This window comes from Methylobacterium sp. P1-11, assembly GCF_008329595.1.
In the GTDB taxonomy this organism is placed as follows: domain Bacteria; phylum Pseudomonadota; class Alphaproteobacteria; order Rhizobiales; family Beijerinckiaceae; genus Methylobacterium.
In genome coordinates this window covers 1-56,642 of sequence record NZ_NPKS01000029.1, presented here as the reverse complement: position 1 = coordinate 56,642, position 56,642 = coordinate 1, and the positions used below count along the sequence as shown (strand labels likewise).

General features: G+C 67.1%; 49 protein-coding genes, 1 tRNA gene and 5 pseudogenes (1 of these 55 running past the window's edge). 27 read left to right on the top strand and 28 right to left on the bottom strand.

Translation table 11 applies throughout. The features are described from left to right. Window positions 1-1,344: the 3' portion of a glycosyltransferase gene (locus CIW48_RS24725; protein WP_149313116.1), read on the top strand. Its footprint begins 657 nt before the window's first position; only the last 1,344 of its 2,001 coding nucleotides appear in the window; its start codon lies beyond the left edge, outside the window; its stop codon occupies window positions 1,342-1,344. Between the two features lie 464 nt (window positions 1,345-1,808). Here the strand turns inward: CIW48_RS24725 and CIW48_RS24720 are convergent, their stop codons facing one another. The 6 genes and pseudogenes from CIW48_RS24720 to CIW48_RS24700 all read right to left on the bottom strand — a co-directional run bounded on the left by CIW48_RS24720 (window position 1,809) and on the right by CIW48_RS24700 (window position 7,843). Further along, entirely contained in the window at window positions 1,809-2,156 is a 348-nt protein-coding gene (locus CIW48_RS24720) for a hypothetical protein (RefSeq protein WP_149313115.1), read from the bottom strand. 437 nt (window positions 2,157-2,593) lie between these two features. Continuing rightward, window positions 2,594-2,736, bottom strand: a pseudogene (locus CIW48_RS34260) (thiamine pyrophosphate-binding protein); the annotation flags it as partial. 255 nt (window positions 2,737-2,991) lie between these two features. Continuing rightward, entirely contained in the window at window positions 2,992-3,354 is a 363-nt protein-coding gene (locus CIW48_RS24715) for a response regulator (protein ID WP_149313114.1), read from the bottom strand. Between the two features lie 143 nt (window positions 3,355-3,497). Beyond that, entirely contained in the window at window positions 3,498-5,567 is a 2,070-nt protein-coding gene (locus CIW48_RS24710) for an ATP-dependent helicase (protein ID WP_149313113.1), read from the bottom strand. Window positions 5,568-6,416: 849 nt separating this feature from the next. Next, entirely contained in the window at window positions 6,417-6,641 is a 225-nt protein-coding gene (locus CIW48_RS24705; protein WP_149313112.1) for a hypothetical protein, read from the bottom strand. Beyond that, window positions 6,641-7,843: a hypothetical protein gene (locus CIW48_RS24700; RefSeq protein WP_149313111.1), complete on the bottom strand. Its 1,203-nt coding sequence runs from the start codon at window positions 7,841-7,843 to the stop codon at window positions 6,641-6,643. The genes CIW48_RS24705 and CIW48_RS24700 overlap by 1 nt, the downstream gene beginning before the upstream one ends. Window positions 7,844-8,092: 249 nt before the next feature. Here CIW48_RS24700 and CIW48_RS24695 point away from each other — a divergent pair. Continuing rightward, window positions 8,093-8,412, top strand: a pseudogene (locus CIW48_RS24695) (transposase); the annotation flags it as partial. 247 nt (window positions 8,413-8,659) lie between these two features. Here CIW48_RS24695 and CIW48_RS24690 read toward each other — a convergent pair. Then, a pseudogene (locus CIW48_RS24690) lies at window positions 8,660-9,398 on the bottom strand (IS110 family transposase); the annotation flags it as partial. Window positions 9,399-9,488: 90 nt separating this feature from the next. Between CIW48_RS24690 and CIW48_RS24685 the strand changes: the two are divergent. Both CIW48_RS24685 and CIW48_RS24680 read left to right on the top strand, forming a co-directional pair. Continuing rightward, a pseudogene (locus tag CIW48_RS24685) lies at window positions 9,489-9,937 on the top strand (IS5 family transposase); the annotation flags it as partial. Between the two features lie 311 nt (window positions 9,938-10,248). After that, a tRNA-Thr gene (locus CIW48_RS24680) sits at window positions 10,249-10,320 on the top strand. 1,258 nt (window positions 10,321-11,578) lie between these two features. Here the strand turns inward: CIW48_RS24680 and CIW48_RS33470 are convergent. Next, window positions 11,579-11,749 carry a hypothetical protein gene (locus CIW48_RS33470; protein ID WP_173009389.1) on the bottom strand — a complete coding sequence of 57 codons (171 nt, stop codon included), beginning with the start codon at window positions 11,747-11,749 and terminating at the stop codon, window positions 11,579-11,581. A gap of 92 nt (window positions 11,750-11,841) precedes the next feature. Here CIW48_RS33470 and CIW48_RS24675 point away from each other — a divergent pair, with 92 nt between their 5' ends. Further along, window positions 11,842-12,342, top strand: a complete 501-nt coding sequence (locus CIW48_RS24675) for a hypothetical protein (RefSeq protein WP_149313110.1) — start codon at window positions 11,842-11,844, stop codon at window positions 12,340-12,342. 1,372 nt (window positions 12,343-13,714) lie between these two features. Here the strand turns inward: CIW48_RS24675 and CIW48_RS24670 are convergent. After that, window positions 13,715-14,002 carry a hypothetical protein gene (locus tag CIW48_RS24670; RefSeq protein WP_149313109.1) on the bottom strand — a complete coding sequence of 96 codons (288 nt, stop codon included), beginning with the start codon at window positions 14,000-14,002 and terminating at the stop codon, window positions 13,715-13,717. A 351-nt stretch (window positions 14,003-14,353) separates the two neighbouring features. On the opposite strand from CIW48_RS24670, the gene CIW48_RS24665 reads away from it, so the two are divergent. Continuing rightward, the gene (locus tag CIW48_RS24665; protein WP_149313108.1) at window positions 14,354-14,764 is read left to right on the top strand and encodes a cupin domain-containing protein; all 411 of its coding nucleotides are present in this window, start codon (window positions 14,354-14,356) and stop codon (window positions 14,762-14,764) included. Between the two features lie 127 nt (window positions 14,765-14,891). Here CIW48_RS24665 and CIW48_RS24660 read toward each other — a convergent pair whose 3' ends face one another. Then, a complete protein-coding gene (locus CIW48_RS24660; RefSeq protein WP_173009388.1) occupies window positions 14,892-15,470 on the bottom strand; it encodes a transglycosylase SLT domain-containing protein in 579 nt (192 codons plus the stop codon). A gap of 701 nt (window positions 15,471-16,171) precedes the next feature. Here CIW48_RS24660 and CIW48_RS24655 point away from each other — a divergent pair. From CIW48_RS24655 to CIW48_RS24640, 4 genes are all read left to right on the top strand, one after another. Further along, window positions 16,172-16,387 carry a hypothetical protein gene (locus CIW48_RS24655; RefSeq protein WP_149313106.1) on the top strand — a complete coding sequence of 72 codons (216 nt, stop codon included), beginning with the start codon at window positions 16,172-16,174 and terminating at the stop codon, window positions 16,385-16,387. Between the two features lie 235 nt (window positions 16,388-16,622). Continuing rightward, complete coding sequence (locus CIW48_RS24650; protein WP_149313105.1) at window positions 16,623-16,874, top strand: hypothetical protein; 252 nt, start codon at window positions 16,623-16,625, stop codon at window positions 16,872-16,874. Between the two features lie 542 nt (window positions 16,875-17,416). Beyond that, a complete protein-coding gene (locus CIW48_RS24645) occupies window positions 17,417-17,971 on the top strand; it encodes a DUF2721 domain-containing protein (RefSeq protein ID WP_149313104.1) in 555 nt (184 codons plus the stop codon). A 954-nt stretch (window positions 17,972-18,925) separates the two neighbouring features. Continuing rightward, window positions 18,926-19,225 carry a hypothetical protein gene (locus tag CIW48_RS24640; protein ID WP_149313138.1) on the top strand — a complete coding sequence of 100 codons (300 nt, stop codon included), beginning with the start codon at window positions 18,926-18,928 and terminating at the stop codon, window positions 19,223-19,225. 610 nt (window positions 19,226-19,835) lie between these two features. On the opposite strand, the gene CIW48_RS24630 is transcribed toward CIW48_RS24640, so the two are convergent. The 3 genes from CIW48_RS24630 to CIW48_RS24620 are packed head-to-tail and all read right to left on the bottom strand — an operon-like array spanning window position 19,836 to window position 22,067. Beyond that, window positions 19,836-20,141 (bottom strand): hypothetical protein, encoded by a 306-nt coding sequence (locus CIW48_RS24630; protein WP_149313103.1) that lies wholly within the window; start codon window positions 20,139-20,141, stop codon window positions 19,836-19,838. Between the two features lie 5 nt (window positions 20,142-20,146). Beyond that, window positions 20,147-20,359 carry a propionyl-CoA synthetase gene (locus CIW48_RS24625; RefSeq protein WP_149313102.1) on the bottom strand — a complete coding sequence of 71 codons (213 nt, stop codon included), beginning with the start codon at window positions 20,357-20,359 and terminating at the stop codon, window positions 20,147-20,149. Between the two features lie 10 nt (window positions 20,360-20,369). Next, window positions 20,370-22,067, bottom strand: a complete 1,698-nt coding sequence (locus CIW48_RS24620) for a methyl-accepting chemotaxis protein (RefSeq protein WP_149313101.1) — start codon at window positions 22,065-22,067, stop codon at window positions 20,370-20,372. A gap of 596 nt (window positions 22,068-22,663) precedes the next feature. Here CIW48_RS24620 and CIW48_RS24615 point away from each other — a divergent pair. Beyond that, entirely contained in the window at window positions 22,664-23,761 is a 1,098-nt protein-coding gene (locus tag CIW48_RS24615) for a PAS domain-containing protein (RefSeq protein WP_246695407.1), read from the top strand. A 430-nt stretch (window positions 23,762-24,191) separates the two neighbouring features. Here CIW48_RS24615 and CIW48_RS24610 read toward each other — a convergent pair whose 3' ends face one another. Together CIW48_RS24610 and CIW48_RS24605 are read right to left on the bottom strand one after the other, a co-directional pair. Then, window positions 24,192-24,383, bottom strand: coding sequence for a hypothetical protein (locus CIW48_RS24610; RefSeq protein WP_091788366.1), 192 nt, complete (start codon window positions 24,381-24,383; stop codon window positions 24,192-24,194). Between the two features lie 14 nt (window positions 24,384-24,397). Next, on the bottom strand, window positions 24,398-25,216 hold the full coding sequence (locus CIW48_RS24605) for a universal stress protein (protein ID WP_149313100.1): 819 nt from the start codon (window positions 25,214-25,216) through the stop codon (window positions 24,398-24,400). Between the two features lie 550 nt (window positions 25,217-25,766). On the opposite strand from CIW48_RS24605, the gene CIW48_RS24600 reads away from it, so the two are divergent. The 3 genes from CIW48_RS24600 (at window position 25,767) to CIW48_RS24590 (ending at window position 30,325) form a co-directional block, all read left to right on the top strand. Further along, window positions 25,767-25,979, top strand: coding sequence for a hypothetical protein (locus tag CIW48_RS24600; protein WP_149313099.1), 213 nt, complete (start codon window positions 25,767-25,769; stop codon window positions 25,977-25,979). Between the two features lie 90 nt (window positions 25,980-26,069). Next, window positions 26,070-28,724, top strand: coding sequence for a magnesium-translocating P-type ATPase (gene mgtA / locus CIW48_RS24595; protein WP_149313098.1), 2,655 nt, complete (start codon window positions 26,070-26,072; stop codon window positions 28,722-28,724). 20 nt (window positions 28,725-28,744) lie between these two features. Further along, complete coding sequence (locus tag CIW48_RS24590; protein ID WP_149313097.1) at window positions 28,745-30,325, top strand: AAA family ATPase; 1,581 nt, start codon at window positions 28,745-28,747, stop codon at window positions 30,323-30,325. Here the strand turns inward: CIW48_RS24590 and CIW48_RS24585 are convergent. The 6 genes from CIW48_RS24585 to CIW48_RS24560 form a co-directional block, all read right to left on the bottom strand. After that, complete coding sequence (locus CIW48_RS24585; RefSeq protein WP_149313096.1) at window positions 30,288-31,469, bottom strand: acetate/propionate family kinase; 1,182 nt, start codon at window positions 31,467-31,469, stop codon at window positions 30,288-30,290. The two genes, CIW48_RS24590 and CIW48_RS24585, sit on opposite strands and share 38 nt — an antisense overlap. Continuing rightward, entirely contained in the window at window positions 31,469-31,678 is a 210-nt protein-coding gene (locus CIW48_RS24580) for a hypothetical protein (protein WP_149313095.1), read from the bottom strand. Before CIW48_RS24580 ends, CIW48_RS24585 begins: the two co-directional genes overlap by 1 nt. 121 nt (window positions 31,679-31,799) lie before the next feature. Next, window positions 31,800-32,660 carry a universal stress protein gene (locus CIW48_RS24575; protein ID WP_149313094.1) on the bottom strand — a complete coding sequence of 287 codons (861 nt, stop codon included), beginning with the start codon at window positions 32,658-32,660 and terminating at the stop codon, window positions 31,800-31,802. Between the two features lie 114 nt (window positions 32,661-32,774). Further along, complete coding sequence (locus tag CIW48_RS24570) at window positions 32,775-33,071, bottom strand: hypothetical protein (protein WP_149313093.1); 297 nt, start codon at window positions 33,069-33,071, stop codon at window positions 32,775-32,777. A gap of 69 nt (window positions 33,072-33,140) precedes the next feature. Next, complete coding sequence (locus CIW48_RS24565) at window positions 33,141-35,792, bottom strand: HAD-IC family P-type ATPase (RefSeq protein WP_246695406.1); 2,652 nt, start codon at window positions 35,790-35,792, stop codon at window positions 33,141-33,143. A 43-nt stretch (window positions 35,793-35,835) separates the two neighbouring features. Further along, window positions 35,836-36,237 carry a DUF6455 family protein gene (locus CIW48_RS24560; RefSeq protein ID WP_091788340.1) on the bottom strand — a complete coding sequence of 134 codons (402 nt, stop codon included), beginning with the start codon at window positions 36,235-36,237 and terminating at the stop codon, window positions 35,836-35,838. Window positions 36,238-36,551: 314 nt separating this feature from the next. On the opposite strand from CIW48_RS24560, the gene CIW48_RS24555 reads away from it, so the two are divergent. Further along, window positions 36,552-36,899, top strand: coding sequence for a DUF1476 domain-containing protein (locus tag CIW48_RS24555; RefSeq protein ID WP_149313091.1), 348 nt, complete (start codon window positions 36,552-36,554; stop codon window positions 36,897-36,899). A gap of 382 nt (window positions 36,900-37,281) precedes the next feature. On the opposite strand, the gene CIW48_RS24550 is transcribed toward CIW48_RS24555, so the two are convergent. Continuing rightward, entirely contained in the window at window positions 37,282-39,822 is a 2,541-nt protein-coding gene (locus CIW48_RS24550; protein WP_149313090.1) for a phosphoketolase family protein, read from the bottom strand. A 127-nt stretch (window positions 39,823-39,949) separates the two neighbouring features. Between CIW48_RS24550 and CIW48_RS24545 the strand changes: the two genes are divergently transcribed. Genes CIW48_RS24545 through CIW48_RS24535 form a run of 3 tightly spaced genes read left to right on the top strand, consistent with a single transcriptional unit; the run spans window position 39,950 to window position 41,818 of the window. Next, entirely contained in the window at window positions 39,950-40,150 is a 201-nt protein-coding gene (locus CIW48_RS24545) for a hypothetical protein (RefSeq protein ID WP_091788331.1), read from the top strand. Between the two features lie 29 nt (window positions 40,151-40,179). Continuing rightward, entirely contained in the window at window positions 40,180-40,824 is a 645-nt protein-coding gene (locus CIW48_RS24540; RefSeq protein WP_149313089.1) for a BON domain-containing protein, read from the top strand. 10 nt (window positions 40,825-40,834) lie between these two features. Further along, window positions 40,835-41,818 (top strand): zinc-dependent alcohol dehydrogenase family protein, encoded by a 984-nt coding sequence (locus CIW48_RS24535; protein WP_149313088.1) that lies wholly within the window; start codon window positions 40,835-40,837, stop codon window positions 41,816-41,818. Window positions 41,819-41,902: 84 nt separating this feature from the next. Here CIW48_RS24535 and CIW48_RS24530 read toward each other — a convergent pair whose 3' ends face one another. Beyond that, window positions 41,903-42,898 carry an ABC transporter ATP-binding protein gene (locus CIW48_RS24530; protein WP_149313087.1) on the bottom strand — a complete coding sequence of 332 codons (996 nt, stop codon included), beginning with the start codon at window positions 42,896-42,898 and terminating at the stop codon, window positions 41,903-41,905. Between the two features lie 210 nt (window positions 42,899-43,108). Here CIW48_RS24530 and CIW48_RS24525 point away from each other — a divergent pair, with 210 nt between their 5' ends. The 3 genes from CIW48_RS24525 to CIW48_RS24515 are packed head-to-tail and all read left to right on the top strand — an operon-like array spanning window position 43,109 to window position 45,129. Beyond that, window positions 43,109-43,924, top strand: a complete 816-nt coding sequence (locus tag CIW48_RS24525; RefSeq protein WP_149313086.1) for a universal stress protein — start codon at window positions 43,109-43,111, stop codon at window positions 43,922-43,924. After that, window positions 43,924-44,256, top strand: coding sequence for a cytochrome c (locus tag CIW48_RS24520; protein ID WP_149313085.1), 333 nt, complete (start codon window positions 43,924-43,926; stop codon window positions 44,254-44,256). Before CIW48_RS24525 ends, CIW48_RS24520 begins: the two co-directional genes overlap by 1 nt. 12 nt (window positions 44,257-44,268) lie before the next feature. Continuing rightward, entirely contained in the window at window positions 44,269-45,129 is an 861-nt protein-coding gene (locus tag CIW48_RS24515) for a universal stress protein (RefSeq protein WP_149313084.1), read from the top strand. Between the two features lie 204 nt (window positions 45,130-45,333). On the opposite strand, the pseudogene CIW48_RS34255 reads toward CIW48_RS24515, so the two are convergent. Next, window positions 45,334-45,420, bottom strand: a pseudogene (locus CIW48_RS34255) (universal stress protein); the annotation flags it as partial. Between the two features lie 308 nt (window positions 45,421-45,728). Beyond that, window positions 45,729-46,259 (bottom strand): hypothetical protein, encoded by a 531-nt coding sequence (locus tag CIW48_RS24505; RefSeq protein WP_149313083.1) that lies wholly within the window; start codon window positions 46,257-46,259, stop codon window positions 45,729-45,731. Between the two features lie 84 nt (window positions 46,260-46,343). Between CIW48_RS24505 and CIW48_RS24500 the strand changes: the two genes are divergently transcribed. The 3 genes from CIW48_RS24500 to CIW48_RS24490 all read left to right on the top strand — a co-directional run bounded on the left by CIW48_RS24500 (window position 46,344) and on the right by CIW48_RS24490 (window position 48,555). Further along, a complete protein-coding gene (locus CIW48_RS24500) occupies window positions 46,344-47,258 on the top strand; it encodes a LysR family transcriptional regulator (protein WP_149313082.1) in 915 nt (304 codons plus the stop codon). A 117-nt stretch (window positions 47,259-47,375) separates the two neighbouring features. Further along, on the top strand, window positions 47,376-48,122 hold the full coding sequence (locus CIW48_RS24495) for a glucose 1-dehydrogenase (RefSeq protein WP_149313081.1): 747 nt from the start codon (window positions 47,376-47,378) through the stop codon (window positions 48,120-48,122). A 34-nt stretch (window positions 48,123-48,156) separates the two neighbouring features. Further along, window positions 48,157-48,555, top strand: coding sequence for a cupin domain-containing protein (locus CIW48_RS24490; RefSeq protein WP_149313080.1), 399 nt, complete (start codon window positions 48,157-48,159; stop codon window positions 48,553-48,555). Window positions 48,556-48,780: 225 nt separating this feature from the next. Here the strand turns inward: CIW48_RS24490 and CIW48_RS24485 are convergent, their stop codons facing one another. From CIW48_RS24485 to CIW48_RS34250, 3 genes are all read right to left on the bottom strand, one after another. Continuing rightward, complete coding sequence (locus CIW48_RS24485) at window positions 48,781-50,133, bottom strand: HlyD family type I secretion periplasmic adaptor subunit (RefSeq protein ID WP_173009387.1); 1,353 nt, start codon at window positions 50,131-50,133, stop codon at window positions 48,781-48,783. Window positions 50,134-50,310: 177 nt separating this feature from the next. Then, on the bottom strand, window positions 50,311-51,246 hold the full coding sequence (locus CIW48_RS24480) for a M23 family metallopeptidase (RefSeq protein ID WP_246695405.1): 936 nt from the start codon (window positions 51,244-51,246) through the stop codon (window positions 50,311-50,313). An 88-nt stretch (window positions 51,247-51,334) separates the two neighbouring features. After that, window positions 51,335-51,658 carry a hypothetical protein gene (locus CIW48_RS34250; protein ID WP_246695404.1) on the bottom strand — a complete coding sequence of 108 codons (324 nt, stop codon included), beginning with the start codon at window positions 51,656-51,658 and terminating at the stop codon, window positions 51,335-51,337. 496 nt (window positions 51,659-52,154) lie between these two features. On the opposite strand from CIW48_RS34250, the gene CIW48_RS24470 reads away from it, so the two are divergent. The 3 genes from CIW48_RS24470 to CIW48_RS34605 all read left to right on the top strand — a co-directional run. Further along, a complete protein-coding gene (locus CIW48_RS24470; RefSeq protein ID WP_149313078.1) occupies window positions 52,155-52,964 on the top strand; it encodes a hypothetical protein in 810 nt (269 codons plus the stop codon). Window positions 52,965-53,172: 208 nt separating this feature from the next. Next, window positions 53,173-54,945: a type I secretion system permease/ATPase gene (locus tag CIW48_RS24465; RefSeq protein WP_149313077.1), complete on the top strand. Its 1,773-nt coding sequence runs from the start codon at window positions 53,173-53,175 to the stop codon at window positions 54,943-54,945. A 1,207-nt stretch (window positions 54,946-56,152) separates the two neighbouring features. Then, a partial coding sequence (locus CIW48_RS34605) for a calcium-binding protein (protein WP_149313076.1) occupies window positions 56,153-56,642 on the top strand: 490 nt, incomplete at its 3' end.

The following is a 56,642-nucleotide window of genomic DNA, read 5'->3' as shown; positions in this document are numbered from 1 at the left end:
TTCTTCCGGGACACGACGATCGGCATCGTTCAGACGCCGCAGCACTTCTTCAACAAGGACCCGGTACAGTCGAACCTCAATCTCGAGAAGGTCTGGCCCGACGAGCAGCGGCTGTTCTTCGACGAGATGGCCACATCGCGCGACGCCTGGGACGTTAGCTTCTGCTGTGGTTCCTGCTCCATCGCTCGGCGGGCCGCCATCGACGCGATCGGCGGCTTCCCGCACGACTCAATCACTGAGGATCTGCTCACCACGCTCGCGATGCTCAATAAGGGCTACAAGACCCGGTACCTCAACGAGCGACTGTCGATGGGTTTGGCGGCCGAGAACCTTAAGGGCTACTTCGTGCAGCGCGGGCGCTGGTGCCGGGGCGGCATCCAGACGATCTACCTCCATAACGGCCCGCTGCGTGGTCCTGGCCTCAACCTGTTCCAGCGGGTGATGTTCATACCTCTATCCTGGTTGGTTCAGTACACCGTCCGCTTCGTCATCCTAATCGTGCCCGCGGTCTACCTGTGGACCGGCGCGGCTCCGCTCTACTTCACCGGCACCGAGGATATCGTGCGCTACCAGCTTCCTGTGCTGGTCGGCTATTTCTTGCTAATGGGCTGGCTCACGCCGACGCGGTACCTGCCCCTGATCTCCTCGGCAGTCGGCACCTTCGCGACCTTCCGCATGCTGCCCGTCGTGCTCTCCAGCCTGATCAAGCCTTTCGGCGTGCCCTTCAAGGTGACGCCCAAGGGCTCGGGCAACGAGGAGTCCGAGTTCGACGCCTACACGTTCTTCTGGATCGCTTCCTTGATCGCGATCACGTCACTCGGTCTCATCGTCAACATCGTACCCGAATGGTCGCGCATCGGTGAGGGCGGATTCTCGGTGGTGTCGGCCTACTGGGCCGTGGTCAACATCGTGGTTCTGATGATCGCGGCACTGATCTGCTTCGAGAAGCCACGTCCCCTCGTAGAGTCCTTCTCCACGAACGAGCGCGCACTCGTGCTCGATGTGAGTGAGACTTACCGCGAGGCGCGCATTGTCAGTCTCTCGCTGGAAGGGGGCATAGTTGAGTTCGCCACGCCTCCAGGCCTGCGGACCGGTGACCACATGTGGGTCGAGATGGACGCTTTCCCGCACCTGCGCTGCATAGTCGAGAAGGTTGCGGGTCCCAAGGCGAGCAAGCCCGTCAGCGTAAAATTCAGCTTCAAACTCGAAGGCGAGTGCCGCGACCGCATGATCGTCAAGCTCTACACAGGCCGCTACAGCCAGGACATCCACGACCTCGACAAGTCCGCTATCGCAGGTGGGGTTTGGTCGCGGATGTTCGGCAGAAGCCGGGAGATCATTTAGTGCGCCTTGGCGATGAGCCAGGCGGAGGCTTCGACGAGCTCTATCTAACCAAGCCCCGGCGCACGGCTGGCAGCATACAGGCTTCTACCCGGTCACTGGCAGATTGACGCGGATGTAGTGCGGCTTGTCGGGCCGCTCGGCGGCGCTGGCGTGGAGACGGTTCGGCCGTCAGAGTTGCACGTCATCCTGAATGCTTCCGACAGCAAGCCGTAGGTATCGAAGGGGACCATAGACGACAGGAGCCTCGGCCCAGCCGTGCGACCGCCTGCCTTCAGCGAACGCGTTAACGGTCACTGAAATGGCCTCGAGATGCCACGAATTTTGTAAACCAGAAAATCTGTCGCGCCGGGGACAGGAAACCAACGGTCCATTTACGGTCATCATCCACAACAAAATCCCATAGATCGAACAACTCGTCGTCTTTAGAACACATGTCAATCACTCGAATTTCTGGATAAAACGATTTAGTTGGGGAGCTTTCGAGCAGAATTTAGACAAAATTCTTGGACCTCTCCGGTCGATTTGAGCTGCCCATCTTTAGAGAGCTGCATTGCCCGCTCTCCAGCGTTCCACGAAGCGCGGCCGATCTCGGCCCGGTCAGTGGATGAACAAGCCCCGATCTTCACATCGGCGCCGATGCGCTCCTCCGTCGATTTTAGAAGATCACTGCCACGACCGGTCTGGGACTTGAAATTTCCCAGACAAGTGTTCGCGATATGTAACTGAACGTTGCAAGCAGCTATCGCTCCATTTGCCGCGCCGGTGAGCGCGCCGAGCACTAAGATCCCGCCGAATATGTATGCTGATGCCACAGGGGTTGTCCTCTCCGGTATCCCAAGGAGTCCCCTTGGAATGGGGAGCTCATAATGCAACTCAAATCTCTAGAGAATGAATTTTGCGACCCCGCTGATTAACTGCGTAATTTACAGCGCGGAGCGTTAGCAAGTACTAAATTGTGCAATCCTGGACATAAATTGTTTTTCGATGTCGGCGCTTATGGCCGCATTAACGATTTCCCCAGCGCGTCCGCTTTCGAGAAGAGCGTTGATACGTTTCTTCGGCCGATTTGGGTCGATAGGAGGCTGTCCGCTTTTCCGGGCAATCGTCTCCGAAGCGGCCGTTCCGCCTTCGGCCAGGAGCCGACGAGGTTGCCCCGTCGGATTGCCTGGAAGCGGACCTTCCGGCCTTCTGCAATGGGTTGATTTTTGCCGTTCAGCAGTGGCGCGGGAGCGACCGCTTTCCCCTTGTTGTAGGCCGCGCCGCCTTCTTGACGGCAGATGATCAGCTTGATGACATCTGTTGTGTCGTGAAGAGCGTCGAGAGCGGCGAGGTAGCACTCCCGGGTACGCAGAATACAAGGTCGGCGCCGTGGTTTCGAAGGGTGTCGGTCAGCACCTGACCACCCGTCCTGCCACTGGGCCTAGAGCGGAACGCGGAGAAATTTCGACCGGGGAGCGCGGATGTGGTGTCTTGCGCCTCGTCATCGCCGCGACGGGCGGCCAACGAAAGTCTCTACGTGTCTTCCGCCTCTGACGTTCATGGTCACCTGTTCTTCGTCCGCTCGGAGATCCGCGAGACTCGCCGGCAGCCATGCGAATGCTCGAGCAAGGGCTCGGCGCGCTTCCTCAATGTCTGAGCGTTGAGGATTCAATGCAGCTGCAAGGTTGCGAGCGCCTCTCGGATCACCCATTCCGCGCACGGCTTGCCGATGAAAAATGCGTAGCGCGGGAGTGGCGCAGCATCTTCGAGCGATCGTGCGGAGCAGACGATGATCGCGGTCGACGGCCAGCGCGCGACGACCTCGTGCGCTAGGTCCTGGCCGTTGATATGGCCCGGCATGTCGATGTCCGTGTAGAGAAGGGCCGCGCCGTTGCGGGACTCGAGGAGTTGAAGCGCGTCCGTGGCGGTGCCAGCCTGCAGCACTTCGAAGCCAAGGTCACCGAGCATATCGGCGGCTTCCAAACGGATCAAAGGCTCGTCCTCAGCGAGCACTGCAACGGGGCGGGACATGACCGAAGCCTCCGAGCGGCGAACTTGCCGCACGTCAGAAGCTGATCCGGGATACCGGGCTCATCTGTGCCAAGCCGCACGATCGCCGGGTTGCAGCGGCCCGCGACAGTGCGATGACGCACCCGCTGGGCCAGACTCGTGGTCTACCGCCACATTGTTCGCATGCGACTGCGCAGATCGATCTTAGCAGACTGCGGCGACGGCCGAGCCGCAGTGCCGACCGGTATCGTGGGCCAGCGCGAGAGTTCGAAGAGACCGAGCAGCGCATCAGGGATGAAGCGCGTCCGCTGCGCGTAGACGTGGCGGTCGCCCCTGGCGTTCTGCCCGTGCGTGAAGAAGCGCTGCGGGGTGATGAGATGCAGGTCGTCCTTGGCCCGCGTCATCGCCACGTAGAGAAGGCGGCGCTCCTCCTCGATCTCGGCGCTCGTGCCGGTACTGAGGTCCGACGGCATGCAACCGTCGACGACGTTGAGAACGTAGACCGCGTTCCACTCCTGGCCTTTGGCCGAATGGATGGTCGAGAGGATCAGGTAGTCCTCGTCGAGGAGCGGAACGCCTGCCTGGTCGCTCGTCGCATCCGGAGGATCCAAAGTGAGTTCCGTCAGGAAGCGCTCACGGGACGGATAGCTGCCGGCGATCTGCTCGAGTTGCACGAGGTCGAGCTGCCGGACGGCGGCGTCCTCGTGCCTACGTTCAAGATGAGGCTCGTACCAGAGGCGAGCACGCTGGAGCTCGGCAGGCCATCCGATTTGGCCTGAGCGAAGACCGGCGATCACGGCCAGAAAGGTTGCCCAGCCTTCCGCCCGCGGCGGGACTGGAGCATCCGCGAGCGCCCCACCTGGATCCGCTGACGATCCCACATGATCCAGCACACGCTGGGCGGAGGTCGGCCCGACACCCGGCATCAGCAGCAGGAGACGAAAGCCGGCGACTCGGTCGCGGGGGTTTTCGGCAAAGCGCAGGAGTGCCAGCAGATCCTTGATGTGCGCGGCGTCCAGGAACTTGAGGCCGCCGAACTTCACGAACGGGATGTTTCGTCGCGTCAACTCGACTTCGAGCTGGCCGCTGTGGTGCGAGGCGCGGAACAGGACGGCCTGCTGCTTGAGCCTCGACCCGCCCTCACGTTTTTCGAGTACCTGCTCGACGATGTAGCGCGCCTGGTCACCCTCGTCGCGCACACCGACGAGACTCGGACGTGCCGAGGAGGTTCTGTCCGTCCAGAGGTTCTTCGTGAACCGCTCGGCCGCCAGCCCGATCACGCCGTTCGCCGCGTTGAGGATGGGCCGCGTCGACCGGTAGTTGCGGTCCAGCGTGACGATTTCGGTAGCGGGGGTGAACTGGCCGGGGAAATCGAGGATGTTGCGCACCGTCGCGGCGCGGAACGCGTAGATCGATTGCGCGTCGTCACCGACCACGGTCAAGCCGCATCCATCGGGCTTGAGGGCGAGTAGGATCGAGGCTTGCAGCCGATTGGTGTCCTGATACTCGTCGATCAGGACGTGATCGAAGCGGCCGCCCATATCCGCGGAGAGCTCGGGATCGCTCGCGGCCTGCGCCCAATAGAGCAGCAGGTCGTCGTAATCGAGGACGTTCTGCGCCTGCTTCGCCTCGACATAGGCCGCGAACAGCTGTTTCAGCTCGATCGCCCAAACTGCGCACCAGGGGTAAGAGGCCTTCAAAACCGCGTCAATCGGCATCTCGGCATTGACGCAGCGCGAGTAGATCGCCAGGCAGGTTCCCTTGGTCGGAAAGCGCTTCTCGGTTTTCGAGAAGCCGAGTTCGTGCCGCACGAGGTTGATCAGGTCAGCCGAGTCCTCCCGGTCATGGATGGTGAACGCGGGATCGAGCCCGATCTGCTCCGCATACTCCCGCAGGAGCCGAGCGCCGATGCCGTGGAAGGTGCCCGCCCAGGCGAGCGCCTCCGACAAAGGATCGGCCTTCTCTCCCATCACGCGCCTCAGGATCCCGGCGGCCCGACGGATCATTTCGGCTGCCGCGCGCCTTGAGAAGGTCATGAGCAGGATGCGGCGCGGATCGGCTCCGTTGACGATCAGGTGCGCGACCCGATGCGCGAGCGTGTTCGTCTTGCCGGAGCCGGCACCGGCGATGACCAGGAGGGGAGCTGCGGGGGTCGTGGTGCCACGAACGATCCCGTGTTCGACCGCTCGGCGTTGTGCGGCGTTGAGCGTCTCTAGGTAGCTGGCAACCGTCACGGTCTCGAATCATCCTCGCGATTCGCGACGATGGTCCATTCGCCTTTTGTTCGCAACGCAGGGACAGGCGAGACGAGGCGCCTGCCTACGCTGTTGATGGGCGATGTCGGCCGTCGTCTCAGAGCCGAGCTCCGCTTCCGACCGCACACGGAGCTGCCGGCAGCAAGCTCGGGGAGCGATCCGCTCGCGAACCTGATGATCTGCTCTGCGGGAGGCTCAATCACCGCTCGTGGCGGACTTCGTTGAAAAACTCGGAGGAGGCGCGCCAAGCGTCATGCAAGGCAGCGTTCTTGAGAGGGGGCATCGGATGCCGAGCTGATGCCTGGAGCGGGATGAAGGCTACTTTCGCCGAAGCGCTGCATTCTCATCCAAGGCGGCTTCAGCTCGCAGATACCTGTCGTGTGCCTGCTGGTGATGTCGGGGATGGCGGTCAGGATGAAGGTGGCTTCGGTAGGCGCGTCGTGCTGCCGCGATGAGCCAGTCCGGAGCCGCCGGGTGTAATCCAACCCGCCGGTAGGTCCGCTCCTTGCCGTCATCAGGATCAGCGCGCGAGGACCGTGCCTCCGCGAGCGCATCCATCAGGGTTGTGATGCGAGCCTCATGAGCCGCGAGGAGAGAGTCTCGTTCCTGACGCTCTGCTTGTAGCGCGAACCGCGCTGTCTGATGCTCATGTGCGATGCGCACCATAGTCCCGATGAGTGGGATCTATCGCAGAGCTGCGAGCCAGATCGCGACCGCTGCCAGCCACGGCGGAAATGTCGTCGCCATGATGAGCATGATCACCGTCAGCCCGACCCGAAGGGGACGGACGGGGATGAAGGCTGATCTCGATGCGTCTACAAGACATGTTCAGAGCAGCAAGGCTGCCAGAACGTCGCCGCGTGCGATCACGAGGCCGCGGCTGTTGCTGGTCGTCACCTCCCGCTCGTCGAAGGCCCCGACCACGAGACCGCGTGCATCACGGAAGACGAGCTTGCCGGTCGATGTCTGCCGTATGACGCGGCCGAGGACGAGGTCTCCCCGATCGCGGATGATCTGCGTGGGTGTGGCTTGGTGTTGGGCGGGCGCGTCCATCAAGCCGCTACTCCCTCCTCCAAAGCTGCAAGCGCGTCGTCCTCCCCGTCACCGCCATGCGGATGCAGCGCATCGTCGAGCGCCTTGTAACGGTACACTCCCAGCAGGCGGGCCAGATCGGCGCGATAATGACCGTCGGTCCCTGGCCCAGGGATGATCACGCCCAACGATTGGAAGCGCAGCAGCACGTCGCGCAACACTGGCGTCGGAGGCCAACGGCTCCTCGTTCCTCCGATCTCGGAAACCATCCAACGCCCATCGGTCGTCGGCTTGAGCGACACCGCGACGACGACCTCTGTGCCGTCCGCGGCGCGATGCGTTGACTCGTAGACAGCCAGCAATCCGAGCGCGACTTCGGGCACCTTCGTGCCGGCACAATTTCGCAGCCTCGATCCGAGATCGCAGTACTCTTGTGCGGTTCGAAGTGGCTTGATGCCCTCGGCTGCCGGCAAGGGTGTCGGTAGGCGATCGGCACGCTCAAGCGCTTTCCGCGCGAAAGCCGACAGGGTGCCGGATTGGCGGAGTGATTGGCGCATCGCAGATACCAACCCGTCGTCGTTGCTCGTAGAGATGCATGCTCGGATCAAACCGAGCATGGCGTTGGCGGCAGCGACTTCCTGTGGTGTGCTGGTGGCGTTGAGTACCTCCGGCCACAGCAGGATCGGATCCAGGGTTATCGCGGCGTCGACCGTGCTCGATCGCATCTTGCCGGCGTAACGCAAGGCGTTCGCTCTGCGCCCTACTGGATCGCCGCTGAGTACCTCGAATAAAGTGCGGTAGGTTTCCGGGCGGCTGAAAGGGTCGTAGCCAGCAGCCTGCGTGCCCGCCTCCTTGATCCTGATGAGGCTGCGCAGATACCCGGCGGGTACATCTGCGGATGCGACACCGAAGGTCGTGGCGATGACGTCGCGCGCATGCCGTCGGCGGAGTGCGATCCCGATACCCTCAGCACCGTCGCGCTCGACACCAAGACGGCTCAGAAACACGGCGGGGTTATCGAGATCAGCGCAAGCGACGGCGACAAAGGCAGCTTGCCGGGTGAGAGCACCAGCATGCGTCAGGTCGGCGACGAGGCCGCGAGCGCCTTTGCGGTCGAGCTGCGCCAAAGCCGGCAAAGGCCAACCGACGACCGCGCGTGCTTCTCGGGGAGTATCGCCTGCGCTTTTCGAGGCGCCGAGGTTCGGAGAGAGGATCTCCTGCATCGTAGGAGCGTACGATAGACCCTAGATCCTACAAGCGAATTTGTTCCTATGAATTAGATTTATTGTTGCTTATGCTTGAAGGGTTGACCGACAAGGTCGGCTTTAATCCGGCCGGGTAACCCCCCCGTCTGGACATTTCGGCATAAACACAAAGCCTAAGGCGTGACCTTGCTCCATCTTCTAGGATCTGTCGTCGCTTGAACCATCTGGTGCAGCGTGCGTTTTTTGCCTCCGATCTATGGAGAGCGGATGCTGAGCGACGCACAATGGGCCATTCTCGAACCGCTGGTTGTGGCCTGTCGGCCGAAGGCGAAGACGCCCCGCAAGACCTGCAGCGCACGCACTCGGCAATCCTGTGGCGACATCAGAACGGCGCCAAGTGGCGCGCGATCCCGCAAGACTTGGGGCTGTGGTGGCGTGAGGCACAGATCTTCATCCGGTGGTCGCGCAGCGGCGTATGGGAACAACTACTCGGCCTCGTGCAGGAGCGCGGCGTTCAGTTGGGCATGGTGTTCCTCGATGGCACCAACATGCGTGCGCATCAGAAGGCGGCCGGAGCCGAGAAACGTATGGCCCGCCCCGTTCGCAAGTGGCTCGGATCCGCTTGTCTGTGCAGTTCGCATAAACGTATCCGGCCTTCCGGCAGCGCCGTTGGCCAAGATGGAGATCCGCGCGTCCTGGGCCTCATAAAGGGATCGGCGTCGAGCGCCATTTTTGCGGAGCGGCTTCCAAAACACCGGTCGACTGTCAGGCCATCTTCCTCTCACCGCCCGCAGACATCGGATAGCTGGCGCGTCCGCGCCAGCCGAACTCGGATCAGGCGGCTACGGCCGCCGGCTCGTAGACCCTCCCGTGGCGCAGCAGCGCCCAGACGATGCGCGCCATCTTGGCCTAGGGCGACCACCGCCGTGTTGACGTTTGACCGCGCCAGCAGCCTGCGCAGCCACTGCCCTAGATGGGTGTCGCTCCGGCTCAGCGAGGGCAGCGCGGGGCGGGCGCCCTGGACCAGCGTCTTGCGCAGGTACTTGCTGCCGCGCTTGGTGATGCCGACGAGCCGAGGCTTCCCGCCGGTCGTCACCTGCCGCGGTACGAGACCGAGCCAAGCCGCCAGATCGCGCCAGCGGGCGAAGTTGGCCACGTCGCCGATGGCCGCCACCAGCGCGGTCGCGTTGAGTGCGCCGATGCCCGGAATCGTGGTCAGCCGACGAGCGTCCTCGTTGATGCGGGCCTGTTCGGCGAACTCGGCGTCGAGCGCGGCGAAGCGCCGGTCGAGATCCTGCCAGCGTTCGCGCACCTCGGCCACGAGGGTGCGCATGCGCGGTGTAAGCGACGCGCCCGCGTCCGTGTCCAGCAACGCGGCCAGGCAAGCGGTGAGCTTGGCGCGCCCCTGCGCCACCACGTGGCCACGCTCCAGCAGGACGGAACGGATCTGGTTGGTCAGCGCCGTGCGCTCGCCCACGAGCTGGTCGCGCACCCGGTGCAGGGTCTGCACGTCGAGCTGCGCCTTGGACTTGAGTGCCACGAAGCGCATCGTCGGGCGTGTGGCCGCCTCGGCGAACCGCGATTGTCATTGTCCTGTTCCCTTCCTCATCTCGGCTTTCCTGCAAGCCTAGCAGCGCAGCCCGATGAGGGACGGGCCATCCATAAAGGGGGATCTGGGGCCGAGCGAGACGATCGTGAGGCTCTTGGCCGCTCGCGTGGCGGATTTGGCACCAAGGCTTGCGTGATCGCCGACGGCGCAGGCCGCGCGATCGCCTTCCGGATCGGACCGGGGCAGGCCCATGAACTGTCCCACGCGCTGCACTTGCTCGACGAACTGCCGAGCGTTCCGCGATGGGTCGTCGCGGATTGGGGCTACTCCAGTCATCGCTTCCGGCAGCACGTCCGAGATGCCGGTGCAAAGCCCGCTATCCCGTCCAAGCGCCACGAGGGTCCCGCGCGCTGCCCGGACTGGATCTACACCAACCGCAACATCGTCGAACGCCTCTGGGCCCGCCTCAAGGAGTGGCGGGCCGTTGCCACGCGCTACGAGAAGGCCGCCGCCGGCTTCGCGGCGTCCTCTGCCTCGCCGCCGCCATCGATCACCTCAAGTGACGACAAGCCCTACTGATTGCCGGCCGCTCCATGTCGCTCGGATTAGCGCTGCATCCGCAGTATCGCCACTGAGGGCAAGCGAGAGTCGCCTGCCGAAGGTTGGGCGTCGTGATTACGGACTGTGCCGACTCCTGTGCCGACTCCCAATTCTGCTCGGGAGCCGACCTGTTGCGCTCATTCGAAGGATGACGCGAACGAGTGGTGAACGGAATGTGCCGAGTCTTGTGCCTTGACGAAGCGCCCTCAAACGTAGTCAAAGGCGGCCCTGACGCACCGAAACCACCAATTTTCTCAACGGTTTCAGAGCGCCTGCCGGTGTAGCACAGCGGTAGTGCAGCGGTTTTGTAAACCGAAGGTCGGGAGTTCGATCCTCTCCACCGGCACCGCTTGACCAGCATTTTGTGTCGCCCGTGGAGGAGCTTAAGGGTCTCTGAGGCGTGTCCCAGGCGTGACTTTGGATACACCCTTGGCTCGAAAGTTCCTCGACGCCGGATGGCCGGTGGTAAAAATCCGCTCCGTCGCTGATTTCAAGGGCGATGTGACCTGACCGGTATTTTGGACCGAGCGCCCCTCGCGACGCCAGATGCCCTCCTGGTGAGCTTGTCGAACCATGGACCCGGTCCTTGGCCACCCGCGAGCCGGCTGCCTGCGGCAGCGCGATGACACGGCCATAGCCGTAGCACCCGTACTTGGACGCCAGGGTGATGACGGCGCGGCCTTTGTCTTCGCTTCATCCCCAACTCCTCCGATCCAGGCTGATCCCCTCAATCAGCCCGCTTCAAAGCCGGCCGGTCAGGCTAGCGACTTGCCCGCTTAAAAGGACTTCCCGGACGGATTCTCAGATGTGATGCGCGGGCGGATGCCGGGGCGGCCTTAATGCCCTGCCGGGCGACGAGATCACCGTGAGCCTCTTTGCGGGGCCGAGGGCGTCCTCTGGGCGTGACACCCCCTTAAGATGTTGGCGGGTGCGCGGGACGCGGCAGCAGGCCGCAGGATATCGGAACCACTCCGGGCTCCTCAGGGTTTGTGCCCATACGCCCGATCCCGAACCGCCCGTTGGACAGAGTGCCTATGAGTGCGCCTGTAAAGCCGTTCCTTGGCCTGATAGCCGCCTTCGCGGGTGGAGTTGCTATGACGGTCGCCTTCATTGGCCGTCCGTCCACCGCACCGGAACCAGAGGCCGCGTCTAAGCCTGCAAAGATCGCTGCGCTTGAGACCCCGCCACGCCATTCTGATGAACATCCTGCGACAGGCACGCAGCCACCATCCGGCGCGAATGGCTGGGTTGATCCTATTAAGCGAGGCTCGGAGGCGCACCCCACACGCACATCTCTGCCTCCGCTTGTGTTTCATCTGGATGAGAAGGCGGATCACGCGAAGAACGCCTTGTCGCAGGAGGGTGCGCAGGATGGAGCACGACAAGCTCAGCGTTCCATTGTGGCCCAGGTTTCCCCACCTCCTCGGCCGTCCCTGTCAGAGCTGAAGGCGAAGCCGGAGGCATCGAGTCGCCCCGTCCTAGCCGCAAAGCCGATTGAACGGCCTGCAACATCGAAGCCCTCGGACGACCTAGCAGCCCGCAAGACACAGGCTCACCAAGTCACGGCAAGGCTAAGCCATAAGCATGAAACTGCGCGCGTAGCCTCAAACGATGACGCCGAGGACGATAAGAGCCCCGCAGTGGAGCGGCAGGTTCGCCGTGTCTATGTTCCGAACCGTAGCTATGGCTATCCGGCAGAACAGCCTTATGGACGCCGCTATGTCGAACTCTCTGACCGTTATGAGCGTGATGTAGACGATCAGCCAAAACAGCACCGGGAGGAGATGACATCGACTCAGACCAATGGCGTCATGCGTTGGCTTGTGGAACGTTGAAGCTCCTTAGCCCACAACGGACAGGGACTGGCATGGCAAAATTTAGGGCACTGCTGATTGGCACGGTCGCCATTATGGCTGTTTCACCCTCATACGCCGCTGATCCCCAGGAGATGAAAGAGCGCACCGCGTTTATCGCTGACCGATATCTCCAAATCTGGTCCTCAAGCAATGTGAACCCGGTGGCGGGCGTGCCCTACATGTATGGGCGAACGGTCCTCTTCTATGGGAAGCCCTACACCCAGGCGGACCTACAGGCGGAAAAGCAACGGGCCATCTCGCAGTGGCCTGTCAGGCACTATGTGCACCGCCCCGGCACCCTGCGGGTCATCTGCAACACTGCTGCTCGGAAGTGTGCAGCCCGCTCCACCATCGATTTCACCGTGGCTAATCCCAAGCGCGGGACACGAAAGAGCGGATCGGCCAAGTTCGACCTCGGGGTCAGCTTCGCGGGCCCCCATCCCGTCATACTCTACGAAGGCGGCAGCCTGAACAGGCGACGCTCCTCCGAGAACGCAGAGGGGAACGGCTAGTCGCTTCAAGTGTCACGCCAGGTGTCTCGTGCGCCCTTGAGCGCAGATATCCCCCACTATAGAATAGTCATCTAGGGCGTCATGCCGCCTCATTCGACTCTTTTCACCGGAGCCATATCGATCACTTGCCCAGCCTCGTTTTCCTCCTGGCCGCCACTTGCGTCGGCCCGCCAAGGTGAGGGCCGAGCCAGTACGCTGGGCGGTGGCCTGTAGAAGGCACGAGTGGCGTGCCTGAGGCGTGGACATCATCCGGCAAAGCTCGCTCGCTACTGCCGAGTTTGTCGGCGGCCTAAGCCCCCGCTGGCCGTCCGCGCCCGCCCACAGACTGCCCCTCAACCGTCGGGCGGGCGTGGATGCCGCCTCTTGCCGATGCCCCAGGAAACCGCCGGCATCGCGCGTGAGGGCATCAAATGAGAGCGAACCGCCAAGTTTCGTCGTCCTATCTTTGACGCGTCGATATCGCTCGACCTCCACGCCCACCTGCCTGGTGGGCCCCTCAAGCCGTCAACGGGCGGGCGTGGATGCCTGAATGTCCGATCGGCTTCTCGCGTAAGTGAGAGATCACCCGATCCGAGCCACGATAGCGTTGATGGGTGGGCCTCACCTCCCGACCTCCGTGCCCGCCCAATGCCCTCCTCCAGATGCGCGGGCGGGCGTGGAGGGAGGTGCCAGGGCGACGCCCGCATCGCGGTCGGCAGCGGCAGGTCTGTCCGACCGGCCAGAGCCTCACAGAGGCGGCCGCTCCTTAACGCAAGCCATTGATACGGAAGCGCCGCGAGCTACCCTGACGGAGGACGCACACTGCGCGACGTGGGACGATGATGAGACGCGCGACGGTCAGGTGGCTCATAGCGGTGCTCGCGGGATCGGTGAGCCTTCCTGCCGAGGCTCAGCGCGGTCGGGCTCATAGGGCGGCGCCGCGTGCAAAGACCGAAGCCCCACCGTTCGGTTACCCCCGTCTGCCGACCACGACGCTGCGGCCTGCGGATGACGGCATCATCCATTGGAATACGCCGAACAAGGACGGCAATCTCGGCGGTCCCGGGACGGGCGGAAGTGGCGGCGGCGGAGGCTGATCGACTCCGCCTCTGCCATTGGCCGCAGGTCGTTCTGCACCAGGCGGCCGATGAGATCCCGATGGCGGAGGGATCGGGCCCAGGAACAGGCTCGCGAGCCACGGGGTTGCCCGGTCAGCTCATGGAGTAAGACATGCTGACTGGTAGCCTGCTGTGGCTCTTAGGGGTGCCGATCCCCGTCCTGATCCTGATCTGGTTCTTCTTCCTGCGGGGACGATAGCGCCCAGCACGTCACAGAGAAGCCCGCGCCGGCGGACCGGGCGGGCTTGCTCGGATCAGCTTGGCTGGGGAAGCAGTCAGAAGCCGCCGCGGCGCCCATATCCATAACCGCGGCCATAGCCATGACCGTAGCCGCGCCCATAGCCGTAGCCGCGACCACGGAAGCGGGGGCCACCATAGCCGCGGTGACCGTAACCGTAGCGCGGCCCGAAGCGCGGTCCGCCGTAGCCATACTGGATCTCTTGCACGGCAGTCGCGGCCTCAGGAACGGCCCCGATGCCGATCTGAGCCGCGGATGCCTGGACAGGTGCGAGAAACATGCTGGCTGCGAACAGCCCAGCCGTCAGTGTCGGTACCTTGAGCAAACGCTTTCTCCTGGCCACATCCGCGGGCATGCGGCGCTGGCTTGGGTAAACCCGACAGCGTCTCACACCGTTCCCGTTTGCCTCGCCTTCCCCCTCTTCCGTCCGCGGTCCTGCATGAGGGGCGCGGAAGAGGTTGCCGCGGGCCGATGTCGGGCCCTGGATCTCGGGTGGCTCAGTAAATTGCTGCGCCGCTCTGTCACGATGACAGTCTTTTCCCCTTCCGGCTGGCGCGGAGCCGGAGCAAGATGCGTCCGCAAACAGATTTGCCAGAGCCGCTGAAGCGGTCGTCATTGGCTGCGACTTGCGGTGCGCGGATGGCTTCTATCTCCGGCGCGCGAGCGGAGGGAGTGCATGTTAAGCAGGAGAATCTTCACCGGCTGCGCGATCTGCGCGGCGATTGGCTTGGTGGCAGATGACGCGGCGGCACAGACGCCGAGCGGCATCAAGCGGACGATCACCTCACGGATCGACGGCCCGGTCCCAGGCTACGAGACCGTTCAAGTGATCGTCGATGTCGAGCCGAACGTCGTCATCGATTGGCACACCCATCCCGGCACCGAGGCGGGCTACGCACTGGAAGGCATGAGCGAGCTGCAGGTCAAGGACAGGGCGACGCAGATGTTGAAGCCCGGCTCCTCCTGGGTGACCGCGCCAGAAACCCCGCACGCGCTCAAGAATGGTGCGCAGGCGACCAAGCTGTTCGTCACCTTCACGGTGCAGAAGGGGAAGCCCCTCGCAACACCGGTTGCGGCGCCGACATAAGCCTCGCTGCTCGACGCGGTTGCCGGAGGCGGAGGTTCATTCCGCCTTCGCCCTCCGCCGCCCGCGGTTCCGTCGGACGTTGCCGACGCGGTTGCTGGTGGCCGAGGCCGCGAGTCGGCGCGCGCACTTACCAGTCGTTCCGGGCGCCGGGCTCGGCGACGGCGAACCTGTCGCCGCCTTGTCGCCAGTCGTCCGCGGACCGACCGGTGATTTTCGCGACGTAGGCTCTGGTCTCCTGCGGCAGCGCTGAGCGCCCCGCGAGCCAGTTCCGCACGCGCTGCGGGCCCGCGTTGTAGGCGGCGGCTGCCAAGCCCAAGCTACCGAAGACGGCCCGCTGTTCGCACAGATACTCTGCGGCCTTCGGTATGGCCTCAAACGGATCGAAGGGATCGACCAAGCCGCGTTCCGTCGCGGTTGCCGGCATGAACTGCGCGACGCCCTGTGCGCCCGTACGGCTGACGGCGCGGTGATCGAGTCCACTCTCCTGCTGGAGGAGACGCAGAAAGAAGTCGATCGGCAGGCCGCGGGCCTCGGCTGTGTGCGCGATGAAATCCCGCAACCTCTGCTTGTCACCGTAGAAGGTCTTCAGCCAAGTGTCCTGGAGCGTGCCGAGAAGCGGAGGAAGCCCTTCTGGCTCGCGCGTGGCTCTCAGGTTGTTCCGGATGAGATTGGCCGTCGCGCCTTCGAGAGCCATGAGCGTCACCATGCTCGGAGCCCGTGACGCCGGACCGGAATTGGCAAGGCCTGACGAGACCATCTCGGGTTCGGGCCGCGACGGAACAATCGCACCGGTGGCGCCGAGAACGAGGGCACTCAGCAGGACGGCCGATCTGGTGCTGGCCCGGACCAATCTGCGCGCGTTCCGACGAAAGGCGCTGCGGTGAGCCCGAGCCCTGAATGCATGCACGCTGATCGTCGACAGCTCCTGCATTCTGCCCTGATGCACGTGCTCCCGGGACCTGTCCACGGTCCTGTCGCCCTGGAACAGGTTGATTTATCGCATTTCAGAGCATGAAAACAATTTTCGTGCAAGATTGACCCAAGGGCCTGTCTGCGAATCCTGTTATCTTCGGTGAAATGATGCGTGTGTGTCGGGCCTGCCAGAAACGCTTTACCCTCCCTCCGCGCCGGCGATCATCCGTCCCCTCCGAAGCACGACATTCTTGACGTGATTGCCGGCCGCCGGGGTGCGGCTGTGCGTGTCTGGACCCGGCGGCTGCACGGCGACGCGCACCGAGCCGGTGTTCTCGACACGCAGGCCGCCCACGGGACCGACTTTCCCATCGCGGCCGGAACCGATCCGCCGCTCGCGTGTCTACCGGATATCCCCATCACAGAAGACACCTATGCCCGCCCGGTCCCACGCCGCAGCGGGCCTTTTGCCTTGGGTCGATCAGGAATAATGTTTTGGCACGTTTTACAGTTTCATACGCAATCAGAGCGGGTGAAATCACCACACAACACGAAACCACAAGGTCTGCCTTGGAAGAAGCGCGCGAATATCTTCGAAAGGGCTACCGCGACGTGTCTCTGACAGACCTCGGAACGGGAAGGCGCAGCAGCGCGCGCGAGATCAAGAAGAGCCTTGATCGTGTTGATGAGTTCTACCGTGATGGCTGGTGACCCCGGTGCGCGGGCACCCTTGCGCCATTCTGGATCGGCGCGGGCTTTGCGCGTGCGTCGACGGCGTCCGTCACCCTGTTCAGGGACGTGTCGCTGAACGGGGTGCGGATGAGGGCTCTCGGTTTCGGGGAACAGGCCACCGACTCGTGGGTCTACGAAACAGATCCTCTAGCGCGGCCTATTTCCCCCACGCTCGGTTCGCTCGGGGGGGCTATTGGCAGCGGAGCCTCCAGTTATGGAAGCGTACCCGTGGACTGACAGCCCGCATATCTCCGAGCTGTTGAGGCTTCTCAGCGATCCTCCATGCCTGCCCGGATTGAGGCAGGAGGAAGCCCTCTTCCAGAGACTTATCGCGCTCGAAGAAGAAGCGGCACGCTCGGATGTGCCGGAGGCCACGCGCAAACTGATTGCAAATGTCCGGCGCACGGCTGGTAAAGCGGCGCTTGCCCTGGGGCCGCCTGTTGCTGAGTGCATTCGCGGTGACTGACGGCCAGGGTGGCGGGCTATCAGAGGCCGGGATGCCCCGAGACGGGTTTCCGACACAGCCTCAGACCGCCCGGCTCGACGCCGGAACGGGCTCCGCTTGAGCCGACATACGCCCCGCCCATCCGCGCGATCCAGGGCGCGCGGTCGTCCTGGTGGGCGATCTTCGCACTGATCTTCGCCATGCCTCGGAGCGTCGATAACGCCGCTCTCAGGCCCCGGTACGGTCCGGCTCTCTCGTCACCGGGAGGATTGTTGCGGCTGGAAAACGTCATGTCCGCGCGGTGCCGCATTCTCCCGCGCGCCACGCGGGAGCGGGCCGATATCCGCGGGTCCGCCTCAGTCCCGGACCGTTAGGCGAAGCCCTGAATGATGACGGACGGGCGCCCCGGCACGCCGGATCGGTCGCCATCCGCGATGGCGCGGTCGCGCGGCTGACGAAGGTCGAGCAATCCGCCGTCCTTATCCGCGCCAGGTTGGAGGGCACGCACCGATGCCGGCCGCCTGTTCATGGTTTGACATGGGATATACCCGGCCGAAGGCGGGTTGACCCTACGCGATGACAGCGTTTGGGGCACTATGGATTTAGATCTTGCCAATATCCTGAAGGTGATCGGGCCAGCGGCCTCGATTATTTTTGCCGCATGGATCTTCATGGGCTTTCTGCAGGCCCGCTACGATTCTGCCATCGATCGCTATCGCGACCTGATCGACAGATACCGGACTTCCGAATTGTCCGGAAGCCGCAAGGCGAACATGAGAGATCAAATCATTTGCTACAAGCAACGTTGCGAATTGATGGGTCGAGCAAATATCCTCGGGCTCATATCCGCCATCTTATTGATATTGACACTGATTGCAGGCGAGATGGCACTTGCCCTGCCGGGGATCCCGGTCTTGAAATTTGCCAGTGCCGGTTTCGCGTTGCTGGGCTTTTTTCTTGTCATCGCCGCCACGATTGTCGTGATTCTGGAGGGACGGATCACGCACCGGCAAATTTACAGCGAGTTGCTGGACGTTCCGGATCTGGCACAGGGCATAGGTGAGGAGGCCGGGGACATCGGTGACCCGAAGCGCGGCAGCCGTTCCCCTCCGCGGTAGAAGCCCGACACACCATTTCCACGCAGAGCCGGCGAGGCTCGCGACCCGTCGATTGCTTGGCGCCCCCGCTGCGACGTCACTCACCCTGCAGCGTTTCGCTGCGGGCGGCGGGGCCGGTATTCCTCCGCGCCCGGTGAGCCACGCCTGGGCTGATCGAGCCGGTGGTGACCGGGACCCTCCGTCAGTTCGGCATCCGGCGACACGCCTTCCATGGTCCCGGGCGCCGGGAGGGAGCCCGCCGTCGAACCGGGTCGGGAACCGAGTTCTCGGAACTGGGCGGTCTCCACGGCACGGCGCACATCGCCTTCGCTCACACGGCCCTGAAGATAGGGCGCAACGTCAGCGGGCCGTCCACGCTTTGCGCAAATGCGGAGACCGACCCCATGCCAAGAATGAGAGCGGCGCCTGCGGCTACAGAAAGAATGTTCATGAGAAATCCAAAATTGTTCTGATGGTTATGGCAGAACATATTTGAACGAGTGTCCTATTTCGGCCGCGCCTCACCGTCCCGCCAGACTTTTGTGAGTAAAAATACCATTGAACAGGATAAAAACGCTAAAGTACAAGTGCAACACATAGAACAAAGATGAAGCTCATCGCCCTGGCCTCCGTTGGAAGCGGCACGACGTGCGGCCGGGTTCGGAGGGGGTAGCGGGAAGCTTGGAAATCCGCAGCCGAGACGGGTCGGCAGGACGATCGGCCTCCGCGGGACCGTGCCATTCGGCTCCCATGGTCCTGCGGGTTCGGTCGCCCACCGTGTTGGACTGAGGCCGGGATCTCGGCCGCTGCAATGATGCGGCCGGTCAGCTCGATATTCTGGCCGCAGAAGTTCGGTTTCGTACAGAACTCATGAGGCCAAGACGGGTTGTCCCATTATATCCGTCAGATCGTTTTCGGGCGCGATCGCTATCGCAACCGTTTCGGGTGCGTATTTTCCAGATCAAGAAGGCTAACATGCGCTATCTAACAACGGCATTTGTCGCACTGATACCTCTGTCGCTCATGGGCAGCGCGTCCGCTCAGTCGCCGGCCATGCTCGGGCCGGACGGCGAGGCTCCGGGCACCACCGGCACCATCATCCAAGGCCAGCCCAACACGACAGGCAGCGTTCGTGACGTGATCATCGCACCGGGCGCCACCGGGGCTGAAACCATCACCACGAACTCGGCGGCCGGCGGCAATGCCAGTCACCCCGAGCGGGCGGTGCCGAATGGCAGTGCTGGCGGCGGTAACGCGGCCCAGGGCGGCGGCTAGGACCAACGCGCTCGCTCGAGCCGGTCGGCAACGCGAGAACGCCGGCATGCCCGCTTGCGATCAAGCCAACAGATCCAAGCGGTTCGGCTCTGCTGAGCGGCGGGTGCTCGCGATCGCGAACGCGCAGCGGTTCCGCGCCCTGTCATAGCGGGCGGCGCATGACGGCAGCCGGAGGCGAGAGCTCCGCACAGTCAATGTCGGGGCCGCCGTGCGCAGCATCCTTCGGCAGGCCAAGCGGTATATCTTGGTCTCCCGCATCGCCAGGGAGGCTCTGACGGAGGGGTCGTAGGGCTCTTGCCCGGGATCGCCGATCCAGGAGCCGCTACCTGCATCGGTGCGGATCCCTTTCAGCATCGACTTTGGCCGATCGGTTTGATCCCGGGGTCTGAGGGTGCAGACCTCACACCTGCGTGCAGGGTCGCGCGATCGCTTTCCGCCGACACACCCTGCTGCCGCTCGATGCGTGTCTTGATGCCCTCCAGGCCGCCATCCGCGCCCAGGCCTCATCCGAGAGCCAGAACAGCCCGGCCAGCGCAAACGTCCTGAGCCGGAAACCTCGAACGCAGCAAGTAGAATTAGGTGACGGAAGATGGCCGTGCGAGCCCCCTGGCTAGAGCTTCCGGTCCTCGGCGAGCCGAAGAAACTCCTCGACCTTCGCGACGTTGCGCTCCGCCAGAGTGAGGATCTTCTCGGCCGCGGACAGGACCTCGGGTTCGGCAGCCAGCCTTTCGTCCGGCGTTTCCAGCACGCGCCTGAGGCCGCCGGCCAACGCCCGCATCGCCGCCGCGCTCTGACGGATCTGCGCGACCCGGGGGCCGATATCCTCGCCTGCGTCGAGGCGCTGCCGCAGGTTGAGCAGCATCGAACGGGCATCCGCCGCGCCCGGAACGGCGCCGAGTGGGATGATGTCGGCCATGGCGGTCACGCCTGTCCGACCGGGCGCGGCCCGCCGCGCCGGTGACCCGGCACGGCCTGTTCCGGGCGTCCCGCCCTGGACGGGATGCCGGCCGGGCAACGAGCCCGCGCGATCACGCCGGTCCCGGTTTCGAGGACCGGGACGCCGAGGCTCGCCAGCATGGCCCGCCCGACGGCGCGGGCCAGCCTCATGGCGTCGGTGTCCGCCTTCCTCTTCATCAGGGACTCCTCAGGCCGCCCGCACGGTGGCGAGGAAGCGGGTCATCTCCGCCGAGAGTTGCTCGGCGTGCCGCGACAACTCACCGGACGACGACAGGACCTGGGTCGCCGCGGCGCCGGTGTCCTCCGAGGCTTGCGCGACGCCGGCGATGTTGCTCGTCACCTCCGCGGTGCCCGTGGCCGCCTGCGCGACGTTGCGCACGATCTCCTGGGTCGCCGCGCCCTGCTGCTCGACGGCGGCGGCGATGCTGGCGGCTACCGTATTGATCTCGCGGATGCGCCCCGTGATCGAGCCGATGGCCGAGACCGCTTGGCCCGTCACGCCCTGGATGCGGCCGATTTGGCCGCCGATCTCGTCCGTCGCCCGGGCCGTCTGGGATGCGAGTTCCTTGACCTCGGCGGCGACCACGGCGAATCCCTTGCCGGCCTCGCCGGCCCGCGCCGCCTCGATGGTCGCGTTCAGCGCCAGCAGGTTGGTCTGGCCGGCGATGGCCGAGATCATCGCGACGACGTCGCCGATCTTCGCCACGGCGGCGGTGAGTTCCTCGACGAGCCGTGCCGTCTGGTCAGCCTCTCCGACCGCGGCCTGCGCGAGGGAGGCCGATCCCTGCACCTGACGGCCGATCTCCTGGACCGAACTCCCCAGTTCTTCCGAAGCCGCCGCGACGGTGCCGACGTTCGACGCCGCCTGCTCGGCGGCCGCCGCCACGGTCGTGGACTGCGTGGCCGTCTCGGTCGCCGTTGCCGTCATCGTCGCGGCGGTGGCTTGCAACTCCGTCGCGGAGGCCGAGACCATGCCGACGATGCCGCCGACGGCGCGCTCGAAGCCGTCCGCGAGATCGACCATGGTGCGGCGGCGTTCGGCCACGGCCGCCTCGTCGGCGATGCGCTTGGTCTGTGCTTCCTCGGCGGCCTTCCGGGCGACCATGGACTTGATGCCCTCCACCGCCTTGCCGACCTGGCCGATCTCGTCGCGCCGGGCCGCTTCCGCGATGTCGGCGTCGATGTCACCCTTGGCCATGCGCTGCAGGACGGAGACCAAGTTCTTCAAGGGCCGTGCGAGGCCGAAATGGACGATGGCGAACGCGCCGGCCAACGCCGCGAGCAAGCCGGCGACCGCGGCCGTGACGAGGACAATCGTCGCCCGCTCGGCGCTCGCCTGGGCCTCGCTCTTCGCCCTGGCGAGCTCGGCCGTCAGGTTGTCGATGCGCGGCTGGACGAACTCGCGCACCTTGTTGCGGGCGGCAAGACCTTCGACAAGGACGATCTTTCTTGCCGCCTCGGCATCCTGGTTGAGGATCGCCGCGTTCGCGCGGTCTACGACGCTGAAATAGGCTTCGACGATCTCGCGCAGCTTCTGGTTGATCGCGCGCCGTTCGGGCGAGTTCGACAGCGCGATCAACTTATCGACCGCGCTGTAGGCCTTCTTCACGGCGTCATCATAGCGTGACTTGAAGTTGGCTCGTTCCGAAGCGCGGTCATCGATCAGGATGTTGCGGTTCTGAACCGTGGCCTCGGTCACGTTGATGCGGACATTGAGGATGTTCTCAAGCCGCGCGGATTGTACGTCGACGATGTGCTGGGTCTTCTCGCTCAGCTCGTCGAACACGCCATGCGCGCGATACACGAGCCAACCTGCGACGGCCGCCACCAGCAGCAGAGGTATCGTGATCTTGGTAACAATCTTGAGATCGGAAAGGCGCGTCATTTATTGTTCCCCCCACTGATTTAAAACTCTGCCGCCGCGCCATTTAAACATCCGTTGCTTGCGAATTAAATTTCCGCTGCATATTTCTGGGATAAGACGGGTTATCTGTCTTTGGGCGGTGAGACGGTACGTGTCGCGGGCCCGCCGCGAGGCGCTAACCGGCGGCACGGCCGGGTTGCGCGGCGGATGCCGGGTTCTCCCCGGGTCCGCCCCGGTTGGATGCGCGTTCCCGGCTATCGGAATCTCGAGCCGATTGTTGAAAGACGGGCACAATTGCGGGCTTCTCGATCGTATTTCATGTCTTTCCGGCGCTCAGTCCTCGAAGCTCGATCGAAGTGGAATGCTTTGTTTCACCCCCGGCGCCGCCGGCACAGGCATGGGCCCCGCCGTTACCGAAACCAGAACTCGGCCGTCGCGCGAATCGCGTGCAGTCACTGACACCGCGTCCTGGCCGCATCATCGGCATCTCTTAACTGACAAAGATCGTCGAATGTCAGTCAAATTGGTGCAGATTCTGTCTCCTTAACGCTTGCAGCACCACGATGATGGCATGCGGTCTACCACTCCATTCGGCGCTGGCGACGGGGGGCGAGGCGATGCCGACACGTGCACTGATGCGTCCGCAGGCGAAGGCGGAGGTCGCCGCCGCCCCGCGCGGTTTCTCTTCGCGCCACTATCTGAAGCTGATCGAGGATACGGGAAAAATCGGCTTCTGGTCGGCGGACCTTCGCTCCGAGCGGCTGGACGCGTCGCCGGGCCTGTACCGGATCCTGGGCCTCGACCCGGCCTCCGAAATGACCTTCGGCTTCGGGCTCGACATGATCCATCCGGAGGACCAAGCCGCGCACGGTGACCAGATCGCTGTGCTCCGCGCCGGTCAGCCGGTCAGCCGGGAGTTTCGCATCATCCGGCCGGACCGAACCCAGCGCTGGCTTCTGCACCATGCCGAGGTCATGCTCGGCGCGGATGGGCGCCCGAACCAGGGCATGGGTGTCGTGTTCGACGTCACGGCACAGCATGAGACCAAGAACGCCCTCATGCAGCGGCATGACCGTCTGAACGCGCTGATCGCCGCGACGGCCTCGGTGTTCTGGGTCAACAAGGCCAACGGCGAGCCCAGCGAGATGCCGCAGTGGATGGCGCTGACCGGCCAGTCCTACGCGCAGATGCAGGGTCTGGGCTGGCTTGACGCCGTCCATCCGGAGGACCGCTCCCGCACGCTCGCGGCTTGGACCACGGCGGTTGAGCACACCGCGCCCTACAACACCGACTATCGCGTCCTGTGCGCGGACGGGATCTACCGCTGGTTCAACGCGCGCGGCGCGCCGGTGCTGAACAAGGACGGCTCAGTCCGCGAATGGGTCGGGGTCTGCCTTAACGTGCCGGGACGGACCCGTTACGGGACCCCGCCGCCGGAGGCCGCGATGCCGCAGGTGGCCGCGAAGGCGATGCCTGCCGAGGAATCCCTGATCCCGAGCCAGATCCGGGCGGCCCGCGCCATCACCGGGTTGTCGAAGGAGGAACTCGCCGCGTTGGCCAACGTCTCGGTCTCGACCCTCAACCGGCTGGAGGATCCCGATTCGGCGGTCCGGTCGCGCTCGGAAACGCTGCTCGCCGTGCGCCGTGCCCTGGAGGAAGCGGGAGTCGAGTTCACCTTCGAGGCCGGCAAGAAGCCCGGTATCCGCGAGGCGTGACGGCGCCCACCATGCGCTCTGCGTGCGGCCGCACGCGGCCGCTTCTCCGGCCTGGAGCCTGCCGTCTCCATTTGCACCGCCGCCCGCGGGCGCTTCACCCCCTTGTCGGGGATGAGTCTCGGGAACATCATGCTGCCGGTTCAGGCGTGCCCTACCCAGATCTGGTCTGCCGGACGGGCCAGAGACCGTGAGCCCCGGTGTTTGACGCGTTGAACCACTTCTCGGAGACGCTCTGACGGCGTCGTGCGACGCCTGCCACACGACCGGCGGCGTCTCCGCCACACCGGTCCGGACGCCCGCCCCTCTGCCCTTCACGAACCGGCTTTTCCAATCCAGCGCGCAGGAACAGCGCCAGCAGGCGAGTGCGGTGCGATACGGCCCGGTCGTCTCCGACGGCGCGGCGGCCGGCGCAATCCGGATCCGCCGTCGATCAGGGCACGATCTCCGGCGGCATTCCGCCCGGGATGCCGAGCGGCTCGTTCGGGGGTGGAACGTCGTCCGGCTCGGTTGCGGGCACGCCCATGGGCTCCGGGAGCGGGGTCTGCGCCGGCTCCGGCGTCCACGCGGGAGAGGGCAGCGGGAAGCCTTGGTCAGGATCGCCGGGGTTGCCTGGATTGGCCATCGGTATCCCTCCCGTCAGTGGCTCATCAGGCTGCAGACCGATGCTTCGGCGAGGAGGTCACGGGTCACCCCGCCGAAGAACCATTCCCGCAGGCGACTGTAGCCATAGGCGCCGGTCACGATCAGGTCCGCATCGGCCTCGACCGCCGCCCTCTGGAGTGCCGCGGCGGCCGTCCAGCCCGAGGGCGCGATCCGGCGGGGTGTCGCCTTCACATCGTGGAGGGCGAGATACCGGGCAACGTCCTCGATCTCGGCCTGGTCCTCGTCCTCGGTCACGCGCACCACCTGGACCGCCTCCGCGCGCCTGAGCAGCGGCATCGCGTCGGACACTGCCCGGCGCGTCTGCGGCGTGTTCTTCCACCCGATGACGACCTGTTTCGCCTCGACGCGCTCGACGCCGGGCGGAACGACCAGCACCGGACGGCCCAGCCGCATCAGCGCGTCGCCGAGGTCGACCGCCGCGCCGAGGGACGCGCCCTCGTTCTTGGCGTAGCGACCGACGACGACGAGGTCTGCGGCCCGCGCCTGCTGCTCCAAGAATCGCACGGGATGGTCAAGGTCCGACCGCCACTCGACGCGGTCGCATCGGCTCGCAGCCTCGCGGAACACCTGCTCGAAATCTCCGAGCGTGGCGAGGGCGACCTGACGGATCTCCTCGATGGCCGTCCCCATGGGCACGGCCGTCTCGCCGTATCCCCGAGGATAGTCCGGCTGGCATGCGGCGGCGCCGACGAGCCGCGTGCCGAGGCGATGCGCGACGTCCGCGGCGAGCCGCACCCGCTGTGCGGCGTGCAGCCCGTCGTCAACTGCGACCATGATGCTGGCATAAGACATGGGAAGGTCCTGCGACGGAGAACGATGAACCCTGTCCACCGTGCGTCCGCCGTGGGTGCGCGACCTTGATCCATCTCAAGTCCAGGACAGAGCCGTGAGCGAGCGATGATTGCGGCGCTGCCCCCCCTCCGAACCGCAGATCAGCTCATCGGGACGAGTTTCGGAGAGGACGGTCGGCCTGGATACGCCGAGGATGCGGCATGCCGCCCCTCCCGGCACGGCGCGAGCGTCACTGTGCAGCACCTGCCTGCGGGCGAGGATCTTCGGAAGTCTCGTGCGCGACCCCTCTGGAGCCTGGTGTGCCGCCGACGGGCCGGCGGCGACTCCCTGCCGGAATGGCGATCGGCATGAGCCTGCCATCCCGCAACGTCACAGGCTCGGATGTCCGCGCGCGGCCGCCCCGGCTGTCACGCGGTCAGTCCGGGGCTAGAGCCGGATGCGCGCAGCGCCGGCTCCCGGTTGATCTAGCGCAAGGCATACCGAGCCTCCCTGCAACACCGTTCGGATGACAAGGGCGCCGCTCGCGCCGCGCCGGTGGAGAGAGCGCAGGATGCGCACCATCGACAATCAGCCGGAGGACCTCCTCCTCAACGGGTGGAGCCTCGTGCTCGGCACCGGCCTGATCGCGGCGCCCTGGGCGCTCGGTTTTCAGCAATCCGCGGGGGCGAGGGGGGCGCCTGTGAGCGTCGGCGCCGCGCCGATCAGCGCGGCGCGTTCCGAACTCTGGCGCCTGAGCGGATCTCCGTCGGCCCATGAGGTCTGAACGGTTTCGCGCGCCCAGCCGGCACGCCGCGGAGATCGCGGTGGGCATGGATTCAACGGTGCCCGGAGCGGGCTCAGGATCGAGGTCCGGATGATCGTCGCGCCGTCCGAGCTTCCTCCGTCGCCGTCATGGACGCAGCGCCTTCGTTGGCCGCTTCGTCCGGCGCGTGCCAGTACGCATCCAATCCCAGCCCAGGTCCCGGATTTCTGGACAGCGACCCCTGAGGCCCTGGCCGCGACGCTCGGCTGCGCAACCAGCGGCCTCTCGACCGCGGAGGCCGATCACCGCCTGATCCGATATGGCGCGAATGTCGACGCGCCTGACGCCGTCGCGACCCGTCTCGGGGCGATCCTGCGGCGGATCCTCGAGCCCCTCTCGTTGATCCTGCTGGTGGCCGCGCTGGTCTCGGCCGTGTCCGGAGACTGGATTGGCGGCGCGATCATCGCGTCCATCCTCGCGCTGTCCATCGGACTCGATACCGTTCAGGAGGGGCACGCGCTCAGGGCCGCGGAGGCCCTGCGCCGCTCGGTCGCCCTCAAGGCGGAGGTCCGCCGCGACGGCGTCTATACGACGATCCCGGTGGAGGACGTCGTGCCGGGCGACCTCATCCGCGTCAGGGCCGGCGACATCGTCCCGGCCGACGCCCTCATCGTCGAGAGCAACGCCTTCACGGCCGCGGAAGCGGCGCTGACCGGCGAGCCCTATCCGGTGGAGAAGCGGCCTGGCGCCATCGCCGCCGCGAACGCTGCGGAGGCCTCCAACGCCTTGTTCCGCGGTGCGGTGGCGCAGACCGGGGAGGCAGTCGCGCTGGTCGCCGCCACGGGCCGGGCCACGATGTTCGGCGCGGCCGCCGCGGCCCTCGGGGCGGAGCCGGAAGCGTCGCCGTTCCAGCGGGACCTGCGCGCGTTCGGTCTGGTGGTCGCCCGGATGACGATCGCCCTCGTCGTCGCGGTTCTGGCCTTCCGGGTCGCCTTCGGCCGTCCCGTCCTCGATTCGCTGCTCTTCGCAGTGGCCCTGGCGGTCGGGCTCACCCCCGAACTTCTGCCGATGATCACCACCGTGACCCTGTCCCGCGGCGCGCTGCGCATGGCCAAGCGCAAGGTGATCGTGAAGCGGCTCGCGGCCATCCACGATCTCGGCGCGATGACGATCCTGTGCACCGACAAGACCGGCACCCTGACCGCCGCGGAGATCGCCCTGACCCAGAGCCTCGACGGGGCCGGCCGCGACGATCCGCGGGCCGCCCGGCTCGCCGCCATCGCGGCCGATCTCGGCGGCGACCGCGGTTCGCTCGATGCTGCCCTCGTCGGTGCCGCTCCGGACGCTGCCGCCGGCTGGCGGCTCACAGGCCGCCGCGCCTTCGACTTCGCCCGGCGCTCCGGCTCGGTCCGGGCGGAGGGGCCGGAGGGTGCGGTCCTGATCGTGAAGGGCGCGCCGGAGACGGTGCTGCCGCTCTGCGTGCGCCGACGTGCGGGCGACGCCCAACGGCCGATGACGGAGGCGGAGCGCGCGGAAGCGCTCGACCGCGTCCGGGCGCTCGCCGGGGACGGCTTGCGCAGCATCGCGGTGGCCTCGCGCACCGGCTCGACCGGCGCCGCGGAGACGGACGAGAGGGATCTGGTCCTGGAAGGTTTCTGCGCCTTCGCGGATCCGCCCAAGGCGACCGCCGCGGCCGCCGTCGCCCGCCTCGCGGCGGCGGGCGTGCGCGTGAAGATCCTGTCCGGGGACGATCCGGTCGTGGTGCACCGCCTTGCCGGCCTCGTCGGCCTCGCGGGCGAGACCACCCTGTCCGGGGCCGAGGTCGCCGCGCTCAGCGACGAGGCCCTCGCCGTGCGCGTGCGCGCGGTCGATGCGTTCGGGCGCCTCACCCCCGACCAGAAAGTGCGCGTGGTGCGCGCGCTCAAGGCCGACGGCGCCGTGGTGGGGTTCCTCGGCGATGGCATCAACGATGCGCCCGCCCTCCGGCAGGCGGATATCGGCTTGTCGGTGGAGGGCGCCACCGGCGTCGCCCAGGCGGCGGCCGACATGATCCTGCTCGCCCCCGATCTGGAGGTCGTGGCCGACGGCGTGGCGGAGGGGCGCCGGACCTTCGCCAACATCCTGAAATACGTCCGCATGGGCGCGAGCTCGAATTTCGGCAACATGCTGTCCATGGCCGCGGCCTCGGTGGCCCTGCCGTTCCTGCCGATGCTCCCGACTCAGATCCTCTTGAACAACCTGCTCTACGACCTCTCCGAGGTCGGCATCCCCTTCGACGGGGTGCGGCCGGAGGCCAGTGCCCAGCCGCAGATCTGGGACATGGGACGCCTCGTGCGTTTCGCCTCCGTGATGGGCCTTCTGTCGTCCGTGTTCGACCTCCTGACCTTCGCGCTCCTGCTGGTCGTCTTCGGCGCGGCGCCGGAGACATTCCGCACGGCCTGGTTCCTGGAATCGATGGCGACGCAGATCCTCGTGATCTTCGTCATCCGCACCAACGGGCGGCCCTGGCGCGACCGGCCCACCGCCGCGCTCGCGGTGTCCTCGCTCGCCGCCCTCACGGTCGCCCTCGCGCTGCCGTTCACGCCCGTGGGACACTGGTTCGGCTTCACGCCGCCGCCGGGCCCCGTCCTCCTGGCGATCCTGGCGATCACGGTGACCTATCTGGTCCTGGCCGAGCTGGTGAAGCCCTTCGCGCTCGGCGGCCGCGCCGCGCCCGGACGGGGTCCCATCCTGCCGATGTCGCGGCGTCGATCCAGACTGGCATGACCCAACAGGGGATCGCTCCGATGCCGTACGAAGACCAGAACGCCGTCGTGACGTTCCTGAAGCGGGCGCTGGCGGAGGCGGGGCCGGTGGAGACCGTAACCACCCACATTTCCCGCCTCTTCCTGGCGGGGGATCGCGTGCTCAAGCTGAAGCGTGCGGTGCGCTTCCCCTATCTCGATTTCTCGACCCCCGCGCGGCGCCTCGCCGCTTGCACGGCCGAGGTTGCGCTCAACAGCCGGACCGCGCCGGCGCTCTACCGCGGCGCGCGCCGGATCACCCGCGAACCGAATGGCGCCCTGACCTTCGACGGGGTCGGAGACCTCGTGGACGCCGTCGTGGAGATGCGCCGCTTTCCGGAAGCCGACCTGTTCGACGCGATGGCGCGGGACGGGCGCCTCGGGCCGAGCCACATCGTGGATCTGGCACAGGCCCTGGCGGCCTTCCATGCCGGGGCGGAGATCCACCGCGCGCACGGCGGAGCCGCCGCCATGGCGGCCCTCGTGGAGATGAACGACGCCGCGCTCCGGGCGACTGGCCTCGTCCCGGCGGACATCGCGGAAGCCCTCGCGGTCCGGTTCCGGGCCATCCTGGCGCGGCACGTCCCACTGCTCGACGCCCGCCGCGCCGCCGGCAAGGTCCGCCGCTGCCACGGCGATCTGACGCTGCGCAACATCTGCCTGTTCGAGGGCCGGCCGACGCCGTTCGACGGCATCGAGTTCAGCGAGTCCATCGCGACGATCGACGTGCTCTACGACCTCGCCTTCGTGCTGATGGATCTCTGGCACCGCGACCGCCCCGACCTCGCCAACCTCCTGTTGAACCGCTACCTCGACGCGGCGGACGAGACCGAGGGGATCGGCCTGCTGCCGTTCCTGATGGCGACGCGCGCCGTGATCCGCGCCCACGTCACGGCGGCCCAGGCGGAGGGTGCCGAGGACGCGGCTGCCAGGACCGCGGAGGCGCGGGCCTATCTCGACCTCGCCTGCAATCTGCTTGCGGATGCCGATGCGGGCCTGCTGGCGGTCGGCGGCTTCAGCGGTTCGGGCAAGTCGAGCGTCGCCGCGGCGGCCGCGCCCTGGATTGGGCCGGCACCCGGCGCCCGCATCCTGTCGAGCGACCGGATCCGCAAGCGCCTGCACGGGGTCGGCGCCCTCACGCGCCTGCCGGACTCCGCCTACGATGCCGCAGCGTCCGAGCGCGTCTACGCGACCCTGCGGCAGGAGGCGGGCCGTGTCCTGGCCGCGGGCCATGCTGCGGTCGCGGATGCCGTGTTCGACCGTCCCGCGGAACGGGCGGCGATCGAGGCGGTGGCGCGGACATGCGGCGTGCCGTTCTGCGGCGTCTGGCTGGAGGCCCCGGCCGCGACCCTCGCGCGCCGGATCGAGGCGCGCACGGGCGACCCCTCGGACGCCACCGCCGCCATTCTGGCCGCCCAGGTCGCGCGGGGCTGCGGTCCGCTCGCATGGCAGCGCCTCGCGGCCGACCGGCCGCTGCCGGCCCTGCGCGCGGATATCCTGTCCCTCTGCAACCGCCGCGGAGCGACCGGGATGGCGGCTCCCGCGATCAGACCGGCTCCGGCAAGCCGGGCACCAAGCGATTGACCGCCCGGGCGATCGGTGCCTCCTCGTCGGCCGGAACGACGTAGACGGCGACCGCGGATTCCGCCCGGCTGATCCGCCCGCGCCCGGCGGCGTTGCAACTCTCGTCGAGGGCGACACCCGCCCAGGCCAGCCCGGCGCAGATCGCCGCCCGGACCGCGGGCGCGTTCTCGCCGATCCCGGCCGTGAACACGAGCGCGTCGAGTCCGCCGAGCGCGGCCATGAGCGATCCGGCCTCGCGCACCGCCCGGTAGGCGAACAGGGCCAGCGCTTCCGCGGCGCGCGGATCGGCGCTCGCCTGGAGCACCCGCACGTCGTCGCTGAGGCCGGAGACGCCCAGCAGCCCGGATTCCGCGTTCAGGAGGTGCGCCACGGCGTCCGGGTCCAGGCCGCGCTCGCGGATGAGGTGGAGCACCAGCCCGGGATCGACCGCGCCGGAGCGCGTGCCCATCATCAGCCCGTCGAGGGCCGTGAAGCCCATCGTGGTCGCGACGCTGCGGCGGTCCTTCAGGGCGCAGAGGCTGGCGCCGTGCCCGAGATGGGCGACGATCACCCGGCCGTCCGCCCTGTCGCCCGCGATCCGCGGCAGGGTCTCGGCGATGTGCTGGTAGGACAGGCCGTGGAAGCCGTAGCGGACGAGTCCTGCATCGGCGAGGGCATGCGGGATCGGGAAGAGCTGCGCGAGCCGAGCTTGCGTGCGGTGGAACGCTGTGTCGAAGCAGGCCACCTGGGGCAGGCTGGGCCAAGCCCGCGTCACCGCCCGGATCGCCGCGAGGTTGTGCGGCTGGTGGGCTGGCGCCAGCGGCGTGAGGCGATCGAGCGCGGCCAGCACCGCGTCATCCACGCGGACCGGCTCCGCGAAATCCGGTCCGCCATGGACCACCCGGTGCCCGGCGGCCGTCAAGGTCAGGTCGGGCGCATCGTCCAACGCGTCGAGCAGCCAGGCCACGCTCGTCTCGTGGTCGGCATGGGCGATCGCGGGAGGCGCGGCGAGGAAGGATGTGTGGGTTCCGGAGGCGTCGATCTTCGCCTCGCCGCCGATGCCCGAGACGCCGCCTCGGCACAGGGGCGTCTCGGTGCCCGCCGCGTAGAGGGCGAATTTGAGGCTCGATGAGCCGGCGTTCAGCACGAGGATCGTCGGCGTCATCAGGGGGTCCCGGCGCGATGGGCGAGGAGCTGCGCGAGAGCGCAGGTGGCCGCGTATAGCTGCGGGCTGTCGGCCCGGCTCGTCAGGATGGTCGAGACGCGGGCGCCGAGCGGGATGCCGGCTGCATCGGCGCCTGCGAAATGGATCAGCTGCTCGGCGAGCATGGTGCCCGACAGCTCTGCCGGATCTCTCACCTCCGCGTCGAGCATGCACGATCTCCTGCGATGCCGCGGAGCTTACGGCAGGGGCGGCCGCAGGCCCCTGATCCAGATCAAAGCCTGGCTACGGCCGAAGCACCTGGACCGGATGGCCCGCCTGCCACGTCATCGGTCAATGGGCAAGAAACAGCGGGACCGGGCTTCGGGTCAGGAGCGACTGGGTTACGCCGCCGAGAAACCATTCCTGCAGGCGTGAATGCCGGTAGGCGCCCATGACCAGCATGTCCGCGCGGAACAGTCCGACCTGGGTCCTGAGCGTCTCCGCGACGTCCTCGACAACCGGCAGGACGTTCACCGACACGTTGACGCCATGGCGCGCGAGGTGCGGGGCGAATTCGGCTCCGGCCACCGAGGCCGACCAGTCCTTCTCGCCGACGACGGACACGATCTCGACCGCCTCGGCCGCGCGCAGGAACGGCAGCGCGTCGTTTGCAGCTCGCGCAGCCTGGGCGCTGCCGTCCCAGGCGATGACGATCCGACCTGCGCGGCATGCGGAGCGTCCCGCCGGTACCACGATGAGCGGGCGACCGCTCCCGAACAGGACCCCGTCGATCAGATCGCGATCGAGATCGATCTCCCGCATCTCCGCGTCCAGGACAGTCAGGTCGGCGAGCCGGGAGCGGGCCGTGATCCGAGCGACCAGATCCGGGTAGGCAAGGGCGGGAGCCTCGGTCGTACAGATCACCCCCGCCGTCGCGGCGTCGCCGGCGACGCGTTCGGCAAGCGCCTGCGCGAGGCTGCGCAGGCGCCGGTTCTCATCCGCGACGAGGCCGTTGACGAATCCCAATCCCGCCCCTCCGACCATGGTCAGCCGGCGGGCGGCGGATTGCACGGTCAGGTGAGCGCCCGCCGCGGCGGCGAGCACGAGGCCATAGGCCAGCCCTGTCTCGGGCTCGTCGCCACGGCCCTCCTCGGTAACGGCAACCAGGATATCGCGGAAAGCGGCGAGGGGAGAGGAGGACGGAAGGGACATGAGGGCTCCGGGCTGGCGTCCGCCCGAATCTCGACCAGCGCAGCCGGCCCGCCTTGATCCAGCGCAACGTCGCGCCGTTCGACATGCGCGCTCCGTCACCCGCGCCCGGACCGGTCATGACTTGCGGAAGCGGGACAGGAAACGCTCGATCGTGCGAGCCGCCGCTTCAAGCCGCGGCTTCAGCGCCGGGATGTCCTCGCTCAGGAGGGCGAGACCAAGGGGCAGCATCCAGAGGCCGAGAACCGGCAGGAACGAGAGCAGGCCGCCCCCGATCAGGGCAAGGGCCGCCGCCAGACGCACCGGACGCCGAGAGGGCTTTCTCAGCCACGTGACCGTATCGCGCAGGCGCACGGGAAGGCGGCCGGTCAGCCGCTCGACCCGATCGTCCCAATCCGCTGCAGTCGGGGCCATCGCTCTCCTGTCCGAGGTTGGACGCTTGCAGGGATGCTCGCATCGTCCGAGCGGCGGAACCGCCGGACTTCACGTGGTGGAGCCACCGGATATCGAGGGCCTGAAGGCGGCGGCGACCAGGGTTCCGAGTTGGACCACCAAGAGTGGTGCGAGACTCGCCGAGAGAACAAGGGCCCAACTGGTCCTATCAAGTGGGACGAGACCGAGCACGGCACCAATCGGAGGAAGGTGGGCCGGGCCGACGAGCAGCGCCGTGCACACGAGCAGGGCCGCCCAGACCCAGGCGTTGCCCGTGACCTCGTTGCGGAAGGGCTTCGATCCGGAGGCCCGCATGTTGAAGATCTGCCAGAGCTGCGCGAAGGCGAGCGTCAGGAAGGTGACCGTGACGACCGACGCGCGGTCGAGCGTGAGCCAGAATTCGGCAACGGCTAGGCTTCCGAAGGTCGTCGCCGTCATGAGGCCGGCATGCAGGGCGATCCGCATCCATTGCGCGCGTCCAAGGATGGGCTCCTTCGGGTTCCGCGGGGGGCGCCGGAGGATGTCGTCCTGCCCATCTCCCATAGCCAGCGCGAAGGCAGGAAGGACGTCGGTGACGAGGTTCAGGTAGAGGATCTGCAACGGCAGGATCGGCAGCGGCAGCGTCGACATGACGGCGAGCCCGACGACCATCACTTCGCTCAGGTTGCAGGCCAGGAGGTAGGTAACGAACCGGCGGATATTGTCGAAGATAACCCGCCCCTCGCGGATCGCGCCGACGATCGTCGGGAAAGCGTCGTCCAGGAGGATCATGGCCGCGGCCTCGCGCGCCACATCTGTTCCCCGCCGGCCCATCGCGACGCCGATATCGGCCTGCTTCAAGGCCGGGGCGTCATTGACGCCGTCGCCGGTCATCGCGACGACCTCACCCCTCTCCTGGTACGCACGGACGAGCGCCAGCTTCTCGGCCGGGCTCACGCGCGCAAAGACGGCGACATTCTCCAATCCATCCGCCAGGCCGGTAGCGGGGATGCCCTCCGCGACGCGTAGCTCCGGGCCGGCCAGGCCGACCGCAAGGGCGATGCTTCGGGCGGTCACCGCGTGGTCGCCGGTGACCATGACGGCGCGGATGCCTGCGCCGCGGCAGGCCGCAACCGCCTCTGGCACGTCCTTGCGGGCGGGGTCCTCCAAACCGACCAGGCCGAGGAAGGTAAGCTGCTCGAAGGGCGGGGATCCCGGATCCGCCACCATCCGCTCGGCACAAGCTATGACCCGCAGGCCCCGCGCGCACAGATCCTCGACGCGGCGCCGCCAAAGCTCTCGGGCGGCGGCGTCGAGCGGACGGTCGCGCGCGCCATCGCTGGCACGCCGCGAGGCGGCGAGCACCGCCTCCGGTGCGCCCTTGATCGCCACCATGTGGCGCGGCCCGGCCGCGTGGACCGTGGCCATCATGCGAGTCGCCGCCTCGAAGGCATGTTTCCGCACGAGCGGCTGATCGCGAAGGAGGGCAGCACGGTCTAACCCGACGGACCGGCCCGCCCGCAGCAGCGCCTGTTCCATCGGATCGCCGCTGCCGAGGTCAGGCCCCGGTCCGAGCGATGCGTCGTTGCAGAGGAGCGCGACGCGAAGCAGCCGTTCGGCCTCGGGCGGATTCTCCGACCCCGGCCTGGGGCCGTCCAGGTCGCCGGAGGGCAACGACAGCTGCTGCACCGTCATCCGGTTCTCGGTGAGCGTGCCGGTCTTGTCGGTCAGGATGACGGTCGTGGCACCGAGTGTCTCGACGGCCGACAGGCGCTCGATCAGCGCGTTCCTCCGCACCATCCGCCACATGCCGCGCGCGAGCGCCAGGGTCGCGACGATGGGCAGGCCTTCCGGGATGGCCGCGACCGCCAGAGCAATGCCGGCCTCGGTCATGAGCCGGAAATCCTTGCCGGTCGCGACGCCGAGCCCGGCGAGGATGGTCACGATCGCCAGGACGACCCACACCATTTGGCGGGACAGGCGCTCCAGCCGACGCTCCAGGGGTGAAGTGTCAGGTGTGGCCTGCTCCACGAGCCGCGAGACCCCGCCAAGCTCGGTTCTCGTGCCGGTCGCGACGACGACACCGGTGCCGCTACCGCGCGTTACCAGGGTGCCCCGGAACAGCATCGAGGCGCGCTCGGCGAGGCGCGCATCCTCGGCAACCGGCTCCGCCGATTTGTCCACGGGTACGGATTCTCCCGTGAGCGTGGATTCGTCCGCGCCCAGGTTCGACGCCTCGACCAACCGAATGTCGGCGGGGACCGCGTCACCGCCCTCGATCAGCACGATGTCGCCCGGGACGAGATCCTCGGCGGCCAGCACCCTGGCGTGCCCGTCGCGACGGACGCGCGCCGAATGCGTCCCGAGCGCCCGCAAGCCCTCGACGGACCGGACCGCCTTCAACTCGGTGAAGAAGCCGAGGGCCGTGTTGACGACCAGGACCGCGATGACCGCAGCCGCCTCCTGCCAATCGCCGAAGTAGAAGGAGAGGCCGCCAGCTGCCGCAAGGAGATAGACGACGGGGCTTGCGAGCTGGTGCAGGAGCAGGGTGAGCTTGCCGGCCCGCCTCGTTGCAGCGATCTCGTTGGGGCCGATCCGCGCCCGCCGTTGCCGAGCCTCCGCCTCCGTCAGGCCCAGGTTCAGGGACGTCCCAAATCGCTTGGAAACCTCTGTGACCGGCAGCGCATGGGCCGATTTCGCCAATGCGGGAAGGCGAGGGGCCACACCTTGAGGTCCGGACCGTGCAGCTTCCTGCGCGGAATCCGGCTCAAGCATGGCGCAACTGGTCGAGGCGTGCGGCGTTCGGGCAGAAATCCGGGTGGGTGACGCCTGCAGTCCCGGCCCACAGCTCGCGTGCGCAGCGACTGCGGTTCTGGCAGCCGAGGCACGCAGCTTCAAGCTGCCGCATGGCTTCCGGGTGCCGCTGCCGGACGGCGTCGGGATCAAGGTCGAGGCTTCGCATCATCTTGGCGATGCTGCGGAGCTTCGTGGCGGCTTCAGGGGACAGAGCGGCGGGGGCCGGGTCATCGGCCGCCATCATCGTCTCCATCATCTCCTGGTCGACGTCCCGAAGCTCCTGCGCTGCCTTCAGCAGGCAGCACCATTCGTTCATCGCGGCGGCGAGACCGAACGGGTCGAACGGGTTTGGCTCGTTGGCTGATCCTGCCATTGCGGCCTCCTCAAAGGCCCTGGATGCCCCATCGCCGCGGCAAATCCCTTGATCCAGCGCAAGCCTGTCGCGGGTCCCATGAGGGGCCGAGGCTGGCAGGAGCCTATGCGGGTCGATGCCGGCATCGATCCAAGCCGCGACCCACAGAGTGAGGCGGCGCTCGAGCGTCTCGAGGCCGGCGCGGCAATCCGGTGAGGGGGAGCCGAGCAACGCGCATGCGCTTGATTTGCGTCAAGGCCGGCCGCCGTAGCCGGCCGGAGGATGGCCGATCCGCACCCGGCACGGTCCGGCACAGGGCTCAGGAGGGGATTTCCATGACCACGACATTCGAAGAACGCGAGCGGGCTGCCGAACTCCGCTTCGTCCGAGAGGAGGAAGCGCGGTTTCACGCCCGCAATCGCCGCAACCGCCACCTGGCCACCTGGGCCTGCGAGCGGATGCGCCTGACCGGCCAGCCGGCGGAGGCCTACGTGAACGCCTTCACCGAATCCGCCATCCTGGCCGACGACGAGTCCCTGATCGAACGCATCCTGACCGATCTGAAGTCGGCGGGCATCGAGACGACCATCCCCCGCCTGCGTACGGAGATGGATCGGTGCGCGGCACTCGCCCGGGCCGAGCAACCCGCCGGCATTGCCCCGGATCAAGGCTCCTCCGTCTAGACCGCGCAGGATCATGCGGCAGCTCGACGCTCCGGCACGAACCGATGAGACGCCCTGAGGAAGGACGCCAGGACCGACAAGGATCTGCGCCTCTCAATCGGCGTTCGCCGACGATGCGACCTTCCCGCTCCTCGATCCCCGCCCCACAGGGCGCATGTCTCCCGAGACGATGCAGCGCCGGGTTGCAGACGGCATTGAGGGGCGTCGCGGGAACAGCCCGCCGGCGACGGCTGCGCGGTTGGCTGCCGAGGGACGCTGGTCATGCGAGGCGAGGCTGTCGATCGATGTCGGCCCGTCCGCGCGAGTCCGGACGAGGACACCGCGGAGGCGGAAGGCGCCGGCGTCCAGGACGCCGGTCACCGTCCGTCCTCAGCGATGATCGTCAGGCCATCGAGGTCCCGGCCTGTCCGGTCTCGTCCGCTTCGACCGGCCCGCACTGCATGATGTCGCCCTCGATCCGGCGGCTGTGGTCCTCGAGCGCGTGCCGTTCCGGCCAAGCCCAGTCCCGCACCTCCGGCAGGTCGTCGCCGGTCCGGCGGACATACGCGCGGTGGGCAGCGAGCGCGTCCCGGAGCGCCTCCTCGGCGTGCTCGCCCCGGGCTCCCAGATGCGGTGCGGCCCGCAGGGCAGCCTGTGCGAGGTGGAACCGGTCGAGCCGGTTCAGCACGCACATGTCGAAGGGTGTCGTCGTCGTGCCCTCCTCGATGAAGCCGTGGACGTGGAAGTTGCCGTGGTTCGTCCGCTTGTAGGTCAGCCGGTGAATGAGCCACGGATAGCCGTGATAGGCGAACACCACCGGACGGTCGCGCGTGAACAGGCTGTCGAAGGTCGGGTCGTCGAGCCCGTGCGGGTGCGTCTCGGGTGCAGGCAGCGTCATCAGGTCGACCACGTTCACCACCCGGATTTTGAGGTCCGGGACATGCCGGCGCAGCCAGTCCACCGCGGCGAGGGTCTCCTGGGTCGGAACGTCGCCCGCGCAGGCCATCACGACGTCCGGTTCCGCGTCGCCCTCGTTCGAGGCCCAGTCCCAGATCCCGACGCCGGCCGCGCAGTGGCGAAGAGCCTCGTCCAGAGTCAGCCATTGCAGGGCCGGCTGCTTGCCGGCCACGACGACGTTGATGCGATCATAGGTGCGCAGGCAATGGTCCGTGACGCACAGAAGGGTGTTGGCGTCCGGCGGCAGATAGATCCGCGCCGTGTCGCCACGCTTGTTCGCCACGAAGTCGATGAAGCCCGGATCCTGGTGGCTGAAGCCGTTGTGGTCCTGTCGCCAGACATGGGACGAGAGCAGGATGTTCAGGGACGGTACCGGTCGGCGCCAGGGCAGGTCACGCGAGGATTTCAGCCACTTGGCGTGCTGGTTCACCATCGAATCCACGACATGCGCGAAGGCCTCGTAGGTCGCGAACAGGCCGTGCCGTCCGGTGAGCACATAGCCTTCGAGCCAGCCCTCGCAGAGGTGCTCGCTCAGCACCTCCATGACCCGGCCGTCGCGCCGGAGGTGGTCGTCGCCCGGCAGGATCTCCTCCTGCCAGGCGCGGCCCGTCACGTCGAACACCGCGTCGAGGCGGTTCGAGGCGGTCTCGTCCGGCCCCATGATGCGGAAGTTTCGAGCCTCCGCGTTCAGGGTCAGGACCTCCCGCAGGTACCTCCCGAGCGCGCGGGTGGCCTCCGCACTGGTGCGGCCCGGCTCCGGTACCGCGACGGCCACGCGGCTCAGGTCCGGCAGACGCAAGGGCGCGCTCGTGTGCGCGTTGGCGTGCGGATTGGCCGAGATGCGCCGCGGTCCCTTGGGAGGCAGCGCAGCGAGGTTGGGCATGAGCGAGCCGTCTGCGGTGAACAGCTCCTCCGGGCGATAGGAGCGCATCCAGGCTTCCAGGATCGCGCGGTGCTCCGCGTTCTCCCGCACGGCCGCCACGGGCACTTGGTGCGAACGCCACGTGCCCTCGACCGGGTTGCCGTCCACCCATTCCGGTCCCGTCCAGCCCTTGGGGCTGCGCAGCACGATCATGGGCCACCGCGGTCGGCCGGCCTCGCCGGAAGCGGCGCTCTTACGGATCTCCGCGATCGAATCGAAAGCCGCATCGAGGGCCGTGGCCATGGCTTGGTGCATCCGGGCCGGCTCGTCGCCCGTGACGAAGGTCGGCTCGTAGCCGTAGCCGACGAGGAGGCTGCGCAGCTCGGCTTCCGGTATGCGGGCGAGGAGGGTCGGGTTGGCGATCTTCCAGCCGTTGAGGTGCAGGATCGGCAGGACCGTGCCGTCATGGCGCGGATCGAGGAACTTGTTCGCGTGCCATGCGGCGGCGAGCGGCCCCGTCTCGGCCTCGCCGTCCCCGACGATGCAGGCGACGGTCAGGCCCGGGTTGTCGAGGGCGGCGCCGAAGGCGTGCGCCAGAGAGTAGCCGAGTTCCCCGCCCTCGTGGATCGAGCCGGGAAGCTCGGGCGAGGCGTGGCTGGGTATGCCGCCGGGAAACGAGAATTGCCGGAACAGGCGCGCCATACCGTCGAGGTCTCGGGCCACGTCCGGGTAGATCTCGCTGTAGGTGCCCTCCAGGTAGGCGTTGGCCACGAGCCCCGGGGCGCCGTGGCCCGGTCCCCAGACCGCGATCATGTCGAGGTCCCGCTGCCGGATGACCCGGTTCAGGTGCGCGTAGATGAAGTTGAGGCCCGGCGTCGTGCCCCAGTGCCCGAGAAGCCGCGGCTTGACGTGCTCCGGCTTCAGCGGCTCGCGCAGGAGCGGGTTGGCCATGAGGTAGATCTGGCCGACCGACAGGTAGTTGGCCGCGCGCCAATAGGCATCGATACGCCCGAGGCTTTCGGGTCCGAGGGGGCCCGGCACGAAGGCCAAGTCGTGCCTGCCATCCGCTGCGTCGCCGTCGCGGCGTTCCTCGCGGAGTTTCTCCGGCTCGCGCCTCACGTCCATGTCGGTCTCCCGGTTGCGGATGCCGGGAGACCGTGCAGGCGGCCGAGGCCCGTGGCGTTGAGGTGGATCAAAGCGGCTTCGGCATCTGTCGGCAGGATCTGTCCGGTCAGCAAGACGGGAGCGAACGATGGCCCTGGTGCTTCGAACCACCTTCATCACGACGGTACGCCGCGGGCGGGTGCCGGTCATGCTGGCGCCGAAGAACGATGCCGGTCCCCGGGTCGTCACGGACGCGGCACGCTACCGGTCCATCGGCAGCCTGCAGGCGCTGGCGCTCGCCATCGGAGCCGCGATGGTGACGCCCGCGCTGCTCTGGCTCGCGCTCTGAATCCTCCCGCAACATCAAGGAGACGGGCGATGGACGACAGGAACGTGCACCAGCATGTGCTCGACGAGCTGGCATATGCCCCGATGATCGACGCGGCGCAGATCGGCGTCACCGTCGAGAACGGCATCGTGACCCTGACGGGGCATGTTCGGAACTACGCCGAGAAGAGCATCGCCGAGCGCGTCGCGCTCCGGGTTCGCGGCGTGCGGGCCGTGGTCGAGCGGATCGAGGTCCGCTACCCGACGAATCCAAGCGTTGGCGACGAGGCCCTGGCCGAGCGGTGCGCCCGGGTGCTGGAATGGGACGTGCAGATCCCGGAGCGCTCGGTCTCCCTCAAGGTCGAGAAGGGCTGCGTCACGCTCGAAGGCTGCGTGCCGCACTACCACCAGAAGGCGGCAGTCGATAAGGCATTGCGGCGCTTGGCCGGGGTCACCGACATCGTCAACCTCATCGCCGTGAAGCCGCCGGTCCAACCCGCCGAGGTCAAGGACAGGATCATCGCGGCTCTGAGGCGCAGCGCCCGGGACCCGGACACGATCCGGGTGCACGTGGACGGCGACACGGTGACCCTGGACGGCTGCGTCGACCTCTGGAGCGAGCGCGAACTGGCCGAGCGGGCCGCATGGTCGGCGCCCGGCGTGCGGGCCGTCGAGGACCGCCTGACGCTCGCGTGAGGTCGGTCCGATGCTGGCGATGGTCCTGCGCGAGGTCGGCGCGCGCCTCGTTCCGGAGGAACGGCCGGATCCGGAACCCCCTCCGGGAGAGGTTCGCATCCGGGTCGAGGCCTGCGCGGTGTGCCGCACCGACCTTCACGTCATTGACGGCGAACTCCCGCAGACGGTCTACCCCATCGTGCCGGGCCATGAGGTGGTCGGCATCGTCGAGGCGGTCGGCGCGGGCGTAACGAGCCCAGCGCCCGGCACGAGGGTCGGCGTGCCCTGGCTCGGGCACGCCTGCGGCCGCTGCCCCTACTGCCAGACGGATCGCGAGAACCTCTGCGACGCCCCGGGCTTCACCGGCTGCACGCGCGACGGCGGGTTCGCGACCCATGTTCTGGCAGAGGCCGCCTTCACCATCCCGCTCGACGCCGGCCTGGACCCGGTCGCGACCGCGCCGCTCCTCTGTGCCGGACTGATCGGCTGGCGAACCCTGCGGATGGCCGGCGCGGCCGGCACCGTCGGGCTCTACGGTTTCGGGGCGGCTGCCCACATCGTCGCTCAGGTCTGCCGCTGGCAGGGCCGACGCGTGTTCGCGCTGACGCGACCGGGGGACCGCGAGGCTCAGGACTTCGCGCGCGCGCTCGGCGCTGCGTGGGCCGGCGGTTCGGACGAGGCGCCGCCCGAGCCGCTGGACGTCGCCCTGATCTTCGCCCCGGACGGCCGTCTCGTGCCTGCCGCCCTGAAGGCGGTGCGCAAGGGCGGACGCGTCGTCTGCGGCGGCATCCACATGAGCGACATTCCCGCCTTCCCCTACGACCTGCTCTGGGGCGAGCGCGCCGTGCTCTCAGTGGCAAACCTGACCCGCGAGGATGCCCGCAGCTTCTTCGAGATTGTCCCGCGTGCCGGCATCGTCACGCACACGCGCGCTTACCCGCTGGCCCGAGCCAACGAGGCGGTCGCGGCCCACCGGTCCGGCGCTCTCCAGGGTGCGGCGGTACTCGTACCGTAATTTGCGGCTCCGGATTCCACGCCGAGCCCGGTAACGCACCCCGGCCAAGCACCGGGGCGGCGACCTTCTTGACGGAACGCCGTCTTAGGCGACCTGACGCGAGAAGCCGTCCAGGGCCTGTCGGAGCAGGCCGTACTTCGCCTGGGTGACGCGCAACTCGCGGAACCAGTCGACCAATCCGCCCCACGGGTCGTTGAGCTGCTTCAGCCCCGCGACGAAGGCGACGACGGTCCCGAGTTCGGTTGCGCCGTGCACGACGAGGTAGCCGCCCAGACCCAAGGTCAACGCCACGCCGGAATGGTGCATCAGGTTCATCAGGAAGTTCATCGAGAACTTCAGCTTGAAGATGCCCATGTTGAGCCGGAATACCCGGTCGATCCGCGCCGTCTGTAGCCTCGATGGCTCGTGCCGCCCCTGGCCGATGATGCCGCCACTGATGCTGCGCAACGTTCCCGTCCGCTGGACGACACGCCGATTGATCGCCCGCTGCATCAGCGGCACGAAGGCCGCTTGGGGCGCGAAGACCGCCAGCGCGAGGGCCGCCATCAGCGGGTCGAGGTACAGCATGTACCCGAACGTTCCCGCGACGATGCCGCCCTGCAGGACCGGTTCCGACACGCTCACCCCGACGAAGGCGCCGACCGGCTCCGCCTCCGCCAGGACGAGCGAGACCTCCACACCCTCGACCTCGGCACGGTCTTCCGGAGCCAAGCTCCCAAGGTCATCCAGCAGTGTCTTGCGGAGCCGGCGAACGGCGCTCTCGCCGAGGTAGCTGCGGTACAGGTTGAGCCCGAGCTTCAGGGCACCCATTGCGGCGGCGGCCGTGATGTAGAGCAGCGCAAGCAGGACAATGGCCCGGGCGTTCCCGCCCGGGACAGCAGCGTTGACGATGCGCCGCTGCAGCTCAAGGGGCGCCAGGTCCGCCACGAACAGGACGATGGCCATCACCACCAGCGCAAGCTGATGGAACCCGCTCGCATCCTTGATGAACGCCAGGAGCGTCTGCGGCGTCGCGAGCCGGTGGCGCTTTTGCCGGAGGCCGGGCACAGCCGAAGCCAGGGTCGCGATTGCGGGCGGCATGAGACCTCCATGCCGAACCTCATGGTCCCATCCGGCAAGGGCCGGCATTGCGCTCGATCAACCAGTCCGGAGACCGCCTCCCGCCGCGACCCGAAGAACTCGCCCCGGTCGGGTTGGACCCGGTTCCGTTGAGATGGATCAAGGTCAAGGCCGCAGGCGCGGGCGACGGTGCCTCAACCAGGGCGGCAGGCCCGGGCACGAGAGGCGGTCATGCGGATCTCAAACATCATGGTCTCGGTCGACCTCGGGGCCGCGGCGGCGGACCGGGTCCAGCTGGCGGCCGGCCTCGCGGCACGGTTCGGGGCCAAGCTGACCGGCGTCGCCGCACGCCCGGTCCTCGGACCCATGCCGGTCGGCGACATGCTGGAGGTCGAGCGTGTCTGGACCCTCGAGGAGCGCCTGACCGACGAGCAGCTCGCGGAGGCCAAGGCCCTTTTCGAGCGCGAGGCCGGGCAGGCGCCCAAGACGGGCTGGCGCTCCGCACCCACCGATCCGTTGGCTTACCTCGGTGCGCAGGCGCGCACCGCCGACCTCGTGGTCGTCGGCCGGCAGGGGCCTGCGGACGGTGACCCTGGTCCGATGGCGGCCTCCACCGGGGGCCTGCTGATGGAGGTGGGGCGTCCCGTGCTGGTGGTCCCACCGGGCATCGAGCACCTCGCAGCCAAGCGGGTCGTGGTGGCTTGGAAGGACACGCCGGAGGCACGCCGCGCCCTTCACGACGCCCTGCCGGTCCTGGGACATCCCGAGCAGGTTTGCGTGGTGGCCGTGGGGCCGGACGCGCAGAACGTGGGCGCCGAGGGCGCGGCCGAGTACCTGTCCGGGCACGGGCTCAAAGCCACGACCCACCTGCTCCGCAAGCCGGAGATCGACACCGCCGACGAGATTCTCCACTTCGCCGGACGCGAGGATGCAGATCTCATCGTGATGGGCGCCTACGGCCACAGCCGCCTGCGCGAGTGGGTCTTCGGCGGTGTCACGCGTCGCATCCTGCAAGCGGCCCCCGTTTGCTGCCTGATGAGCCACTGATGCGCCAAGCTGCCATCCTCCTCACCGGCGTTCTGGCGCTTGAACTCGTCCTTCCCGCCGCGCCCGCGTCGGCCTGGGACCGGCATGTGCGACAAGGCGAGACCATCGCGCGGACCAATTGCGCGCGATGCCACGCGGTCGGCCGCGTCGGCGACAGTCCGCTGCGGGCCGCGCCGCCCTTCCGCGAACTGCACACGCGCTACCCCGTCGAAGATCTCGCCGAGGCGCTTACCGAGGGCATCCGTACCGGTCACCCGAGCATGCCGGAGTTCCGGTTCGACCCGGACCAAGCCCAAGACCTGATCGCCTACCTGAAATCGCTGGAACGCTGAGGGAGAACCCCAATGTACCTCCGCTGCCTTCTCGTCCCCACCGGCCCCGGCATCGACGCCACCCGTCGGCTGGACGCCGCGCTGCGGCTAGGCCGGCGCCTGCACGCGCATATCGGCGTCGCCTTCATGGCGCCGGGCCCGGAGCACGTGCTCGCCGGCATGGCGAGCCTCGCGCCCGTGGACGGCACGACCGTCGAGGCCATCGAGCAGGGCGTCCGCGAGGCGGCGGCCGACGGCAAGGCTGCCGTTCAGGCGTGGTGTGAGCGCGAGGGGGTGCCGTTCGCATCCGCGAACGGCCGGCTGGACACCACCTTCGCGACCTGGACCGAGCTCTCCGGCGAGGTCGAGCCCCTGCTGACGCTCGCGGGCCGGGTCAACGACCTCGTGATCGTCGACCGGCCCGACCCGAAGGTCCCGTTTACCGGCCGGGCGCTCGACACGGCCCTGTTCTCGGTAGGCCGGCCGACGCTGATGATCGGCGACACCGTACCCTATGACCTGCTCGACCACGTCGTGATCGCCTGGAACGGCAGCCTGGAGGCGACGCGCCTGATCGGGCAATCCATCGCGCTGCTGCACGAGGCCACGCGGGTCACGGTCGTGCATGCCAGGACCGAACGCTTCGACGAGACCCGGGCCGCCGACCTCTGCGGCTACCTGCAATGGCACGGCGTCGTGGCCGAGGCCGTCACCCTGCCAGTCCATGACGGGATCTCGGTCGGCGAGGCGATCCTGGCCGAAGCCAAGCGGCAGGGCGCCTCCATGCTGGCCCTGGGCGCCTACACCCACAGCCGGGTGCGCGAGTTCCTGCTCGGGGGCGTCACCCGGCATATGGTCGAGCACGCGCGCATTCCGGTCCTCATGGCCCACTGATCCATCGGGCATGCGAGGTGGCGCATGGCGGCGGGACCGCCGTGCTGCCCCTCACCGGCGCGGGTCGTGGCAGTAGCATGCGCGGGGGCGTCGCGTCGGGCGAGCCGGCTCCGGTGTTCGCGCGGGTGGCCGACGCGCTCGCTGCGACCATGGCGAGCGGCAGGAGGGCCGTGCGGACCATGGTTGCCTGCCCGATGACGCACATCAATGGCTCATCGGGCAGCAGATGGGCGCTCCGGCCAGCAGGTCCCGGGTGACGCCGCCGAAGACCCATTCGCGAAGCCTGCCGTGGCTGTCGGTGCCCGTCACTCCATCGCCTGATCCGCCGCTCCGGTTGCGGACAAATTGGGGGCTACAAGGGGACGTGCGCAGCCGAGCGCGCCATACCATCAACAGATTGGCCGGCGCTGCGCGTAGCCGGCGGTTCCTGGGGACCCGTCAAACACGCGAACCGGTTTTGCGGTATGCGGCCGAGCCGATGTCGAACGTGCACGGCTCGGGGTTAGACGGCCGGTTCCGTCCAAGGCCGTGTCAAAACGCGTTGATCGTGGACGCCAACGCCGATCATCAGGATGATGACGGCGGCGCGGTGAGCCGCTTCAGGCTCGAATGGCCGGGATGAGCCAGGTTGCGCCGAAGAGGCAGATCATCCGCTTCACGTTGTCGGCGAGGATCGCGAGGCTCATCTCGGTTCTCACGCCCTTGTGGCCCCTCGTCAGGAAAGGCGTAGTGCCTATCCAAGCTTTCAGCGTTCGATCGGCCAGGACCACGACCTCCCCCGCATCGAAGGCCTGCCTGCCCCGACCGCCCACCGGCACGAGCTGGGTCCGGTCGTGGCCCTCGTTGACGACGTCATGGGCTACGACGAGATGATGCTCGGGATCGACGGCGATCTCGACGTTGTAGCCGACGATGCCGATGCCGCGCCCGCTCGTCGCCATCGAGCGGGCGTCCGGTCCGGTGAGTGAGACCTGTCCGTCGTCCGCGGCCTCCACGGGCTCCTGCAACTCGCGCAGGAAGGCCATCTGTCGGCGCAGAGCGGCGATCTTCGCGCGGATGCGCTGCGTCCGTGCCTCGGGAACGTCGTTGCCGTCCCTGTCCGTCCGGTCCAGCGGCGCGGCCTTTTGCATGAGATAGGACCTTCGGCCCTCGACCCGACGCGGTCATGACGCGATACGGATTGCTTTCCCGCAAGCAGACATTCCACTGGCCTGATGCGGATCAAGCGAGCTGACCTGGCAGATCTCGGGACCTTCCTCGCCATCGCGCGCCATCGCAGCTTCCGGCGCGCGGGGCTGGAGCTGGGCGTCAGCGCCTCCGCGCTCAGCCACGCGCTCAAGGCGATGGAGGCGCGCCTCGGCGTCCGCCTCCTCAACCGCACCAGCCGCAGCGTCACACTCACTGCGGCAGGGGAAGATCTGCTGGCGTCGCTGGACGCGCCATTCGCGGCGATTGGCTCCGCGCTCGACGTGCTCAACCAGCACCGCGAACCAACGAAGGCGACCGGGCGGATCCGCCTCAACGTGCTCGAACATGCGAGCACGTTGCTGCTCGCCCCCGTACTGCCCCTATTTCACGAGCGCCACCCGAAGATCGAGATTGACGTGCGGGTGTCCAACGATCTGCTCGATGTCGTGGAGGCAGGAGCCGATGCAGGCATACGTTATGGTGGAACCGTCCCTCAGGACATGGTGGCCCAGCGCCTGTCTGCCGATCTGCGCTGGGTCGTGGTCGGCGCTCCAGCCTATCTCGATCTGCACGGTACGCCCGATCATCCGGGCGACCTCGCGGCTCATCGATGCTTGCGCATCCGCATTGGCGACGAGAGCCTCTACCAGTGGGAGTTCGAGAGGGCGGACGAGGCCATCGCGCTCGACGTCCCAGGCGCAGTGACGCTCGACAACACGCAGTTTGCCCTGTCGCTCGCGGCAGCAGGCGGCGGTCTTGCCTATCTCCCGGAGGCTTGTGTCGGAACCTCGGTTGCCCGCCGCGAGCTCCGCGTCGTCCTGGCGGAGTGGGCCCCTCTGGGACCCGGCTTCCATCTCTACTATCCCGGTCGTCGCCAACTGCCGACGGGACTGCGGCTCCTCATCGACCTGATCCGCGAGGCGAAGCCGCTCGGATTGTAGAGGCCGGCCCGTCCGACGATGAGCATCGCTCATCGTTCCGTTGAGGAACAAACGGCTGATCGGCGACCAGCGCAATGTCTACGTCTGGCCCATCGAGGTCAGCCGAGAGATCGAGACATGCGCCGTTTCACCGGGAAAGTTGCCTTCATCACGGGCGCGGCCAGCGGCATTGGCCGCGCCGCTGCCATTGCGTTCGCGCGGGAAGGCGCGCGGGTGGCGATCACCGACCGTACCGAGGCTGCGCTCGGTCAGTTCCGCGCCGAGATCGAAGCGGAGGGCGGCGAGGCGCTTGCGATCCGGTGCGACGTATCGGTGCCGGATGACGTCGAGGCAGCGGTCGCTAAAACCGTCGAGCGGTTTGGCCACGTCGACTGCGCCTTCAACAACGCCGGCGTTGAGAACAGGGCCGCTCCCGTCCACGAGATTGACCTCAACGAATGGGACCGCATCCTCGGCATCAACCTGCGCGGCACATTCGTGTGCATGAAGCACGAGATCGCGCAGATGCTGCGCCAGGGCAGCGGCGTGGTGGTCAACACCTCGTCCGGTGCCGGCATCAGGGGCGTAGCGGGCGGCGCGAGCTACGCCGCCTCCAAGCACGCCCTGATCGGCCTCACCAAGTCGGCCGCCTTGGATTATGCGAAGGCGAACATCCGGGTGAATGCCGTCCTTCCCGGGAACATCGAGACGCCAATGATGGATCGCTTCACCGGCGGCGACATGCAGAAGGCGATCGACCTTGAGCCGGTCGGACGGCTGGGCAAGCCCGAGGAGATCGCCGAGGCCGTCCTGTGGATGTGTTCGGATCTCGGTGCGTTCGTCACGGGCGCATCGATCTCGGTCGACGGTGGCTGGTCGCTCTGACGCGCGTTACTGGAACCGACGGAGGATGGATCGCATGGACATCAAGCGCGGTGGAAGTCAGCCCTCGGGCGCGGGGCCGTCTGAGTGGTTCACCGGCACGGTACGGATCGATCCGCTCCACAGCGCCCCTGAACCCGCCCGCGTCGCGATGGCGAGCGTGACCTTCGAGCCGGGCGCGCGGACGGCTTGGCACACGCACCCGCTCGGCCAGACGCTGATCGTCACGTTCGGACGCGGATGGGTTCAGCGTGAGGGCGGTCCGATCCAGGAAATCGCACCGGGCGATGTCGTCTGGTTCGAGCCAAACGAGAAGCATTGGCACGGGGCCACCGCGACCACGGCGATGACGCACATCGCAATCCAGGAGCGCCTCGACGGCCAAGCGGTGACTTGGATGGAGCAGGTCACTGAGGGACAGTATGCCGGGTCGTGAGCTTGAGCTGCGAGGTCCGCTTTCAGCGATATGACGCCGAGAGCGGACCAGCAGCTTTCCACCCCTCTGAGACACTCACGCGGGCCTGCGCGATGACCGAGGCTGTGGCTGGAAGCGGTTCGTCCGCTTCGGAGGACCCCGCCGCGCAAGCGGACGGGCGGCTTCCGACCAGAGCCTCCGTTCCTGAGCGAGCCAGTTGGTCCCAAAGCAACCGACGACGGCCACTCATCGATCCCGCCAAGCTTTGCTGATCTGATCCATCAGCGGCTTCGTCAGATAAGACAGCACCGTGCGGTCACCGGTCTTGAGAAAGGCGTCGACCGGCATGCCCGGCACGAGACGGATCTCGCCCAAGCGCGCGCGCTCGGCATCGGAGACCCGGATACGCGCCTTGTAGAAGCTCAGACCCGACTTCGGGTCCTGCGTCACGTCCGCCGCTACGCGATCCACGAGCCCGCTGATCTCCGGCGTTGTGCGCTGATTGAGCGCCGAGAAGCGCAGAGTCGCGAGCTGATCGATCTGCACGTGGTCAATATCCTTCGGGTCCACCCGCACTTCGACAGCGAGTTCGTCTGCCTCGGGGACAATCAGCATCGCGGGTTCGTTCGGGGTCACGAGGCCGCCCACCGTGTGCACCGTCATCTGATGTACGACGCCATCCTGTGGCGCCCGAAGATCGGTTCGCCGCAGCTGATCGAGGGCGGCCGTCCGCTTCTCCTCATATTCCGACCATTTGCTCCGAATGTCGGTCAGGTCCTTGCTCACCTCGTTCCGCATGTCCTCGTCGACCTGCATGATCTGCAGTTCGACCTCGTTGATCTTGCCCTTGGTCTGCGCGATCGAGGCGGCAAATCTGCCGCGGTCACCGTCGAGCCTCGCAGCTTCGCGCTCGAGGGACGTCAGGCGGGGAAGCTGGATCAGGTTCTTCAGCCAAAGCTCACGGATGCCCTTCAGTTCCTGGTCCACAGCGGAGACCTCCCGCGTCTTCGCGGCCATCTGATCGTTGATCCCGGCGATCTCCTGACTGAGCTGGGCGACGCGTTCGCGCAGCTGGGCCTTGCGGCCCTGCCGTGCCTTGCTGCGCGCCAGGAACAGGCGGGTCTCGCTGTCGATGAGGCGGGCGACCGCGTCGTCCGAGGACGCTCGGGCCTGGAGATCGGAGGGAAAGTTGAGGGCGATGTCGCCATCGCGCTCAGCCTCCTCGCGCGTCCGCTTGGCGGCGAGCGCATCCATCGCGCGGAGAACGGTGTCGAGGATCGCCCGTGGCTGCGTCTCGTCCAGCCGCACCAAGATGTCGCCGGCCCTGACGTGCTCGCCTTCGCGCACGCGCAACTCGCCGACGATCCCGCCGATCGGATGCTGGACCTTCTTCACGTCGCTCTCGACCACGAGCCTTCCGGACGCGATGACCGCGCCGCCGATCTGCGTGAAGCTCGCCCACCCGCCGACGCCGCCGACGAGCGTCGTAACCAACAGGGCGGTGAAGCGGACCTGTCGTCGGATCGCCGCCCGGGACGCATGACCGAGGGGCGGCGACGCGTGCTCTGGTGCGACGCGCATCGGAATGGCGGTGGGCATCCTGTCCCCTCCTGGGGTGTGAGGTGGGCACGACGTCCCGACGCGACGGGCGGGTGCGCGGCTGACCGGCGTTGCGGGTGTGGGGCGGTCTCGACTGGATGAGATGTTGTCGCACGCCCGTGCCGCGGGTCCGTGAGCAAGGTCACGCAGCGGATCGAGGTCGATCCCGGCAACGCGCTACGGCAGCGTCCCGACGAAGCGGTGCCCGATGACCACCCGGCCGCCGCGTACCACCTCGAAGGTCGCCTCGTAGGTCCCCGCGCGAAAGCCCTCGGCCGGACGCCGCCTCCCTGTGAAGACCAGAGATTGTGCGCGCGGATTGGCGAGGGGCGGCAACTGGTTCTCAACGAGGATCCGTCCGTCCGGACCGCGGACGACGAGACGTTGTACGTCGCCGGCCTCAAGGCTGATCGCCCGGACCCAGGCGACCAGTGTCTCGGCGCGAGCGCGGAGGGGACTGGCAGTCTCGGCCTCGACGGCGGCCATCGTCACCGGGCCGTCGGAGAAGCCGGAATTGAGGACCGACCCGGTCCGGTAGCGAAGGCTTGCACGGGCCGCTTCATCCCAGAGGCTCGCTTGGCGGCCGGGATGAGCTGAACCGTCGATCGCGAAGGGATCAACCGGCCGATCAGCGCGGCGAACGGTAAAATGGAGATGTGGAAACTCCGTTGCGCCGGAGAGGCCGACATGACCGATGACTTGGCCGGCCGCCACGGCTTGGCCGGGTCGCACCGTCACACTGCCCTGGGCCAGGTGGCAATATTGGGTCTCGTATGAACCCGCATGCGCGATGACGAGACCGTTTCCGCATTCGACGCCGGCCACCTTCGCCATCCCAGTCGCGCGAACCGAGACGTCGGGCGCGTCCGTACGGATTCGGAGTACCGTGCCGGCAGCTGCCGCCCGCACGGCTCCGAGCGGTCCGGCCGCGGCGACAGAGGAAGGAAGGCGAAAGTCCGTTCCGTCATGCCGATCGTAGGTCTGCGAACCGCCGGCGAAGTCGCGAGCCTCGGGACCGGGGTCACGATCTACATAGTACTGGACAAAGCAGGTTCGGCCCGGATCGCAGGCGAGCGGAAGCTGCAGTTGGAGAGAATCGGCACCTGCTCGCATCGACCACAGATTCGTCGCAAGGAGGCAGGCGAAGACGCGTGACGCTAGCATGATCGGCTCGCTTTCCAGGATTCCCAGCTTGATGTTCTCAGGCGCATCCGAGGCGGATTTCTCGGCATCGCCCGGGCGACGCGACGAAACATCCGGCGGCCTTGCCGCGCGACGAACTGCGGGCTTCGCGACTGCCAGGACCGGCCTGCTTGAGGCTCCCGCGGATCCAATTCGGTGGCAGCAGGTCACCATCTGCGGTGACGATCCAGGGTTGCCGATCGGGATGAGTCAGGACGGCAGCCGCCGCAGCGATCGCTTCGCGCAGGCTGTCGAACTGCTCGGGATGCCTTGAGAGGAAGCGGGCCGCTCCTTCGTGCCAGACTTTGAGGGACGCGGGACGTTCGAGGATTTCGACTTCCATCGCTCGGGTTCCTTGTGCGGTGGCGGCACGCGGCCTCTCGAGGGGATCCGGCGGCCTCAGGTGCAGTTCACCTGCTCCTGTTCTGGCCCTGAATGTTCCACCCTCCCGGATCGGCGACTGTGAGCGAGATCACCGATCCGGTGCGTCGGACAGGCGCCGGGACGCGCGCATCCGGCGGTGACGGTCAGACCGGTTCGGCGGGCAGGCCGCCCTCACCGCCAGGGAGGATCGGAACTCCCGTGCGGAGCGACGGCCGATTCGCCAGGCCGACCGGATCGCGCAGCCGCCTGCCGTTGCTGGCGGCCGGGATCGGGGTTCCTCGTCCGCACAGCCCCGCAGAGCCGCGACACATCGGTCGCGGGAGACCGGCGGAGCCGACGTGATCCCGATCACAGTCCGCCGCGGGACTGCCGGCTCATATCGGTCTCAAGAAACGCAGCTGACGCGAGCCCGTCGCCACGATGAGGTCGCCGAAGCCTTCCCGAGGAGACGGATCATGTTCGAATTCCTGAAGAAGAGACTCCAGGCTCAGTCGTCCAAGCGGGTCACCGAAGTGGGCTGGACCATCACCGATACCAAGGCGGCCCTCATCTGGGACGACCCGGAGCCGTTTCGGCGAGACCTCGGCCGGCCAGCGTCGGCCAAATCAGTCCAAGGCTGCCCGGCAGCGGTCGATTTCGATGCCCGTCACATCGTGATCCGATGCCCCGTCGACCTCCATCTGCGCATCAACCTGGAGGAGGGCCGTGCCCCGGTCCTGGAGAATGTCGACGGCGCCCGCAGCACGATCCGCCCCAAGCACATCGGCCAGATGGTGAGCATCGTGAGCCCGGCCGAGTGGCGCCACCCAAAGCGGCCCATCCTGCAGATCATCACGCCCTACCTCTTCCTCTCGGACGAGGTTGCCTACATCAACCAACTGCCGCCGTTTCTCGACTATCAAGCCGACCCACTTCCAGGGACGCTGATCAGCGGCCGCTTCCCGGTCCACATCTGGCCGCGTCCTTTGATGTGGGCCTTCGAGTGGCACGATACGTCGAAGAACCTGATCCTGCGCCGCGGCCAGCCCTGGTTCTACGTACGCTTCGACACACTTGATCCCTCGAAGGCGACGCGCCTCGTGGAGGCGGAGATCACGCCGCAGGTGCAGCGCTACATCGACGATATCAGCGGCGTCACGAATTACGTGAATCGCACCTACGCGCTGTTCGAGAGGGCCAAGAAACGCCGGCCCGAGCAATTGCTCGTTCGGCGCGCGGACCGGAAGGCGACGCGTTCAGCCGCCAAGTGCCCGATGGCCGCTTGAGCACAGCTGGATGAGGCTGGTCAGGCGCACACGTTGTCCGGCCCAGCACGCTCGAACGCTCCCTGTGTGAGCCTGCTCGCGGCTTCTCGGCCCTGTCGATTGCAGATTTAGCCATCCGGGCCCGGCTGGCCGCTCGCTCTCGGAATCTCCGGCCCGGGGCCTTGCCGGGCTTCTTCGGCCAAACGATCCAGCAGAGGGATGATGTGCGATGAAACCGGCTTCCGTCGAACTCGGCGCGGCACTGTCGAGCTGCCGCTCGGCCCTGGCCAGCCTCATCGTCACCAGCGGCCTCCTCAACATCCTGTATCTGACAGCCTCGTTCTTCATGTTGCTGATCTCTGACCGTATTCTCCCGAGCCGGTCGGTGCCGTCCCTCATCGGTCTCGTCCTCCTGGCTCTGATGCTCTACGCGTTCCAGAGCGCCCTCGAGGCGCTCAGGGGCCGCATCCTGAGCCGGATCGGTGCCGTCCTCGATGAATGCCTCAGCCCCCGCGTCTTCGACGCGCTCGTGCGCGGTCCTCTGGAGAGCGGGGCCGCCACCAACAGCCAGATGCCGCTGCGGGATCTCGATCAGGTGCGCGGCTTCCTCGGAGGCTCGGCACCAACGGCACTCTGCGACCTGCCCTGGATGCCGCTCTACTTCATCATCTGCTTCCTGTTTCATCCCCTGATCGGCTTCGCCACCGTCTCGGGAGCGCTCCTCCTCGTCGTGATCACCCTCGTCGCGGACCGCCTCACGCGCGGCCCGTCGAAAGTCGCGACCGAGCACGGGCAGCGCCGGAGCAGCGTGACGGAGGCCAGTTGCCGCAACGCCGATGTCCTGATCGCCATGGGCATGCAGGGCCACTTCGCGGCCCGGTGGCACGATGCCCACTCCCAATACCTCCTGGCGCAGCAGCGCATGAGTGACGTCGCGGGCGCTTCGAGCGCTGTCTCGAAGGCGGCCCGTATGGCGCTGCAGTCGGGTGTCCTGGCGCTCGGCGCCTATCTGGTGATCCGCGGCCAGAGTTCGCCCGGCATCATCATCGCCTCGTCGATCCTGCTCGGCCGCGCCTTGGCGCCGCTCGATGCGACGATCGCGAACTGGAAAGGTGTCATCGCCGCGCAGCAGAGCTGGAGCCGGCTCGGCGACACGATCACCAAGGCGTCGGCTGCGCGGCCCGTCTCCATCCTGCCGGCGCCCATGCAGGTGCTCAAGGTGGAGGGCGTGAGTGTCGCCCCCCCCGGCAGCACGCGCCTCACGGTGAAGGAGGTGCGGTTCAGCCTGAAGGCGGGGCAGGCGCTCGCCGTCACCGGGCCGAGCGGATCTGGCAAGTCGACCCTGGTCCGAGCGCTCGTCGGCATCCTTCCTCTGGCCCGAGGAACGGTCTGGCTCGACACCGTGCCGATCTCCCAGTGGCAGGCCGCGGATTTCGGACGCCACGTCGGATACCTTCCGCAGGAGGTCTCGCTCTTCGCCGGCACGGTGGCGGAGAACATCGCCCGCTTCGCGCCCCACGCGGACCGCGCTGAAATCGAAGAGGCCGCGCGACAGGCGGGGGTCCACCAGCTGATCGAAAGTCTGCCGGAGGGCTATGAAACGGTTCTGGGCGACGGCGGTACGGGCCTGTCTGGCGGCCAGCGGCAGCGCATCGGCCTCGCCCGCGCCCTGTTCGGCTCGCCTTTCCTCCTCGTCCTCGATGAACCGAACGCCAACCTCGACGGCGAGGGAGACGCCGCCTTGACCCGAGCGATTCTCAGCGTCCGGGCCCGCGGCGGCATCGTCATCATCGTGGCCCACCGGATGAGTGCACTGACTGCTGTCGACCTGATGCTGACGATCGAGGCCGGCCAGGTTACGGCTTTCGGGACCAAGGACGAGGTGCTCCGCAAGATTCGGGGGCAGTCAGGCGGCGAGGTGAAGAGCGCGCGGGCCGATACCGGTCCCGGCCGCACGGCGGCGCACCATCCGCCGATGCACATCGTGAAGGAGAGCGCCTGACATCGTCCGGCGACGAGGCGGGGATGCGGCTAGGGCGCGGTGGAAGGCCCTCTGAGCGGGCGGTCCGGTCATCCGGGCCGCCCGCGCCTTTCTGGAGAGGGCACGGTCGGGAGGGCGGCCGTGGCGCCCGCCCCGGCTGCGCGCAGCCCGCGCCCTGCTGTCAATCGGCGGCGCCGGCCAAGCCACGCGGCGGCCGTGGCATCGGGCCATGCGTGATGGCGACCTGCTTCGAACCGGCGGTCGGACGCTCGTCCCCGAGGCGACGCCGCCTTTCGACATGCCGGGCTGCCTCCGGGCCGATCCCCAGCTCCGATCAGGACCCGTCCTGAATGGAAAACGGGACGGGCGGGCAAGGCTACGGAACGGGAAGACGACCCGAATTGCGGGTCCGGAGAGATTGTCATGTCCGCCGCGCCAGAAGGCTTCCGAGGCGAGGGCGAGTGGGTCGGTTCGGGCCGGCAGCGGAGCGGACTACCAAGATACTGGCGCATCGGCCGAGCGGCAGGCGCAACGAGAAACACGCGTTTAACCGAAGCTTTATCGCAACTCTCGTGAAAGTTTCGATAGACGGTCGATACTGAGCCGAGACATCGGGCGCGGTTCCGGAGCGAAGTGGAGGTTGGCTGAAGAGTGATCTGGCGCCGGCTTCTTCAGGCGTTATGTTTTGTATTTCTCACAACAAATGTAAAATTGACAATAAATAAACAACGCATTCTATCGGCCAAAGTCTCGCCACGATGCAGTTTTCTGATGTAATATTGCAGTCGAGGACGATTTGATTGAAGTAGAAGTTCATATCCGGTGCCAGGACTTAGGCAGACGGGGTGAGGCGACGACGGCGATGCATGGCTCTCTTGCGGTGATCGTGCGGCGCGACATGCATCAACTGGGCGTCCGTCGACCGGACTGATGGAAAGAGCTCCTCTGAGCGGCGCTGAAGGCGGGGCACCCGGATGGTACCGGCGGCAAGAGGCCGAGGCTCCTTCCGGCGACACGCTTGTGGGCCAGGGGTGATCCTCCGCTCAGTCACCGTGCGGTCCATTGTGATCTTCATCACGGTATCCGCCCCGACATCATCATAAAACAAAGTGGACTTCGACGGGGAACCCTCCGGATCAAGTCTCACATATCGCAGAAAAAACTGTGCGATCCATAGAGAAACCGTTGGGCGGCGAGGCACCGTCCCACAATTGATGGAGTAACGGACATGGCTAAGATCTTCGGAACCCCTGGCAACGACACCATCTACGGTGGCGATGGCAACGACACCATCTACGGTGGCGGTGGAAACGACACCATCTACGGTGGCGGTGGAAACGACACCCTCTACGGCGGGGCCGGCAACGACCACCTCTATGGCGGCAAGGGTGACGACACCGTCTACGGCGGCAAGGGCAACGACACCATCCACGGCGGGGCCGGCAATGACCACCTCTACGGCGGCAAGGGTGACGACACCGTCTACGGCGGCAAGGGCAACGACACCATCCACGGCGGGGCCGGCAACGACCACCTCTACGGCGGCAAGGGTGACGACACCGTCTACGGCGGCAAGGGCAACGACACCATCCACGGCGGGGCCGGCAATGACCACCTCAACGGCGGCAAGGGTGACGACACCGTCTACGGTGGCAAGGGCAACGACACCATCCACGGCGGGGCCGGCAACGACCACCTCTACGGCGGCAAGGGTGACG

Coding starts and splice junctions, on each gene's coding strand:
- CIW48_RS24715 (WP_149313114.1), bottom strand. CDS start 3,354: ATGTCCCGCCCCGTTGCAGTGCTCGCTGAGGACGAGCCTTTGATCCGT.
- CIW48_RS24705 (WP_149313112.1), bottom strand. CDS start 6,641: ATGGACGCGCCCGCCCAACACCAAGCCACACCCACGCAGATCATCCGC.
- CIW48_RS24700 (WP_149313111.1), bottom strand. CDS start 7,843: ATGCAGGAGATCCTCTCTCCGAACCTCGGCGCCTCGAAAAGCGCAGGC.
- CIW48_RS24675 (WP_149313110.1), top strand. CDS start 11,842: ATGGCAAAATTTAGGGCACTGCTGATTGGCACGGTCGCCATTATGGCT.
- CIW48_RS24665 (WP_149313108.1), top strand. CDS start 14,354: ATGTTAAGCAGGAGAATCTTCACCGGCTGCGCGATCTGCGCGGCGATT.
- CIW48_RS24660 (WP_173009388.1), bottom strand. CDS start 15,470: ATGGTGACGCTCATGGCTCTCGAAGGCGCGACGGCCAATCTCATCCGG.
- CIW48_RS24650 (WP_149313105.1), top strand. CDS start 16,623: ATGGAAGCGTACCCGTGGACTGACAGCCCGCATATCTCCGAGCTGTTG.
- CIW48_RS24640 (WP_149313138.1), top strand. CDS start 18,926: ATGCGCTATCTAACAACGGCATTTGTCGCACTGATACCTCTGTCGCTC.
- CIW48_RS24630 (WP_149313103.1), bottom strand. CDS start 20,141: ATGGCCGACATCATCCCACTCGGCGCCGTTCCGGGCGCGGCGGATGCC.
- CIW48_RS24625 (WP_149313102.1), bottom strand. CDS start 20,359: ATGAAGAGGAAGGCGGACACCGACGCCATGAGGCTGGCCCGCGCCGTC.
- CIW48_RS24620 (WP_149313101.1), bottom strand. CDS start 22,067: ATGACGCGCCTTTCCGATCTCAAGATTGTTACCAAGATCACGATACCT.
- CIW48_RS24615 (WP_246695407.1), top strand. CDS start 22,664: ATGCCGACACGTGCACTGATGCGTCCGCAGGCGAAGGCGGAGGTCGCC.
- CIW48_RS24610 (WP_091788366.1), bottom strand. CDS start 24,383: ATGGCCAATCCAGGCAACCCCGGCGATCCTGACCAAGGCTTCCCGCTG.
- CIW48_RS24605 (WP_149313100.1), bottom strand. CDS start 25,216: ATGTCTTATGCCAGCATCATGGTCGCAGTTGACGACGGGCTGCACGCC.
- CIW48_RS24600 (WP_149313099.1), top strand. CDS start 25,767: ATGCGCACCATCGACAATCAGCCGGAGGACCTCCTCCTCAACGGGTGG.
- mgtA (WP_149313098.1), top strand. CDS start 26,070: ATGATCGTCGCGCCGTCCGAGCTTCCTCCGTCGCCGTCATGGACGCAG.
- CIW48_RS24590 (WP_149313097.1), top strand. CDS start 28,745: ATGCCGTACGAAGACCAGAACGCCGTCGTGACGTTCCTGAAGCGGGCG.
- CIW48_RS24585 (WP_149313096.1), bottom strand. CDS start 31,469: ATGACGCCGACGATCCTCGTGCTGAACGCCGGCTCATCGAGCCTCAAA.
- CIW48_RS24580 (WP_149313095.1), bottom strand. CDS start 31,678: ATGCTCGACGCGGAGGTGAGAGATCCGGCAGAGCTGTCGGGCACCATG.
- CIW48_RS24575 (WP_149313094.1), bottom strand. CDS start 32,660: ATGTCCCTTCCGTCCTCCTCTCCCCTCGCCGCTTTCCGCGATATCCTG.
- CIW48_RS24570 (WP_149313093.1), bottom strand. CDS start 33,071: ATGGCCCCGACTGCAGCGGATTGGGACGATCGGGTCGAGCGGCTGACC.
- CIW48_RS24560 (WP_091788340.1), bottom strand. CDS start 36,237: ATGGCAGGATCAGCCAACGAGCCAAACCCGTTCGACCCGTTCGGTCTC.
- CIW48_RS24555 (WP_149313091.1), top strand. CDS start 36,552: ATGACCACGACATTCGAAGAACGCGAGCGGGCTGCCGAACTCCGCTTC.
- CIW48_RS24550 (WP_149313090.1), bottom strand. CDS start 39,822: ATGGACGTGAGGCGCGAGCCGGAGAAACTCCGCGAGGAACGCCGCGAC.
- CIW48_RS24545 (WP_091788331.1), top strand. CDS start 39,950: ATGGCCCTGGTGCTTCGAACCACCTTCATCACGACGGTACGCCGCGGG.
- CIW48_RS24540 (WP_149313089.1), top strand. CDS start 40,180: ATGGACGACAGGAACGTGCACCAGCATGTGCTCGACGAGCTGGCATAT.
- CIW48_RS24535 (WP_149313088.1), top strand. CDS start 40,835: ATGCTGGCGATGGTCCTGCGCGAGGTCGGCGCGCGCCTCGTTCCGGAG.
- CIW48_RS24530 (WP_149313087.1), bottom strand. CDS start 42,898: ATGCCGCCCGCAATCGCGACCCTGGCTTCGGCTGTGCCCGGCCTCCGG.
- CIW48_RS24525 (WP_149313086.1), top strand. CDS start 43,109: ATGCGGATCTCAAACATCATGGTCTCGGTCGACCTCGGGGCCGCGGCG.
- CIW48_RS24520 (WP_149313085.1), top strand. CDS start 43,924: ATGCGCCAAGCTGCCATCCTCCTCACCGGCGTTCTGGCGCTTGAACTC.
- CIW48_RS24515 (WP_149313084.1), top strand. CDS start 44,269: ATGTACCTCCGCTGCCTTCTCGTCCCCACCGGCCCCGGCATCGACGCC.
- CIW48_RS24505 (WP_149313083.1), bottom strand. CDS start 46,259: ATGCAAAAGGCCGCGCCGCTGGACCGGACGGACAGGGACGGCAACGAC.
- CIW48_RS24500 (WP_149313082.1), top strand. CDS start 46,344: ATGCGGATCAAGCGAGCTGACCTGGCAGATCTCGGGACCTTCCTCGCC.
- CIW48_RS24495 (WP_149313081.1), top strand. CDS start 47,376: ATGCGCCGTTTCACCGGGAAAGTTGCCTTCATCACGGGCGCGGCCAGC.
- CIW48_RS24490 (WP_149313080.1), top strand. CDS start 48,157: ATGGACATCAAGCGCGGTGGAAGTCAGCCCTCGGGCGCGGGGCCGTCT.
- CIW48_RS24485 (WP_173009387.1), bottom strand. CDS start 50,133: ATGCCCACCGCCATTCCGATGCGCGTCGCACCAGAGCACGCGTCGCCG.
- CIW48_RS24480 (WP_246695405.1), bottom strand. CDS start 51,246: ATGCGAGCAGGTGCCGATTCTCTCCAACTGCAGCTTCCGCTCGCCTGC.
- CIW48_RS34250 (WP_246695404.1), bottom strand. CDS start 51,658: ATGGAAGTCGAAATCCTCGAACGTCCCGCGTCCCTCAAAGTCTGGCAC.
- CIW48_RS24470 (WP_149313078.1), top strand. CDS start 52,155: ATGTTCGAATTCCTGAAGAAGAGACTCCAGGCTCAGTCGTCCAAGCGG.
- CIW48_RS24465 (WP_149313077.1), top strand. CDS start 53,173: ATGAAACCGGCTTCCGTCGAACTCGGCGCGGCACTGTCGAGCTGCCGC.